Genomic DNA, 57,671 nt, shown 5'->3' with positions numbered 1-57,671 from the left:
CTAAATCTCCTTATCAACTTTAAAAATTAAATTCAAAATGTTATCTAAATCATCCTCTGGATGAAGCCATAAAACATCAGAAATTTTGGCAAAAAAGGTCATTTGCCTTTTTGCATATAAAAACGAATTTTTGTTTATTAAACTTATTATATCATTTAAATCATACCAAGGTCTACTTTTCCATAACAAAAACTCATTATAGCCTATCCCTTTAAAAGCTGGAGTATTTTCATTGTAACCCTTACTAAATAAACCCTTAATCTCGGAAAGCAATCCAATATTGAGCATTTCATTAATTCTTGTTGATATTCTAGTCTTTAAATCTTCAAAAGATCTATTAAGGCCTATAATCACAATATTTTTAAACTCGCTATTTTGTTTTTTTTGAAATTGGCTAATAGGAATTCCCGTTTGATAGTAAACCTCAAGCGATCTTTTAATGCGATAAATATCATTCTTATTTAACATATTAAATCTAATGGGATCTACATTTTTCAACTCTTTTAAAAGATAAGATTTGCCCTTAAGAGTTAAAAGATTGTTTACATAAATTCTTACTTCAGAAGTAACCAAAGGTGTTAAAGGAAATCCGTCCTTTAAATGCTTAAAATAAAAAGCGGTACCTCCTACAAATATGGGAATTTTTTTTTTCTGTCTTATTTCTTTTACTATTTTTAAAGCCTGTTCGTAAAAAATTCCAATAGTATACTCCTTTTGGGGATCTAAAAAATCTACTAAATGGTGCTTTATATGTTTCATTAAATTTTTACTTGGCTTTGAAGAGGCTATATTAAACTCTTTATACACCTGAATAGAGTCAACATTAATAATTTCTGCTCTATTTTTTGGAAAATGAAATAAAATATTGCTTTTGCCCACAGCTGTAGGGCCAAAAATAAAAACTATTCTATCTTCCTTCAATTGAATAGCTAAATTTACCAGTCAAAACGTCATTAAAAGCTTGCCCTAATATTTTATCATCAAAAGTAGCATGTTCTGCTAAAGAAATATTGTCTATGATTTGCTCTGTGCGCATTATAGTTGCAACAACAAGTTCATAAAAATTTCCATCAAAATCTTGTATTTTTTTTAAAGGCACTTTAGTCATTTAATCTCCTTATAAAATAAACATATCAAATAAGTTTAGCTAATTTTTTTCAAATTTCTTTTATCAATTTCATCTCTAATTAATTCAAAAGCTTCATTTGGATTAATATTTGTAACATCAATCACCAAATCGGTCTCTGAAGAATAATCATCAATATCTATATTGTAAATAGCTAAATATCTTTTTTTATCATTTTCATCTCTACTAAAAGTAGTGCTTAAAACATCAGAATACATGCCCCCCTCTCTAGTCATTATTCTTTCAGCTCTAACTTCCATTTTAGCATAAAGATATATTTTTAAATCAGCACTCTTAGAAATCCAAATAGCAAGACGAGAAGCAAGCACCGTATTATTTTTTTTAGAAAGCACAGACAATCTATTATCAAGATATCTATCCCAATAATAATCATCTCTTCCTATTATCTCTTTTTCATAAAACTCTGAAAAAGGGATATTATGCTCTCTTGCAATATCATGAAAAGTATAATTAATAAACTCAAGACCGTAATGTTTGGCAATCATACCACTTACAGTAGTATTACCACAACCACTCTTACCAGAAAGTGCTATTTTCATTCAACATTCCTTATTTGCTCTTTTATTTTTTCTAAATTTAACTTCATATTCAAAATCAAATTTTTAATATCAAGATCAACTGCCTTATTACTCATAGTTGTTATTTCTCTGTGCATTTCTTGAGAAATAAATTCAAGAACTTTGCCGCATATCTCATATTCAAGATTTTTATAAAAAGCTTCTATGTGAGAATCTAAACGAATAATCTCTTCATTAATGTCCAAACGAATTGCCATTTTAGCGGCCTCTTCTGCAATACTCAAATCTCTAAATTCATCCATTAATTTAGAAATATTTTCTTTAATGCTTGCAAATAATCTGACATTTATGTCGCTGCAAGCATCTTTAACAATTTTAAGGTCTCGCTCTATTAGTGCAAGAGTTGACACGATATCCGATTTAGTATTTTCTCCTTCAAAACTTCTTCCATTATTATAATGGGATAAGGTTTCCTCTAGAACACCTTTAAACAACCCATAAATCTCCTCTTGATGCTCACTATCCTCATCAATTATCAAAGCGCCCTTTAATGATAAAAAATCACCTAAACTTAGTTCGTTTTTAATATTAAGATTGGTATGCGCCAAAGAATCTCTAAGTCTAGAAATAGCCTCAATATAATTAGGATTAACTGTAAAATTCACACGAGGAACCAATTCTTTATATCCTACATTTAAAAAAACATTGCCCCTGCTAATATATTTTGAAATCAAATTTCTTATATCAAGATCATAGCCAGAAAAAATTTCTGGTAACCTAAATTTAAATTCTAAAAACTTTCCGTTATAAGATTTCAAATTAACACTAAACATATAGTTACCAATTATTTTTTCCAAATAAAAAAATCCTGTCATACTTTTCACTATAATACCCTTACAGAAAATCATGTAAAATAAAATTATTTCCAGCACCCATTGTAATAAACAAGTCTTCCGATATTAATAAACTTTTTATAAAGTCAACAGAGTCTTTAACATCTTTAAAAAAATAAGTATTTTTATTTATTTTTTTAATATTTAAAAACAATTTAACAGAAAGTTCATCTGGATTAAAATTCTCCCTATTTGAAAGATATATATTATGCAAAATTAATATATCAGCAGCGCTTAGAACTTCAACAAAATCGGCAAAAAATTCTTTTGTTCTTGTAAATGTATGGGGCATAAAATCCAAAATTATACGTTTGTTCTTATAAAAATTTTTAATACCAAAAAGTGTATTTTTAATTTCCCTGGGATGGTGAGCATAATCGTCCATGTAAATCACTCCATTTTTCTCTTTAACAACTTCAACCCTTCTTTTTATACCACCATAATTTCTTGCAATTCTTTTTACTGCTTCTTCAAAATCAAAAATTGACTTTCCATTACTTTCTAAAAAAAGATTTAAAGCCAAAAGAGCTGCTGAAAAATTTAATACATTATGAAATAAAACAGTCTTAAGCTCAACGTTTAACAAACCCAAAAAAGAAAAACAAAAATATTCACTCTTAACTGCAATATTACTTATTTGAAAATCAGACAAATCTTTAGATCCAAAGCTAAAAATATTTATATCTTTTCTGTTAATTTGCCTTTTGATTTTAAGCAAATTATTATCATCTGAATTAATTATTAATATCCCATTTTTCTTCAAATTATTAATATACTGTAAAAAAGCGTCTTCAAGAGCCTCATAATTTTTAAAAAAATCAACATGCTCATAGTCAATATTGGTTAAAATAAGCATATTGGGGCTAAAATTCAAAAAATGTTTTTTATACTCACAAGTCTCAACAATAAAAATATTACTAATACCTGCTATTGAAGAATTATCTTTAAAATCTTTAACACTTGACCCCACAATAACATTGGGATTTAATCCTAATTTGTTAAAAAGAACACCTAAAAACGCCGTAGTGGTCGTTTTACCATGAGAACCTGCAATTCCAATGCTATAGTACTTTCTAGAAAGCTCGCCAAGTGCCTCAGGATAAGATAAAATAGGCATATTTAATTCTTTTGCCTCAAGTAAAACTTGCAAACTATCCTTATCGTAGGCTGAAGAATATACTATTAAATCAAAAGACCTATCAAGCTCTTTTAATGAAAATTCATAAATATTCTCATAATAAGATATTTTATTATTCTTTAAAATTTCATCAGTATAAAACTTATCAAAGACATCTACCCCTTCTACACAATACCCTTTCGAATTTAAAAAACAAGCCAGAGAACAAACCCCAGCACCCTTAATCCCTACAAAAAAAATATTATTCAAATTATCAAAATCAACCTTCATAACTCTCTTCTAAATAATCTTTTTTGTCATAAAATTTATGTATAACTATATCAATAGATAATATATTAATTATTGTATACTTAAGTACGTTCGTAATAATATAAGTTCTAAGCATTTCTGTATTATTAAGCAAGTTATTTCCAAGAGGAATATTTAAAAAAAGCTTAAAAAGGTAATTGTTGCCATCTTTTTTGATTTTAAGATCATAAACAATATAATTTCTATCATACTCAGAAACACAATGTTCAATAATTTGCCTTACAGCTCTCTTAGAAATAGACAAAACCCCTTCTTCATAAAAATGGGGCTTTACAACAGATCGAATATAATTTTTCTTCCTAGCAAAGAACCATCCACTTTTAAAAAAAACTTTAATTGAATTTAATAGCAAATTGGGTCTAATAGACGTTATTTCAAAAGCAGCTGCCGGTACAACATGCTCCCCCATTTGCCTTGAAATTCTTGCTTTTTCTATTTCCTGTCTGGTTGAAACATCTGTTATGTAAATAATCTTAAAAACATTTGGCAACAAAAGTCTTGAAATTATTTTATCTATCATTTTAAGACTTGTTCCTAATATTAATATTTTATTAAATTCTTCTCTTGCAAGTACTTCAAGCATTTCTCTGCAATGATCATCATCTTCAAATACAGATCGCCTTACTGCTCTAAAAACATTATCTTCAAACTTAGCAGAACTTCCAGCAATAATTTTCATGTTTTTAATTAACACCCCATCATCAATGATTAAAGGTATTGAATATTTATCTGCTACCAAATGCGATCTAAAGCTCTTGCCAGTTCCAGCAGATCCTACTAATGCATACACCTTAACTCTAACAAATTTATGCTTAATGCTAGTTGCGAAGTTTTTAACCTTGCTTAATATTTTTTTTAAAAAAAAATCACTTGAAAAATTCTGAAAATTCATAGACATCAAAAATATCTTTTACTTGTTTTAAAAATTCTAAACTAGGCTTAGAGTAAAATTCATTCTTTTTAAAGAATGTTCCATTAAATTTTACCAAAAAAGCATGTAAAAAGTAATCGCTTTTTTTGAATTTATCATAGTATTTCTTGTCATTAATTAAAGGATGATTGTTAAAGGAACACTGAGACCTTATTTGATGAGTAAAGCCTGTTTCAATAACAATCTCAGCAAGAGTAGCTCTTTTAGAAGATAATATTGGACTAACCTTTGTAATTGCATTAATATCCCCTTTACCCTCTAAAACAAAAGTTTTTTTCAACCTTTTATTTCTAAACAAATGATTTTTATAAACAACAGTTGACTTAACCTCGCCTAAAAGTATTGCAAAATATTTTTTAATTATAGATCCGCTACTAAATGCCACACTTAGCTTTCTTGCGGTATTTATATTTTTTGCAAAAATAACAATACCAGAAGTATTCCTGTCAAGCCTATGAACTGCAGAAGGCTTAAAGCTTAGAGATCTTAAATTTTGACTTAAAAGATAAGCATTCACTAAAAAATCAAGAGAATTTTTACCTCCATGAACTAAAATGCCTCTTTGCTTATCCAAAACAAGTAAATCGCTGTCTTCATAAATTATTCTTTTTCGAATACATTCAAAATCAATATTGCTTTTAAAGCATTCATCCACAATTAAGTTCAAACTTTGGGCTAAAGATTTATATAAATAAATTTTATCACCCTTGCAAACTCTACATGAAAAATGTGATTTTAGGCCATTCAACCTAATATCACCCTTTCTAATATATTTTATTATCCGTGCTTTAGAAAAATTCAAAATTTTAATCAAAATTGAATCTAGTCGCTTGCCATTATCATTAGCAAGTACTTCTAACAAAATATACTTATCCAAATGCAAAAATATCCCTAACAAGCCCTACTATTTTTTTTATAAAAAAAATTAACTATTAAAAATGTAAATATAGAAACAAAAAATGATGGAAAAACGGGGTGAAAAAACCAAATATTTAAACCAAAGAGTAAAATGCACAAATAAAATATTAAACCTAAAAACATAGAAGCAAAAGCCGCCATTTTGCTTACAAAATTTAAATAAAGTCCAAAAACAATAATGGGAAAAAATGAAACTTCCAAAGCCCCAAAAGCAAAAATATTAACAAAGAATAAAAAATTGGGCGGAAAGAGAGAAAATATAAGTATTGTTACAATAAAAAAAATATTAGAAATCATTATTACCTTGCTAACCTTTGAATCTTCTTTTAAATCTTTTTTATAAATAAATATTGACTTTATTAAAACAGATGTCATTAAGAGCAAATTTGAATCTACCGTAGACATTATTGCAGATAAAAGACCCATAAAAAACAAAAAACAATAAAAAGGACTTAAAACCTTTAAAGCTACATTTAAAACAACTTTATCATTTGGATTTAAATCCGGAAAAAAAATAACAGCAAAAAACCCTATTAAATGCATCAAAACAATTAAAAAGCTAATAATAAAAGTAGAAATAGGGAGAGAAAATTTTATAGCATTCTCATCTTTAAATGCTATAAAATTATTAATAATCTGAGGCTGCCCTAATATTCCTATTCCTATTAAGATCCAAAAAGAAATTATATATTGCGGTTTTAGGTCAACATTTGAAGGAAGCAAAAGGCTTTTATCTAAGCTGGATGTTGCTGTTTTGAATAAATTATTAATACCCCCTCCCAAATCCAACATCCTAGAAAACAAAATAACAGATGAAACTAGCATTAAAAATGCTTGAATCAAATCCGTATAAGCTACTGCCTTAAAACCACCAAAAAATACATAAATAAAAACTAATAGGGAAAAAAACAAAAGACCAACCACGTAATCAATCCCCCAAAAAACTTCTATAAGCTTAGCACCACCTATTAATTGGGCAGAAATCAAAAACATTGAAAAAAAAATCAATACACATCCACTAATTAACGCTAAAAAATCACTTTCATATCTATGCCTAATATAATCAATAATATTAATTGCATTAATTTTTTTTGATTCACGATTTAATCTCTGACCAACAATAACAAAAACAATTAAAGTTGTGGGAATTTGTATGGTAGCTAATAATATAAAAGATAACCCATACTGATAAACAGCAGAAGGACCAGAAATAAAACTACTAGCACTAATATAGCTAGAAGCAAATAACAAAGCCATAACAATAAAATTAATATTTCGATTTGCAAGAAAATATTTATTTAATAACAAAAACCTACCTCTATTTCTTTTTTTTTAATCTAAAAATAAAAAAAATTATCGACAATGTATCAAGTTTTACTAATTGCTAAAATAAAAAAACAAACCAAAAAAAAATTTATTATGGGGAATAAAATTCCTGATCCAAAAAACCACAAAGGAATATTAAATATAGTAGCTGATGTGTCAATAAAATAGGCAAAACAAAACCACAATAAAAACATACAAACATACAATAATACAGCGTACAAAATCCTATTTTTCATTTAAAACAACCTTTAAAAACATATATTATATAATATATATTATATGAATAAAAATAAACATATATTAATTGGTATATGCGGGGGCATAGCCTCTTACAAGTCAGTATACATAGTTTCTAGTTTAGTTAAATTAGGATACAAAGTTAAAGTTATAATGACACAAAATGCAACTAAATTTATTACCCCATTAACTTTAGAAACCATTTCTAAGAATAAAATTATTACTAATTTATGGGATTTAGATCACAATGAGGTTGAGCATATAAAAATTGCAAAATGGGCACATCTAATTCTTATTATTCCTGCTACTTACAACACAATATCTAAAATTGCATCAGGAATTGCTGATGATGCATTAACTACAATAATATCTGCAAGCACAGCTCCTACTTATTTTGCAATAGCAATGAATAGCACAATGTATTCAAACCCTATTTTAAAAGAAAATATAAAAAAGCTTAAAGCCTATCATTATAAATTCATTGAGCCTGATAAAGGATTTCTAGCTTGCTCATCAAATGCTTTAGGGCGGCTTAAAAATGAAGACAAAATTATAAAAACAATATTGAATGAATTTAATCAAAAAGATTACCTAAAAAACAAAAAAATACTTATAACAGCATCCAGAACCGAAGAATTAATAGATCCAATTCGCTATTTTTCAAATACATCAACGGGAAAAATGGGGTTTTGCTTAGCACAAGAGGCTGTTAAACTAGGGGCTCAAGTTACAATTATTACAGGCCCAACCAATGAAACTGAGCCTGAAGGGGTCAATATTATAAAAATAAAATCTGCAATGGAAATGTACAAAGAAGTTCTCAAGATATATAATAAATTTGAAATAATAATTGGGGCTGCAGCCGTTGCCGATTTTAAACCCAAACACATTTTAAGCAGTAAAATTAAAAAAAATAAAACCAATAGATTATATATAAAATTAATAAAAAATCCTGACATAATTAAACACGTGGGACACAATAAGCTTAAAAACCAAATTGTTATTGGATTTTGCGCTGAAAATTCTAAAAATTTAATTCAAAAAGCTAAAGAAAAATTAAAAAATAAAAATTTGGACTTTATCATTGCAAATGAACTTAAATATTTTGGTTCAAACTTAAACAAAGTTTATATAATAAATAAACAAAGCACAAAAGAACTGCCAGAAATGGAAAAATCAGAAATGGCTAAAGAAATTTTAAAAATTTTGTACTAATACTAATATGCTAGCGGATTATTAATAATCTTTTAAAAGCACTTTAATATATTGAGAGTTTGTTTCACTTTTAATTTTTTTAAGTTTATCAGAAAGTGATGAAGATTTATTATAAACAGCCCCTTTTAATGCAAAATGCTTTAAATCAACATTTTTACTGTCAATGATTTTAGAATAAAAATTATCAAAATTGCCCTTTTTACCAGCCAGCATTGAAGCAATGCCTTTTAAAACATTTGAAGGTTTATTAACATTTTCTTTGTTAACAATTTCTAAAGCAATTGACAATGCTTTTAGAGAATCCTTATCTAAAAGGTAACTAAACATTGAAATTTTAAAATTATTCTCAATCTTAAAATCAAACATAATGTTTTTCATCTCAATATCCCCAAGATCCATATCAATTAAAGCCTTAGCAGAAGCCTCCCTAACTTTAAGAGATGGGTCGCTTTTAAGCTTATAAATCAAAATATCCTTTGCTGAAGAGTCTTTATGTCCTTTAATTGCATTAATAGCTTTAAATCTAATATTATCATCAGAATCTCTTAAAAATCCTTGTAAAATCTCTTTGGACTTTAAAGAAGGATCTTTAGACAAAGAAACAATAATAGCCAATTTAACGTTTAAATTATTGTTATTACTCTGAAGATACAAATCAGCATTTGTAGTTACTTTATCCACAGCAAGATATGACAACGCCTCGATTGCAGCAGCCTTAATTGATGGGGTCTCGTAATTATCTAACGAAATTTCATAAATTCTATCCTGATACTCAACAGCGACCATTTTTCCAAGAGCAATAAGTATTTCTCTTCTAGCGCCATCATTTCCAGAATATTTTTCAAAAACTTCCATCATATTTTTAGAATACTCAAGAGAATTAAGCTCTCCTAAATAATAAGCTGCAATAGATACCACATTGCCCTCTTTATTTTCAAGAATGTCAATAAGAGTTTTTTTTAATTTCTCTTTATCATCAAACTCCTTAAGATACGAAATTGCCAAACCAAATAAAGCATTTGAATATCTCTTACTCTCATAATTTTCAAGAATATAATTTGCTGTATCAATGCCCCCTGAATACTTAAGAGAAATAAACAATTCAAGTATTTCCTTTTTAATATCAGCATTAAAAGTTTTCTCGAGTCTCTTCTTAAGAGATAAATTATATTGACTATCACTTGATTTTTTAAGAGCTTTTATAATGTTTGTAACTTGACTATCAAGCCCATAAAGAATTGTATCATTAACATACTTACCATCTAAACCAATATTAGAAAAATTCTCGCCCTTAGAAGAATTTTCTCTCTCAACAAGCTTGTTTTCTGTAATTTCGGGCAACAAAGGGGGACTAGGGAGAGCTGGGGGGTTAACATTTTGAGCATACACATTCAAAATAAGTAAAAAAAAGAAAAAAGCAAAGTATTTCATAAAGTATCCCTCCTGATAAACCTAAAAAGCTTATTTATTCCTAAAACATAATAACAAATAAACAAAATAAATATACTAACAATTCCAGCTGTAATTAAAAAATAAAGATTTTTAAAACTAAACCCCACATCCCACTGAAACTTTTCAAAAAAGAAATAAACTAAATATAAAGGGAAAAGCGTAATAATTGACTTTAAAAGAACAAATAAAATCTCAATTAAATCAATTTTGACTCCTCTTTTTAAAATTATAAAATAAAAAACAATTACACAAATCATAAAAGAAATAGATTGGGCTAATGCTAAAGCATTCAAACCATAATAACTAATACCAAAAACAGAAAGTGCAATATCAAGAATAGAAAATAAAACACTCAAATAAAATGGCGTCTTTGCATCACGAACAGAAAAATAATATTTTTGAAAAAAACCAAATATTGAATAAAAAAGCAAGCCTAAAAGAAAACATTTCAAAACACCCGCCGTTTTTTGAGTATCATAAATAGAAAACTTGCCCCCCATAAGAAATAAATTTAAAATATGGTCAGACCAAATAAACATTAAAAAAGAGACTGGAATAAAAATTAATAATAAAATTTTAATTCCATCCACCAACAGAGCATTTAATTTTATATTATTCCCCGAAACAGCATACTCTGCCATTTTGGGGAAAATTACTGTTGCAATAGAAATATAAAAAATTCCCACAGGAAGCTGATAGTAAACTACAGCATTGCTAAGAATAGAAACACTTCCTATATCAAGAGTAGACGCCAATGCAAATGAAATCTGCTGAGTAACAATTGAAATGGAAAATCCAAAAATCATACGAAACCATCTGGTTAAAAAATTTAAAAATACTTTTTCTCTAAAATAAAATGATGGCTTCCAGGCAAAACCAATCATAAGGCAATTTGCAAACGGAATCAAAAATTGTAAAAACCCCCCAAAAATTACGCCAATAACAGCACTATATATCCCAAACCGACTATAAAATAAGAATATACTCAATATTATTCCCAAAGAAAGCATAATAGGCGAAAATGAAGGGATGAAAAAAATTTTATATGAATTTAGAACAGATACGAAAATTGATGATAGGCTTATAAGCAAGATATATAATACCAAATACCTAAATACAGAACTTGCAAAAATTAAGTTCTCACCCCTATAATAAGATATAAAATACATAATATGCTTTGCAAAAATAATCATAACTAAAACAATCAGTCCAATGGAAATAACGTTAAAGGTTATAACTGTTCTAAAAAAAATAGCGGCTTTTTTGTGTGATTTGTTTTTTTCATGTGTAAATTCAGGCAAAAAAGCCGAAGTCATTGCACCCTCTGAAAGTATTTTGCGCAAATTATTAGGAATATTGAAAACATAGTTAAAAATATCAGCATCAAGATTTGCACCAAAATAATAAGAAAAAATCTTTATCTTTACAAAGCCCATTATTCTTGAAAAAAAAGTGGAAATCATGATCAAAATTGTAGAAATCACATATTTATTCATCAAAATTCCCCTCTTCATACTTTTTTAAGTATTCAGTTCTAAAGTTTAAAAAATTATCATTTAGAATTGCGGTTCTGATCTTTGCAATCAACCGAAACATATAGTGAATATTATGCTCACTTGCCAAAACTATTCCAAAAAGTTCTTTAGATTTTATTAAATGTCTTAAATATCCTCTTGAATACCTTGTACATAAAGTACAACCACAATCCTTCTCTACCCGGGAAGTATCATCCTTATACTCCTTTCTACCAATTCGCATCACCCCATTATCTGTTAAAAGAGACCCATGCCTAGCAATTCTTGCGGGATTAACACAATCAAAAATATCAATGCCGTAATATATTGCATCAAGTATATAGTGGGGAGTGCCAATACCCATTACATACCTTGGTTTTTCTTTTGGTATCAACAAAGAACTATATTCAAGAATTTCTAAATATTTCTCTCTTGGCTCTCCAACAGAAATGCCTCCGATGGCAATACCTGGACTGTCTAATTCTAATACATCATTGATGCTTCTTTTCCTTAAATCTTTAAAAAAATTTCCCTGAGTTATTAAAAATAAAAGCCCGTTATATCCCTCTTTTCTATTTTTATAAGACTTGAATGTGCTGCGGGCCCAATTGGTTGTAATATTTGTATATAAATTGGCTTCATTATAATCAATCCCGTAAGAACTGCAAATGTCAAGCGGCATAATAATATCACTGCCAAAAATCTCTTGCATAGCAAATACTCCCTCAGGAGTAAAATAATGGTAAGATCCATCTAAATGAGATTTGAAATGTACACCCTTTAGATCAATTTTTCTCAAACCAGAAAGAGAAAATACCTGAAATCCACCTGAATCGGTTAAAAAATTTTTATTCCAAGTTGTAAAATTATGAAGACTGCCATATTTTTCAATGATTTTAATACCTGGCCTTAAATATAAATGATAAGTATTTGCAAGCATCAAATTGCATTCTAACTTCTCAAGAATAGCATGTTTTAATCCTTTCATTGCCCCCAAAGTACCAACCGGCATGAAACAAGGAGTATCTACTCTGCCATGAGGAAGATTGAGAAATCCAACCCTTGCATTAGAATGTTTGTCGTTCTTGATTACACTAAACATATAAATATCCCAAATAATTATTATATATATTATTTTCTAACAATCCTATAAACAAAAAAATTGATAATCAAAAAAAATATAGTTGTAAAAGAACTTGATACATATATATGTAAATAACCAAGATCCGCTAAAAAATTAAAAATTACAATAGAAATAACATAAACAACAGCAAAAGCAATGCTATTTAATAAACTGAGTATAAAAATATTCTTTTTAAGAGCAAGAGCAATAAACCCAACAGTAAAGCTAAGAAGAATTAATCTAAATGAAAAGAATACCCTATTTAACAAATCAAACAATGCATCAGAATAATTTAAATGTTCGACTTTGAGAAAACTTATCCAATTAATAAGTTTAGTAAAATTTAATGCCTTTGATGAAAGCATCACGGTTCTTATGTAATCGGGCGCCAGCTTAATAATCCCTGTCCCATCAAGAACATCGTAGGCATTCTCCTTAATTTTTCTACCAACCTTAACAAACTCTCTAATACCATAAAGCTTCCATTTATTATCTTTCCATTCAGCTTTATTTATATCGTACCTTGTTTGAAACTCATCTTGACTATCTTTAATTATAATCATCAAGTTAGCAAAAGTATTCTCGTCAATATCATAAGATTTAATATTATAAATTTCTCTAGCAAGATCTCTTATTATTATAGTTTTATCGCCAGATCCACTATTACCAATGCTATTCTTAATAAGAATATCTCTTCTTGCTACAGTATCTATTACTAAATAATTATCAAAAAAGAAAAGAACAACTGAAATAAATATACTAATTAAAATGATTGGTCTTAATATACTGGCAAGTGAAACTCCACAACTAAAAAGACCTATTATTTCATTTCTCATAGAAAGATTGCCAATAAGATTAGAAATAGCAAAAAGAAAAGATAAAGCCACTCCATCTGAGAACGCCTTTGGCAAATACAAATAATAAATATAAAGAATATCCTTAAAGCCAATATTCTTTTCAAGATAATTAAGAAGATTGACAAATAAATCACCAAGAATAATTAAAATCATGAAAAGTAAGTTCATAGATAAAAAAGTAAGAATGATGCTTTTTACAAAAAGCTTATCTATTTTCATTTTTTTAACAATCTCAAAAAGAGAATTGCTCCTGCAATAACTAAAATTAAATTGGGCAAAATAGTAACAACAAGGGGATTTGGCGCATATTGCACAGTATAAACTTTACCACCAATAAACATTACCCAATAAAAAACACAAACAAGAATTGAAATTACAAGCTCAAGAATAATAGAATACTTCCTATTAGAATACATTCCCATTGAAAAAGCCAAAAAAATGAAAAATAAAACCGAAAGCGGTAAACTAATTTTTTGAAAAAATTCAAGATTAAAAAGAGCCAAATTTTGCTTCATACTTTTATCTTGATAAGGTTTAAAATTTAAATTTAAGTTATACATATAGTTTAAATTTTCAAAAACATAAGATTCATCCACATAATAATTTTGATTGTATAAATAATTTAAATAAAGATTTGAAAAATTTAAACTTAAAAAATCTCCTTCTAGATTATTTTTTATATTTGAATCTGTAATTAAATTATTTTGTTTTTTAATTAATTTTATAACATCCCTCATGCTCATTTGAGAAGGAGTTACATAATTTAATAAAAAACTATCACTAAATGTAACCTGATCGATTGAATATTTCATCTTATCTGCATAAAAATAATCATAAAATCCACTCTCGCTGTCTGTTAAAGCAATAGATAAAACATCATTTAAAATAAAATACACTTGAAAATTTTCTTTTTTAATATCAAGATTTTTTGCCATAAATATTCTATCAAAACCCTTAAGTCCAGTGTTATCAAAAAAAGTTACATTTTTATAACCATTTTCCGATTTCTCACCAGAAACAAAAATCAAATCTCCATACTGTTTGCTTGAATAAGGCTTTAATACCAAATGAGGAACTTCTTCTTTTATTTCATTAAAAATTTTTAACCTACCAATAGATCCAAGTGGAAGCAAAATATCATTAGATATAAAAGATATAAAAGCAATAACTATTCCCAATTTAAAAAATGGGACAAGTAAATCAAAAATTGATATGCCAATTGAACGAAAAGCTAAAATTTCATTGTGAAGCTTGAATTTATGAATAGTCAGAATTACTGAAATCAAAGAAGCAAAAGGGGGAGAAAGTGCAATCACCATAGGAAGAGAATATATAATAAAAATAAAAGCCTTAAAAAAGGGAACATAATTTTGAAGAAGTATTCTCATAAAGAATAAAATTTGATTTATAAAAAATACGAAAAAGAAAAATAAAAACGTAATTAAAAAATATTTAAAAAATTCAGTAATTATGTAAGACTCATAGCTGTTTTTTAATATTTTCATCTACAAAAACCAAACCGTTATTAAGAGTACCCAGTATGACATAATTTTCAAATCTAGAAACTTTTATTAAATTCAAATTAAGAAGTCCATTATTGGGTCCAAAATAATCCCAATTGTCATTTTCATAATCATAAATCAATAACCCATGATCAAAGGTTGCAAACAATAACTTTTTGCCTTTAATCTCCATATCCATAAAATAATTAACATCAATATTATTAGCAATAACGTGCTTTTTATAGCTATTTTTATTTAAATTTAATTCAAAAAGACCCCCGCCATATGTTCCAACAAAATAACTATCTTTATACTCTTTTATAAAATTAATATTTTTTTCATTATCATTCTTAGTAAAAAAATTCAAATGTTTGATCTTTTTCAAATTGTCAACATTAATGCTATAAATAGCCTTATCAACTGTTCCAACCAATAGTAAATTTTTCAAACTATCAAAACACAGTGAAGAAATTTTATTAGATCCAAGCGGTATATTTTTCCAATTTTTTAAATCATAAAACCACAACCCAGAATTTAGAGTGCCAACAAATATTCCATTTTTAACACCAAGTAAAACTTGCACATTGCTAAAATCAGCATTAGCGGGAACATTTATTTGCTTCAAATCTCCATCAACATCATCTATATAATAAACAACATTTTTACCACCAATATAAATTGTTCCATTATAATCTGCGAAACCCTTAATGCCATTTAAAAAAATGCTTTTTTTATCCTTAAGATAGACCCTACAATCATTTTTTTTAATATTATATCTTAAAAGCCCCCCCAATATATTAGTTACAAATATATTATCATTAAAGACAAATGTATCAAAAACGCTATTGTCAAGAAATCCCAAAGACTCTAAGTTTAAATGACTTACTCCAAGTTTATTACTTAAAAAATCATAAATCTCTTTATCATAACCTGATATAGAAAATTGATTAATTTCTTTAAATGCAGAAATTGCATCCGATTTTTCTTTAGCAAGATATTTTAATTCAGCTGATCTTAAGCTAGCATAAGAATATTTATAGTCTTTTAAAAAGAGATCAAAATTATATTCAGAAAGATCATAAAAACCATTCTCATAATTCACATATCCAAAAAACAAATTTGCCTTAGCTAGCAATTCTCTGTTGTGCTGATTCTCATTAATTACTATTTTATTTAAATAATAGTTTGTCAAGCCAATATTTTTTTTAGCATAACTTTCTCTGGCTTTTTTAAAATAAAAATTGTTTTCTTTTAAAAAAGCATCGCTAAGGAAAAAAGATTCATTATCTTTTAATCCTATCAAATAGTCTCTTTTAAATTCACTCTCAAGGACAACATTATTATCATCAATAATAACTGCTTCTTTTTTCTTCTCTAAAAGATCACCAACATGAGAGTCTTGAATAGATCTATTTGTAGTAAGGCAAGAAAAAAACAAGACAAAACAAAAAAAATAACCTTTAAATAAATTATTCAAAACAAATTTCATATTATTTTAATAATCTTTATCTCTAACAATTTCAAGATCAATTTTTCCAAATTTGTCTATATCAATTACTCTAACTTTAATTCGATGACCTTCTTCTAATTTTGGAGGTCGAACTAACCCTGCATTACCCCTTATATTATCTGAGCCGCCACCAAATCTAGAATATCTATTGCTATTTCCAAATCTTCCAGAACCATACTTACTGTCTCTAGGTTTCAAACGAGTACTTAAAAATCCTTCTTTTGAAGGGGTAAGTTCAATAAAAGCCCCAAAACTATTAATTTTTTTAACAGTTCCTTCATAAATTTCGCCTACCTTTGGCTCTCTTACAATACTCTCTATTCTTTCTTTAGCCTTTTGCATCTTAAAATCATCATCCCCGAAAAGAATAATTTTTCCATTCTGCTCAATTTGAACCTTAACTTCAAATTCATCTGTTATAGCCTTAACGGTTTTTCCAGTAGATCCTATAACAAGAGATATCTTGTCAATGTCAATTTGAAGTTGAACAATTTTGGGAGCATACTTAGATATACCAACTCTTGAATTAGAAATTACATTATTCATAATAGATAATATATGTATTCTACCTACTCTTGCCTGCTCAAGAGCATCTCTCATCAAATCTTTAGTAACATTTTCAATCTTAATATCCATTTGAAATCCAGTGATTCCATTTTTAGTACCAGCCACTTTAAAGTCCATATCGCCTAAATGATCTTCTTCTCCAAGAATATCACTTAAAACTACATATTTATCACCTTCGCTAATAAGCCCCATAGCTATTCCTGCAACTTGCCCTTTAACAGGAACCCCCGCTGACATTAAAGACATGCTCCCAGCACAAACAGTAGCCATTGAAGAAGATCCGTTAGACTCTAAAATCTCAGAAACTACCCTAATAGTATAAGGAAAATCATTTTTCCCAGGAACCATTGATTCTAAAGCTCTTTGAGCCAAATGACCATGGCCAATCTCGCGCCTGCCAGTCATAAGTCTACCAGTCTCACCAACTGAAAATGGTGGAAAATTGTAATGGAGCATAAAATTAAGGCGCTTATCACCATCAATGTCATCCATTATTTGTTCATCAATGCTTGTACCAAGAGTAGTTACTGCTAAAGCTTGCGTCTCTCCTCTTGTAAAAAGCGCAGAACCATGAGTTCTACTTAAAATATCAACTTCTGAAATAATATTTCTTATCTCATTAGGCGTTCTGCCGTCTGTTCTAATATTATCATTAAGAATAGAATTTCTAACAATCTCCTTCTCAAAATCATCAAAAGCTTTATGAAAAAGAGACTCATTACTATCAGTCAATTTCTCAAGAGAAGAAAAATGTTCATAAGATTTATTTCGCAGTAAAGTTATAGCTTTATCTCTATTAAGCTTTCCCTTGACAAAACAAGCTTCTTTAAGCTCTGCATAAACAAAATCCCTAAGCTCCTCTTTAAATTCAAATATTTTTTCTTCAAAAGCTAAAGGAAGTTTTTCCTTTTCCCCTACAATATCTAAAAATTCTTTTTGAGCATTGCAAATTTGCTTAATATATTCATGTGCACTATCTATTGCTGAAAGCAAAATATCCTCACTAACCTCATTAGCACCACCTTCTACCATAGTAATTCCATTTAAACTTCCGGCAACAACAATATCAAGATCAGAATCATGAATCTCTTCAAAAGAAGGGTTTACTATAAACTTACCATTCAAATAAACCATTCTAACAGCTGCAATTGGGCCGTTAAACGGAATATCTGACAAAAAAACTGCTGTAAAAGCAGCATTCATTCCAACAATATCTGGAGGATTGAGCTGATCTGTAGCTAAAGTAGTAGGAATTACTTGAATTTCTCGACCAAATCTTTTATCAAAAAGAGGTCTCATTGGCCTATCTATTAGCCTGGAAACAAGTATTTCTTTATCCTTTGGCTTTCCCTCTCTTTTGATAAATCCTCCCGGAATTTTACCAGCGGCATAATATTTCTCATTATATTCAACAGAAAGCGGAACAAAATCTAAATCCTCTCTTACACTGCTTGAACAACAAACAGTTGCAAGAACCGAAGATCCCCCATAAGTTGCAAGAACCGACCCATTAGCCTGCTTAGCCATAAATCCAGTCTCAAATACTAACTCGTCTCTGCCTATTTTCAACTTTAATATTTTCCTCAAAATTCAACCTCTTTTTATTTTCTAAGACCAAGTTTAGATATCAACATCCTATAGGCTTCTAAATCTTTTTTCTGGTAATACCGCAATAAACTTCGCCTTTGCCCTACCAACTTTAACAAGCCTCTTTTTGAACTGTGATCTTTTTTATTTGTCTTTAAATGTTCAGTTAAATACTTTATTCTACCTGTAATAAGTGCGATCTGAACCCCAACAGAACCAGTATCGCTTTCATTTTTTCCAAATTCAGAAACTATTTTTTGCTTTTGCTTTTTATCTATCATAAAGCAACTCCTATACCATTATAGCAAAGCTCTAATAAACCTATTGCCATAATTTAAACTTACTATGATAGATTATAATATTTTTTCTTAAAAATAACAAAAGCAATTTATCCTTTTCGAGTTATTTTTAATAACAAATTATTAAATTGTTTAAAAAAATAAATATAAAATTAAAACATAATAACATATTTATATTTATTAAAACCAACTCCTTGAATTACTGCTAATATTTTTTCTTCTCTGGATTTTAAAATCTTAAATTCATTAATATTGATTTTAATTTCAACATAAACACCATTTTTAACAAGATTTATCTTATCAGAATCAATGTAAACTTTTTCAAAACTTTTTAAAGATTCTAGACTAATTAAGGAGGCTTTGCTCAAATTTTCACACAATGTGGAATCTTTTAACCTAAACATACCTACTTTAGTTCTTTTCAAATTGCTAACATAAGCGCAAGAATTTAGAGAATAAGCCAAATCTCTTGCAATACTCCTAATATAAGTACCTTTTGAACAGCTAATTTTTAAACTAAGCACAGAAGAACTAAAATCATAATTTAATCTTTGAATACTATAAACAGTCACTCTTCGTTTTTTAATTTCAAAAAACTTTCCATTCAAAGCAAGTTTATAGGCCCTGCTACCATCAATATGAACAGAAGAAAATCTGGGGGGACTTTGATAAATCTCTCCTACAAAATCTTTAAGCTTTAAATCTATATCCTCTAAATTAGGAATATAATCTGTTTTGCTAACTATTTTTCCATTTGGATCAAGAGTATCTGTTTCTAATCCAAATCTAAATTCTGCTAAATACTCTTTATCTAAAGAAGTAAAATAACTTGAAAGCTTTGTATATTTTCCTATAAGGCCAATCAAAATTCCACTTGCAAATTTATCAAGTGTGCCAGCATGCCCAACACGATTTGTATTAAAATATTTTTTTATAGGAAAAAGGGTTTCAAAAGAAGTTTTACCTTGTTCTTTATTAATTAAAAGGAATCCATTTTCCAAATTTAATTCTCTCTTGTGGTATTTAATCCTTCAATTAACTTATTAACATAAAATGATTTAGAAAGAGAATCATCCTTAACAAATAATAATTTAGGGGTACTTCTGACTTTAATTCGCTTAACAATTTGTCCCTGAATAAATCCCTTAGCATTATTTAAAGCTTTAACTGCATTGTCTAAAGAAGCACCCTCCTTAATAGAGCCCACAAACACTTTAGCATTTATTAAATCTTTTGAAAATTCTACTTTAACCACGGTTAAAAATGAATGAATTCTGGGATCTTTAATCCCCCCACCTACTATTAAATTGCCAATTTCTTGAGCAATAAAACTTTCAAGTTTAAACTTTTTTATACTCTTATACATAAACACATATAAATAAAACAATACTAAGCTTTAAAAGATTTTTTCACCTTTTTTATCTCAAATGCTTCAATTATATCTCCTTCTTTAATATTAGCATAATTATCAATCACAACACCACACTCATATTGCTCAGCAACTTCTTTAACATCATCTTTAAATCGCTTTAAAGATGATATTTTTCCAGAATGAATCTGCAAACCATCCCTCATCACATTAGTAATCGCATCTCGCTTTATTAATCCCCTAGAAACATAACAACCAGCTATTACCCCGATTTTAGGAACATTTATTACAGCTCTCACTTCAGCAAAACCAATAAACTGTTGCTCAACATCTGGTTCAAGCATTCCCTCAAGAACTGACTTAACATCATTTATAGCATCATAAATAACATTGTACTTTCTAATTTCAACTTTTTCCTGATCCGCTAGTACTTGAGCTTTTGCAGTAGGCCTTACATGAAATCCAATAACAATAGCATCGCTTGCTGAAGCAAAGCTAATGTCTGTTTCAGTTATCACCCCCGCTGATGAATGTACAACTCTTACTCGAACCTCATCGTTTGTCAATTTTTCAAGAGAATTCTTTAAAGCTTCGACTGAGCCTTGAACATCTGCTTTTAAAATTATTTTAAGCTCTTTAAGCGTTCCCTCTTTGATTGAATCATAAAGATTTGACATGGTAACTTTCTTTACATTTTTGGAAGATTCATATTTTTTAAGATCTTGTCTTTTGGAGCTGATCAATTTTGCTTCTTTTTCAGTTTTAGTTACTTGAAAAGGATCCCCGGCTTGAGGCATTGAAGAAAATCCTAAAACACTAATAGCTTTAGCAGGTCCAACACTCTTAACAGAAACACCCTTGTCGTTAATTAATGCCTTAACTTTACCATAGCATGCTCCACCCACAAAAGAATCTCCCACATAAAGGGTTCCATCCTCAATAATAACAGAACAAACTATTCCGCGACCCAAATCAATCTTGGCATCAAGTACCTTTCCAATAGCTCTTTTGGATGGGTTTGCCTTTAATAACATCATATCTGATTGTAAAAGAATCATATCAAGAAGTTCAGGAATTCCTATTTTTTTAAGAGCAGAAATCAACACAAAAATAGTGTCTCCCCCCCAATCCTCAGATACTAAGCCGTATTCTGAAAGCTGATGTTTAATCTTATCGGGATTTGAATCCGGCAAATCAATCTTATTTATAGCAACAATAATTGGAACATTTGCCTCTTTTGCATGATTAATAGCTTCAATGGTTTGAGGCATAACACCATCAATTGCTGAAACAACAAGAACAACAATATCTGTAACTTGAGCCCCACGACTTCGCATCATAGTAAAAGCTTCATGCCCGGGAGTATCTAAAAATGTTATTTCTCGATCATTATAAACAATAGTATAAGCTCCAATATGCTGAGTAATACCACCAGACTCCGTTTGATTTATATCTATATTTTGAAGCACAGAAAGCAGTTTGGTCTTGCCATGATCAACATGACCCATTATTGTAATAACAGGGGGCTTTTCAATTCTTTTGCTTTGATCCTCTATCTCTTCTTCTATAACCGTTTCATCATAAATAGAAACAACATTAACTTTTGAGCCATATTCTTCAACTAAAATAGTTGCTGTATCAGAATCTATTTTTTCATTAATAGTCACCATTACGCCCAAAGCCATTAATTTAGCAATCAAATCAGAAGATTTTAAATTCATCTTTCTTGCAAGATCAGAAACAGTAATACTGCCCATAATGTCAATTGACTTTGGAATAGGATTAGCTAAATTTTCTCTTTTCTTTTTTTGAAGTTGCTCAAAAACTTTTTGTTCAATTGTCTTGCTCTCAGTCTCTGCTTTTTTTCTCTTATAGCTTTTTTGACTTTCTTGTTGCTGCTTTTTTTTCTCGCCAAGCTTACGATTTAACTCTTTACTATTCTCAGAATCTGATGAAGATGTGCTGCTAACAATAACAGGAACTTTGGTCTTTATAACTCTTCTAAAAGACACAGAAGTAGTATATTTATTTTGAGAATTATTTTTGGCAACATATGTTTTCTTTGCCGAACCTTGATATTGAGATGCTAAACTATCTCTGTTTTGCGAATATCCTCCAGCCCTATTGTCTCTGTTTTGCAAATATCCCCCAGTTCTGTTGTCTCTATTTTGCGAATATCCACCAGTTCTGTTGTCTCTATTTTGCGAATATCCTCCAGTTCTGTTGTCTCTATTTTGCGAATATCCTCCAGTTCTGTTGTCTCTATTTTGCGAATATCCTCCAGTTCTGTTGTCTCTATTTTGCGAATATCCTCCAGTTCTGTTGTCTCTATTTTGCGAATATCCTCCAGTTCTGTTGTCTCTATTTTGCGAATATCCTCCAGTTCTGTTGTCTCTATTTTGCGAATATCCACCAGCTCTGTTGTCTCTGTTTTGCGAATATCCTCCAGCTCTGTTGTCTCTGTTTTGCAAATGTTCAGCTTTGCTGTTGTGCTTATGCAAATCAACAGAACTATTTGAATCATTTTTACCACTTAAATCATTATGAGTTACAATTTTTACTACCTTCTTTTTTAACTTAACAATCTTAATTTTTTTACCATCTTCATTTTTAATATCATCAATATTTTTCGACAAATTTACTCCTCCTCAAACTCAAAACTAAGCCCTATTTTACAGCCCGGACAGGAGGTCATATTTTCATTAATAACAACACCGCATTCAGGGCAAAGAAGCTCTTCATCTTCTTCTATCTTTTCTATAGACTCATCATTGTCATTAGCAATTATTATCATTCCTTCTTTTAATATTTTGTTAATTTCTTCTTGTTTTCCATAACTTACGCCAAGATTAAAAAGCATTCCCTCATCTGCTTGTAAAAAATTGTTAATATCATCAAGCCCCTCTTTTGATAAATTAGAAATCACAGAAGAATCTAGTAATTTAAGATCACTTATTTTGCTGATCTCTTCAAATTGTTCCTCTTCAACAACATCCTGCATAACTTTATCAAACATTTCGAGCGTTTCTTGCTTAAACTCTGAATTAGCTTTCATTTCTGCAAATTGACTGCTAGTTTTAACATCAATAGCCCAGTCAAGAAGCCTATTAGCAAGCCTAACATTTTGACCCATTTTGCCTATAGCAAGAGAAAGCTGATCATCGCTAACAACCACTAAGGCTTTATGTAAATCTTCGTCAAGAATATAAACATGCTCAATCTTCGAAGGAGTCAAAGAATCTTTTATAAATTCTTTAATATCTTTACTATAAGGAATAATATCGATTTTTTCTCCTTCAAGCTCCTTAATTATAGATTGAATTCTGACTCCTTTTTGTCCTATACAAGGACCAACAGGATCAATCTCTTCTTTTTCAGAATAAACAGCAACTTTGATTCTGTAACCCGGATCACGAACTATTTTATGAATTTTAATAATACCTTCTTCAATTTCTGGAATTTCAAGCGCTAAAAGCTCTTCAATAAACTTTGGGTGGGTTCTAGAAAGAATAACTTCAATGCCATTTTTTCCCTTTTTGACATTGTAAACTAAAACTCTAATCTTATCATTAATATTGTAAACTTCTCTTGGCGACTGATACTTCTTAGGAATTATGCCGTCAGTATTGCCAAGATTAACATAAAGGTCACCATTTCTATTTTGTTGAACGTACCCAATAACAACCTTATTTAACTTGCTTTTAAATTCTGATAAAATCTCATTATCCTCAATTCCTTGCAAGTCATTTTTGGTTCTTTGTTTTGCAACCTGAATAGAAAGCCTATCAAAAACTTTAGGATTAATTTCAATGTAAGCATAACCACCTTCTACAATATTTTCCTTTGAGATATCTTTTTCCAATATTTCAAGCAAAGAATCTTTTACCTCTTTTACAATTTTCTTTTTTGCATAAACAGCCAAATCTCCCGTATCATCATCAAATTTAATAAAAGCATTCTCATTACTTCCAAAATACTTCTTATAAGCTATTAATACTGATTCTTTAATTGTTTTTCTAATAGAATCTATACTCATGCTGCGATCGTTTGCAATATTTACAATCATGTGCCCCGTGCCCTTTATCATCCAAACTTCCTCCTTAAACTAATTTGGCCTTCTTAACATCACTATAAAAAACATTTATTTCTTTGCTATCTGTTTTAAAAATAAAACTTTCTGGCTTTGACTCTAATATAAAGCCCTCTTCAAATTCATTATCTAGCATTAACTTAATCTTTTTACCTTCAAAAATTTTAAACTCTCTGTCACTTTTTATTTTTCTATCTATTCCTGGAGTAGAAAGCTCTAAAGTAAAACTATATTTAAGATTTGCTTCTAAAATTAATAAAATCATCTTATGCAAATCAGTCAGCAAATCAATATCTAAGGAAAAATTTTTACTATAAAGAACTATTTGAATTTTTCCATTATTTTTATTTCTAAAGATATTAATTTCTAATATCTCAACATTTAACCGCCTTGTTAAATCTTTTATCAAATTAAAAACTTCATTATTTTTGTCAAAACATTTAATCAACTGTATCCCTAAAAATAATAAGGTTCTTTTATAAGAACCTTATTAAATACATAAACTAAACCTTAAGTCAAGATTAACACTTAGCAAAAATAATGTCAACATTAAACCAAATTATAAGATTTGGCCAACGAAAGCCTTATAACCTTATAAGCTCCCAACTGCATCATAAGGTCTTCACAAATACACATAGATGCTCCCGTGGTAACAATATCATCAAGCAAAACAATCTTTTTAAATTGAAAATTTTTATATTTTGATCTTAATTTAATTTTATTTTCAAGATTTCTAAATCTAAGATTCCCTTTCATTAACTTCTGACTTTTTCCATACTTTCTTGAAAAAACATTTATATAATTAAACCCAAAACGGCTTAATAAAATACCAATGTATTCCATATGATCAAAACCATAAAATAATTTTCTTTTAAAACTACAAGGAACAGTTACTATTTGATCAAAATCAATATTATTTAAACATTCAGCAATTCCACTTGCCAAAAATCTACCAATTGACTTTTGAGCATCTCTCTTGTAAGACAAAATTAAAAGTCTGTAATGCTCTTTATATTCAAAAAAATACATCAGATTTTCATTAAATTTAATTTCAAAATTAAAAAGCGACTTACATTGGTCACAAAGAGCATTAGAAGCTACATACCTTTTCCCACAAAAAACACAAAAAGGCAAAAATATACTCTTTAGAACATTTAAATAGCTCATACTAACTGGACTGAGAAACAACCTTTAAAACAATTTGATTTAACAGCTCAATTGATTGAAAAGGGGTAATATTATTAATATCTATGTTAGAAATAAAATTTTTTAACTCCAAATACTCATTTAATTTAATATGAACATTAGTGTCATTTTTCAAATCTTTCCCCCCATCATTACTATCAGAAGAAACAGCGGGAAGAAGCTCCAAAAAAGAATTGCCCTTTCTGTCAAGCAAACTTTCTAAAATAACATTAGCCCTATCTATTACCCTTAAAGGAAGTCCTGCTATGCGAGCAACATAAATCCCATAAGAATTAAGAGATGGTTTTTCTTCAACTTCTCTTAAGAAAACAAGATCGCTGCCTTGCTTTTCAATTTTCATTGAAAGATTAATAAAAGCTTTGTGATTAATAGACGACAATTCATGAAAATGCGTAGCAAACAAACTTCTAGCTTTAATATACTCTAAAATATGCTCTATAATAGAATAAGCAATAGCAAGCCCATCATTCGTACTAGTACCTCTTCCAACCTCATCCATAATTATCAAGCTCTTTTCTGTTGCATTTCTTAAAATATTAGCTGTTTCATTCATTTCAACCAAAAAAGTGGATTCTCCTTTGGCAATGTTGTCACTTGCTCCAATTCTGCAAAAAATTTTATCTGTAACGCCTATTACAGCTTTAGAAGCTGGAACAAAAGAACCTATATGGGCCATTAAAGTAATTAAAGCTACCTGGCGCAAATAAGTTGATTTACCTGCCATATTAGGTCCAGTAATTAAACAAAAATACCTTTCTTTATCAATCCTTACAAAATTTTCAGTAAAGATTTCGGTGTTTTTAACATAATACTCAACAACAGGATGTCTAGACTTGTCAAGAAAAATTTCTTTATCAGACGTCAATACAGGTCTTTTATATTCATTTTTTTTTGCCAAATAACCAAAGTTAACAACTAAATCAATATATGCAAAAAATTCTGCAACCTTTTTAAGAACTTTATTATGCTTAACAACATTTGATGCTATTTCATCAAAAATTTCCTGCTCAAAAGCAACTACATTGTCTTCAGCATTATTAATATCCACTTCAAGAGAAATAAGTTTTTCTGTTTTATATCTTTTTGAGGAATTTAAAGTTTGACTTTCCATAAAATGTGGTGGCACTTGAGCATAATTACTCTTTGTAACTTCAAAAAATAATCCCCTATTATTAGTTTTTCTAATCTTTAGGTTATTAATCTTGCTAAGCAATCTCTCTGATTCAAGATATTTATCAATATATTTATTTGCATTAATCTTTAAATCTTTTAAACTATCAAGTTTTAAATCATAACCTCTTTTAATAAGCTCATCGGGCAAGTTTGAAATTGCACTATTTATTAAAAAACAAACTTTAGAAATACTATCTTCCTCAAACTTATTAAAATTCCAATAATCAAAATTATACTTATTGAATAACTTTTTTACCCTAAAAAATACAGAAAGGGCTTTTTCAATAAATAAAAAATCTTTTTTAATATATCTTTTCATTTGAATCCTAGATATTATTCTCTCAATATCCCATATATCAATAAAAGTTTCTCTTAAAGTCATAGTTAAGCCAATATTTTTGCAAAAAAATTCAACATGATCTAGTCTGGTATTAATCTCAGAAATATTTAAAATTGGATTTAAAATAAATTCTCGCAAAAGTCTCTTTCCCATTGCAGTTTTGCAATCATTTAACACAGAATATAATGAATATTGAGAAGAAAAATCATTATTATTTTTCACAAGCTCAAGATTAACCTGAGTTACATCATCAAGAAACATGTACGAAGAATCATTATTAATATCTATTTTATCAATATTGCTTAATAAATTTTTTAAATTATTTTTTATATGATTTATAATGAGAAAAATTGAAATGTAATAGGGCTTTTCCTCATCAAATCCAAGAGAGCTCAATCCAAGTATGTTAAAATGCTCCTTTATTGTTTTTATTGCAATATCTTTATCAAGATGCCAAGCAGGAACCTTATTAATTAAAAATCGACTAAGATTAAGCTTGTCTGAGTATTCATAATAAAAATTTTCAGAAACTATTATCTCTTTAGGAGAGTATTTCTCAAGATCCCTTTTAAGTTTTTCAAAAAAACTATTCTCGTAAAACATTATTCCAAGACTAGAAGTAGACAAATCTATATAAGAAAACGAATAATAATTTTTATAATCACTAATAGCAACTAAATAATTATTAACATCATCATTTAAAAAATCTTCATCAATAATAACACCTGGGGTTATTACCTCAACAACTTCTCTTTCTAAAGGCCCTCCAGAAGTAGAATTAGACGCTTGCTCACAAATTGCAACCTTTTTATCAAATAAAATTAATTTTCTTATATATTCCTTACTAGTATGATAAGGCACACCACACATTGGAACATTTTCTCTTTTTGTCAATGTTAAATTAAGAAGCTTACTTGCCTCTATTGCATCATCAAAAAACATTTCATAAAAACTTCCTACTCTGAAAAAAAGAATGGCATCCTTATGTTGTTTTTTGATATTTAAATACTGCCTCATCATTGGGGTAACATTTTTTTCCATACGCTTCCTAAATAATATTGAATTACAATTGATATTATAAAATAAATATAATTCAATTAAAAAGAAAGAATATAAAATGATAAAAAGACCCTAAAAGCAATGTTTTATGCAACTAAACGTTATATAGATTAAACAAAGAAAGTAATACCTCAAAAAGAAAAGTCTTTAAGGATTTTTATTGTCCTTTTCCAAAAGATGCTTAACAACATCGCTTGTTATATCAACAGTGCTATTGTGATAAAGGATATATGGATTATTTTTTTTCATAATCAAAGAAAATCCATTAATCTCTGCAACATATTGAATACCACGAAGTATTTTGCTTAAAGATTCACTATTATTGTTTAAACTATTAATATTGGCCAATCTCTGCTGCTCTAAGTTATTCTTTGCTAAACTAGACAGTCTCTTTAGCTCATCAACTTTCAAATTATATTGGTTCCCAAAAGATCTTGCATTATCTAAATCATTATCAGCAATCGATTTATCATACATCTGTCTTAAATTCTTAAGCTCTAAATTTAACGTATTGATTTGTTCTTGATACCGATTCTTTATTTGATCAAGATTAGCTTTTAATTGGGGATTTAAAACCTCAATCACAATTCTATCAAAATCAACAATTCCTATTTTAATAACATCTATCGAAAAAACATTAAAAGATAATAAAAAAAACAATGGTAAAATCAAAAAAAACACAAATTTCTCCATAGTATAATTAATATCTCATTTCAATTCCTAAGAAAAATTTAAATCCAGAATAATATTTGTAATAACTGTTAGCTTTATCATTGTCAAAATAAAAAGGATAAGCTATTACAAAAGACAGCGGCAATTGAGGCAAAAGACTTCTAATTCCAGTTCCCCAGCTAAAAGCAAAACTACTAAAAGGTCTAAACAAAGAATTTTCTTGCCCTTCTAATGAATAGGAAGCAAAATCTATAAAAAAAGCATCCCAAACTAAAATATTTTTTAACAAAGGAATAGATATTTGCACGGTATTTACAAAAGAACTATAAATATTTTTCAAAATCCCCCAACCTCTAGCCTGCATAAAATTTTCACTAAGAATTATGTGGTGATGGGGCTGAATTTCAATTTCAAAACCATTGCCAAGAGGAGGCAATATATTTGAATAGACACTCCTTAAGGTCAAAATAATATCAAAATAAGGGGTAAATACATCCTCATATCCTAAAAGAGAAAAATATCTCTCAAAGGTTGTAGAAGATTTAACAAAATGGCTCTGGCCAAATAAAAATCCACCAAAAAAATCAAACTGCTGCTTTAGTAAAAATCCATTATTAGATAAAGAAGTAGAATTTCTTGTATCCCAAGCCGCGCTTAAACTAAGAGAATTTTCAAATCTAAAAGTTTTATAATTATCTCTTAAATAATAATTTGAAGGCCTGTTAACCTCATTGTCATAAAAAACATATTTCAAAGCGGTTTGCAAAGTACCAAGAAGGGTTTGCTTGCCAAGATAATTAGAAAAAGTATATCCTGTAAACGTTCCAAAACTAAGCTTAAGTAAAGAATAATTCATGGCATTAAAATCAGAAAAGCTTTTAGCATCTCGATATTCTTCCCAGCTTGTAAATGGATCAGGAACTTCCCTTTTGCCAGAAAAAACAGGTCCATTAATATCCTGATAAGCAGTATTAACAGAATGTGAAAAATCTATAAATCCACCCACAGTCCATCTTTTCTGTAAAAACCAATTATCTCTAAATGTCAAACTAAGGCTTTGCTCTAAAAAAGATAAATTTAGCCTTGCGGCAAAATAATAGCCTTCACCTAAAAAATTAGAAAGCTCCCATTGCCCAAATACTGAGAATGGAAACGAAGAATTTGCATTGCCTCCAAAATTCATACCAAATCCAAAATTACTTGTTGCTCGCTCTTCAATGTTTAAATTTATTTTCATAAGCCCTTCTGTATTGCTCGGAACAATATCTGGAATTACATTTGAAAAATAACCAAGCTGCTGTAAATTTGCCATGCCCATCTTAAACTTGTCCAAACTAAAAACATCTCCCTCTTGAAGAGGGATCTCTCTAAGTATTACATGCGAAGCTGTATTTTTATTTTTAGAAACAGTAATAGACTCAATATGGGCTTTATCCTTTTCTGAAATTTTAATTAATAAATCAACAAACTCCCCTCTTATCTTTTGTGAAGGAATAATTTCTGTAAAAATATACCCTTCCTTAAAATAACTCTCCTTAATTTTGGTAAAATCTTGCTCAAATTTAGAATTATTAAAAATATCACCTTCGCTAAAGGTAATAAAACTTTTTAATTCTTCTAGACTAAAAACTGAATTACCAGAAATTTCAAGTTTTCCAAATCTAAAAACATTGCCTTCTGAAAGAAAATATTTCAAAAAAACTTCCTTTTCCAATCTTTTAGAATCTTTAAGAGAATCTTTAACATCAACAGTACTATTGATAATCTTTACATCAATATATCCATTATTTTTATAAAAAGACTCTAGTTGACGCTTGTCCTTATCAACATTACTTTTTAAATATTTACCATCTGAGAAAAGAGACACTACTCTTGATGCTAAAGATTTTCTCAAAGTACTGTTTTTAAAGCTTAAATTTCCTTCAAAGTCAATCCCTTTAACAACATATTTGGGTCCAGCTAATATATTAAAAATAATATCAACTAAATTTCCTTCTTCTTTGATTTCAAAATTTGCAGAAACATCAAGATATCCCATGTTTTTATACATCTCTTCAAGTTTGTCAATACCTTTATTAACACTTGCAAGATTTAAAGGCTCATTGGTCTTAATATTTACCTTCTCAATAAGTTCACTATTCCAAAAAACTCTACTGCTATCAAAAAAAACAACAGAATTAACTAAAGATTTTTCTTTTACAATAAACGTGATAAAAAGGTCCTCACCGTCTATTTTAAACAGAGGCTTAATAAGCCCAGAAAAATAATCAAGAGAATAAAGATCAACTTGCAATTTATCAAAAATTTCATTAGAATATGCCATGCCAATGTAAGGTTTTAAAATATCAATAAAATCTCTCTCCCCCTTATTCTTAAGTCCTTCAAAACTAATACCCTTTATTATTTTCCCTTTATAATTTTCAACTTGACCAAAACTAAAAACAACAAAAAATATTAAAAAACTTACAAAAAACAAACCTCTAATTGAACCCATCTTAACCTCTTAACAATTTAATATTTAAATTTCCAAGAAATGCCTATATTATTTCCTATTCCATCTAAACCTTTTTTCATAAAATTGTAATCAAACTCATAATTAACCAAAAAAAATGGAGAATCAAACTCAATACCCAAATTGATAACAAAATTTAAATCTTTTGAAAAAGGAGTCATTTGTTCTTTCAAAAAACCAAAGCCCCCACTAATAAAAACACCTTCAACCAGATATTTACCCACTTTAACACTTGTATTGTCAAGAACATCAACAAAAGTAGGATTCCCGATTTTGAAAAAATTACTATTAATAGAATTCTTCAATATATCTGTCTTTATACTCAATAAGTCTAAGTTTAATACAGAACGCATATAATCTTCAATGGGTTGAATTAAAAAATCAAGAGCAATATCACTTACTATTCCAATTGCCATTTCAGCAGCATTAGTCCCTGCCGATCGCAATCCTCCCTCTCCCTCAGTCGCCCCTATTGTTGAGCCTGAAAGCAAATATTTAATCTCCTGCTCATTTTTAGAGGGATAAGACATAAACTCAATTTTCCATAAACTTAAAGGACTATCAATACTTATTGTAACAAGCAGCTTATCATTTCTATCCTTAATAGTATTTGTAGCCTCCGCCTTTATCCATGGATCAAATTTAGCTCTGCTCTCATTAAAGGATATATAAGAGCCACTTTTAAAGATAAATTTTTTATTATTATAATTAACAAAACCACTTGCAATATTCAAATCACCCTTAATAATAAAATCATCGGTTTTTGTATCAGATTTTATTATAAGTTTATCCCCCCTTGAAATAGTAGCTTGTAAAAAAGAAATATTACTATCTGGCCAATGAAAAGTAACACCACTATCAAAATTTATCTCAAGATCAGTTAAAATATCAAAATCTAGAAGATTAATATCAACTATTTGCGGTCTTTTTGATCGTTTGAAAGGATTTATTAATAAATCAACAACAGAACTTTCAAGAGAATAAACCCAAGCATTTGAAATATTTAAAATGCCTTTAAACATAATTTCATCAGCATTTCCTTCGATTGAAAAATCGCCTAAAGCATAGCCTGTAAAGCTTACGGCAATTTTGTCAAATTTAATAGGAACTCCCGTTCTACCAGTCACATTAATATCTATTTTGTAATAATCAATAATAGTATCACTTAAAAAATTTAAATTTAAACTAGTAGAAACAAAAATCTTAGAATATCGATCTAGGTTAAACTCATTACTAAAAATGATTTTATTATCCTGAATTTCAACCGGCATATCAAATATTTCTAAAGCTCTATCACCACCGAACTTTCTAGAAGCTCTTAAATACTCAGTGCTAATTGATCCTTTTTGAATATTTAAACTTCCATTAATATTAGGATTATACAAATCCCCATCAATATCAAATTTGCCATTTAAAACAAGATCATAAAGAATAAACTGATTGTCAACATTAAATAAAGAATGTGAATCCAAAAAATCTTTGGTGATTATTTTTGAATCAAATTTAATATCTCTTACACTTCCAAGAATTTTATTTTTAATTATTTTGCCTGACGAATTAAAACTAAGAGGCAAATAATCTTTTAAAATAAAGCTATATTCTCCGCTGCCATAATGGTATAAAACATTAATAAGATCATAATCAATTGAGGTCATATTAAATTTTTCAAAATCATTACTAAATTCAATCGTAAGATTGGATAAAAATTCATTTTTATATTTAATATCTCTAAAGAAAAATTCACCCTCTGTTTTGGTTTTCAAAACTCCAAATTGCTCTTCATCTCCACTTTGGAAGTTTCTAAAATTTGCATTAAACTTATAAGAAAACAAGTCGCTATTAAAAATTATATTAGATACGCCTATAGAACTGCTTAAATCGTATCTTAGGCTTCCAGTAAGAAACTCTTTTTTATTGCGCTTGGCTTTTATATCATATATGTTAAGCTTATTGTCCAATAATCCTAAATTCATAGAAAACTGAACTGGAACGCCCAATAAAGTTAATTTATCTGCCTCAAGATATCCACTCAAGGAATAATTTTTAAAATCATTCTTTTTAAAATTTAGCAAAAAATTACCATTAACCTTTCCCTCTAAAAGGGATAAAGAATTAAAATTGTAAAAATCTAAGTCTTGAAATTTAAGCAAAAAATAACTTCCATATTCATCGGAATTAATTCCTAAAAAATATCTCTCTGAATTTAAGCTAGAAAATAGATTCAAACTTCCATTAAAATTATCTTTTAAATTAAATTGTCCATATCCTTGCAAATTTGAAAGTTTGTTTATAAGTTTAACATCAGAAATGTACAATCTATCATATTCATATAAACCCTTAAAACCAAAACTGAAATTATAGGCAGGTATTTTAGAAGCTTTTATTATATTAAACTTATCTATTTTAAATTTCAAATCTTCATTAAAGCCTAAATAATTTCCATTAAAATTTATATTTATCAAAAGATCAGAAGTTTTATTGTAAACTCTAAAATTATTAACATTAAGGACATAAACTATTTTAGAATCAAAATAATTAAAATCTAATTTGATACCAAGAGGAGATTCGGCAACAATAAACTTATCTTTAAGATTAAAATTAAAATGCAAAGGATAAACTTTGTTCAAATAAGAAAAATTCGTACTAATATTAAATCCACTTTCAAGTAGCTCAACAAACAGACTGGAATGCAAATTGTGATCATTATACTGCAAATCGAAATTGTTTGATTTGTAAAATTTTTTTTCTCCACTAGCATCAAACACAAATTTAAAATTGTCTAACTTTGAAAATACCATTAAATTGAATTTTTTTAATTTATTTTTATGATAATCAAATTTATTTAAATTAAAATCAGAAATTAAATTTAAATACTTACCTGAAAATAAAGCCTTGGGAAAAAGATTTATTAAGTGAGAGCTGGGAATAACTTCTTTTAAAAAAAGCAAAGGAAATTCTTTAATGCCCAAATTAAAAGAAAATTCTTCATCATTAAGATCTCCTTTTAAAGAAATTTGAGATTCTTTATTTTCCAAATAAATCAAATAGTCAACAAAAATTTTATCCTTTAAAAAAGAAGTTTTTAAACTTAAATTTTGAAAACTAAGATTTCCAAGACTAAAATTATCAGACTTAACCAAAAAAATATCTTTATCTTTATTAAAATCCAAATACCCATTTAGATCGTTAAAGTTTAAAATTTTTGCAGACTTAAAGTTAAGACGCCCTATTGGAAGCAAATCTTTAAGAGAATAATAACCTTTATAGTTTACAACTCCCCTTTTAAGCTTTAAAAAAGCATTCTTAACACTTACAATTCTATCATCCCCCTTGATTTCAAGCTGTAAGCCTTGAATTTCTTTGCCTATAGTGTCTACATTTAAAGACGAATCTATTATTCCTGCATATCTTAAATCTTTATCCTTAAAATCATAAGAAAATGCCAATTGACCATTTAAACTTATGTCAAAATAATCTTTATAAACTTCAAAACCTTTGTTTAGCTTAATCCAATCTAAAAGATTAATATTGAAAAATAAAGCATCTAATTGAACAAAACCATTGGCCTTATCATAACTTAAATTAAAATCAAAATTCTCTCTTCGTAAATTAAAAATTTTTAAATTTCCTTTTGAATAATTTATTTGGAACCCTTGCTCAAGTAAAGAAAAATAACTTGTTTTAAGCTCAAAAAAACTAAAATTAATATAACCATCCTTAAAGCCTTTTTTGAATTTCCCCTCAAAATAGAAAGTTGAATTTAAAATACCATCATCAACTTTTTCGGATGGCAAATTAATTTCTAAATTTTTAACAGCACTAAAATCAACTACAGAGCTAAATAAAAAATCTTCATCTACGGTACTTAAGGAAAAATTTTTAACTTTAAAATTCAACCAACTACTATTATTAAGCTTAATATTAATATTGATATTTTCTAAATTAATATTTAATCTATAAAGATAGTTTAAAATTTTATTTAAAATTACATTGCCATTGTCAGGATAAACATTGCTAGGATTTAAACCACTAGATAAACTAAAGTCGTTTATATCAAAATTAAAATTACTCCCTTTAACATAAACATTTAAAATAATATTTTCATCGCCTAAAATTAATTTAAACAAATTTAAATCTACCCTAACAATATCTATTAATATTTTATCTTTTCCATCCAAGCTTAACTCTAAACCGTCTATCTTGATTGACGACAAGAAATAAGGTGAAATTTTATCATATTTAATGCTAAAGCCAAATTTTGATTCAAGATATTTTATAGCAAAAAACTTTGCAGAATAAATTTGAACTTGAACAAATAGATTAATTGAAAAAATTATTAAAACAAAAATAAAAAATGGTAAAATCAAGAATAAAAATGTCTTATTTCTCAAAAACAACAAATTCATAAACTCATATATCGATAATTATTATTATATAATAATTATCGATAACCTAATTATTATTGACAACAAAAGAAAGGAAGAAAAAATATTTGTGATTAAAATATTGAAAAACTTTTATTGCATAGAAGGAATTGATGGAAGCGGAAAAACAAGTATCACCAATAAACTAAAAACTCTTTGCAACGATGAATCAAGGTATTATTTTACAAAAGAACCATCAAGCGGAATAATTGGAGAAATGATAAGAGAACAATTAATGAATTTTGAAAATCCTTTAAAAGAATCAACATTTGCATATCTTTATGCTGCAGATCGACACGACCATTTATATAAAAAAGGTGGAATAATAGAAATTTTAAACACAAAACCCGTAAAAATAATAACTGATCGCTATTTATTCTCATCAATTGCCTATCAAGGAAAATTAGGATATGAATTAAATAAAAATTTTCCATTGCCTGAAAAAGTATTCTTTATTGAAACAGATCCAAATATAGCTTATGAAAGAATACAAAAAAATAGAACACAAAGTGATCTTTTTGAGCTTGAAAAATACAAAACTTTTGAACAAATTACTCTAAAATACTTGAAAACATTTAAAAAACTGGAAAAAAAAATTAATGTGATTTACATTGATAATTCAATAAAAGATAATTTAGAAGAAAACGCAAAAAAAATTTTTAATCTAATAAAATTCTAATATAATTAATCATATGATTAATTATATCTTTAAAAACGCCACCTTCCAAATAAATTTAATTTTATTTCTCTTAATTGCAGTTGTAAGGGTAAATGCATCGTCCAAATTTTATTATGCAGAACAATGGTATGTAATCTTTAACTCTCAAATGAAAAAGAAGCCTGAAAACTACAAAAAAAATATATTTTTTCTTCAAAAAGCCTTAAAATACCCATTTGGAAATCCAAAATACTCATTAACTAAAATAGAAACTAAAAAACAGTGGGAAAAATATAAACTTCTTTTCAAAATGCATATAAACTTGCTTTTAGTTAAGCAAAATTTATATTTAGGAGATCTATTCGATACAAGAAATTTATATTTTTTCAAAACTCCAGAAAAAAATGGAATTATTCTCAATCTAGAAAAATCAAAAAAATTGTATCAAATGGCTATTAATTACTACAATGAAGCACTAAAATACCACAAAAAACTTGAAAATTACAAGTCTGTTAAGCTGGAAAATGATGGAATAACAAACTGGGAAGATGAATATCATAAAATTTCTCTTAAAAAGCTTAATTACTATGACATTCTTAAAAAAGAACTACTAAGAATTGACGAAACTAAAGCATTTTTTGAACAAAGACCAAACTATTATTAAAAAAATCCTTTGCCGTCTTTGGAATAAAAAATTTTATTTATATAATCCTTATTTAAAGAAAACTTAAAAACAAGATCTTTAAAATTATCTTTACTCAAGATGCTATATTCTGAGAAAAGAGTTATTAACGCTCTTTCTGCCAAAAAGGGCAGTTCTAAAATATTTCTTAAAATTTCAGATCTAAATACACACGCTTTTTCACTAGCTAAAGAATTTACAAAATTTGAATTTTCAACATCAGTGCTTAACGCTACAACCTCATTTTCAAGAAATTTTTTATCCCCTTCTGAATACAGCAAAGCAAATGGCTTTAAAAAAGAAAAAAAATATTCCTTGCCTACAAGATAATGATGCATTGAACATCTTGTAGAGTAATTTGGATAAATAGCAGATTCAATCTCTTCATCGCCACCAACAATAAGCAAAGGATCAAAATAAGGAGCTGGAATTTCTTTATTGTTGTAAAAATAATACCTATACGAAAAAAAAGATTCTTCCATGCAATCAATGTGCCCACAATAAGCTCCAAGCTTATAAAGCTTATCTGAATATTCTACCAAAAGCTTAGCAGTATCATTAAAAGATTCTTTTCTAAAATTATAAAGCAGTGTAGGCAATATAAATAAAATATTCTCATTTAATGAAATTTTATTTAAAACAAAAATTAAACGTTCATCATAAAAACATGCCTCATCAATAATAAAAGTGCCACAATTGGGGTTAGAAGCTATTAAATTTTCAATATCAAAAGAGTTTTTAGCAAAACCAATCTCATCAATTTTATCTTTTCCGCCACCTCTATATGGTATTACGTTTTCTGGATAATCTTGAAACCTTCTCTTATCGAGAAAATTTCTAATAAAAAATACATTAACCCTGCTTCTATTTCCTTTAATAATATTGCCCAATACCTTGAGAGATTTTTTTCTTACAACAAGCGAATCTTTATAAATTTTTGCAGCATATTCTGTTTTTCCACTTCCCATAGGTCCAACTACAAGAATTAAGTTTACCTTAATTTTAAAATCAAAATGACTGATATAGACGATGTTATTTAATTTAGTATCTTCTTTATTAGCAAAATCTAAACAAAAGCCCAAAAATCCCCCTAAAGTAAATTAAAATTCAATTATACAAATAAAGAACAACAAAAAGCATTAACATTAAAAGTCGAAAAATTAATAACTTAGAATTCCATTAAAATTTTTATTCAAAAGAATAAAAACTTTCAAAACTATCATCATCCAATAAAGCTTTCTTTATTTTTAGTTTATTTTTCTCATAAATCTCAATATAATTGAATTTTTTAGAACCATTAACTTTTCTATAAATTGAAACCAAACTTCCAACCACATAATTTTTAATTTCTACTAAATTAGATCCAAAATATTTTTTTTTACTTATTAAGCTTGATCTAATATCTAAAGCAGAGGTTTTTTCAAAAAATACATTTAAAGCATTTGGAATAAAAAAATCTTTAATATCAAGCAAGAACAACTCCCTAATTCCAAGACTATTTAAATTGCAACCCAAATTATTAAAAAGATTGCACTTAAAAGTATGTAAAGCAAAGGTATAAACATCCCTTTTATCAGGATATTGAACCTCAATCATATCAACGTAAGGGTAAACAGAATAATTTATTTTATAACCAAGCAAACTATTCTCATAATAAACTGGAGACTTGTCTTTAAAATAAATTTTATTAAAATATTTGCTATTTAAACTAAATTTGTTGTCAAAATCTACTATTCCCGAAAAAATACCCACTAAAACTCCATCTTTGAGTATGGCAACATTATTTTTACTATCAATACAATAAATTCCTGATAAACTTTTATAATCTTCTAAAAATTTACTCTTCATGTCGGGATCCTCTAAAAGATCATAAAACATTTTATATTCATTTATTGTCTCAGGAGGAAATTTTTTAAAAACCCTATAAGCTTCAGCGGGATCTAAAAGTTTGTATTTTAAAAAATAAATACCGTGAATTCCATTATATTCTTTAATTTTGTCCTTAAGAAAAGAAAACAAAGAAACAGAATTGTCATAATTAAAATTTGAATTTCTAAATATATAATTAATGTTTTCGGGTGTAAAGAAAAAATCTTCTTTTGATCTAATAGTATTAAAAATACTAAAAAAAAACCTATCTTCTTTTAAAAACCATTTAAAAAATAAAAAATCATTGCCATACAAAGAAAAAGCTTTAAATAAAATTTTTTTAAAATCATCTCCAAAACTTTCAAGTCTTCCAGAAGCTTCAAGTCTCATGCAAATCAAATCTTTATCTATTTGTAATTCTTCATTTAAGTTTCCATACAAAGCAATAATTTCTTCATACATACTCTTATTTTCATTTTGTCTTAAAAGCAATGCAAAATAATAAGTGTATACTTCTTTAAGAGTTGATACCTTAAAGTTATTAACATTAATTGCTTCTTTTAATAAATAAATTTTATCCGCTAAGGAAACATTTTCTTTTAATGAAAGCTCATAAAGAGAATCTGAGGATAGTAAATTGAAATCAAGAGATCCATAAATTAAATCATTTCCTTTTTGTAAATTGGAAAAATTTTTAGACTCATTGAAAAGAATATTTGAAATATCTTCATCTTCTTTGGCTGAAATTGCATATAGGTTTATAGAAATAAAAAGAATGAACATCACCTTTAAATAAAACATAAACACTTGCCTAACCTTTTGTATCTTCCTCCTTTACTTCTTTTATAGTAGATTCTGCTGAAAATAAATATTCATCTTTATTAGGCTCAAAACCCAAAAGCTCTCTTACTTCTTTGTCTGTCAAAGTTTCTTTTAAAACAAGTTCTTTTGCAAGCTTAACAAGTTGATCCTTGTGTTCTACAAGGATATCTGATGCCTCTTTTAAACATCCTTCAAGTATTCTTTTTACCTCTCTGTCAACTTTATCGGCAGTGTTTTCAGAATAAGCTTTAGCCTTTGAAAACTCCTTTGGAAGGAAAATGGGTGCTTCATCGTCTACTAAAAATATTGGGCCAACTTCTTCACCCATTCCCCACTCAGTAACCATTTTTTTAGCCAAGCTAGTAGCTTGCATTAAATCATTTTGAACACCTGCTGTTGTAACGCCCAAATTTATTTGCTCACTAGCATAACCACCATAACATATCTTTATTTTATCAAGAATTTGGTGCTTGTTTATTGAAAGCTTATCTTCCCTTGGAAGAGAAAATGCAACACCAAGCGCTCTGCCCCTTGGAATAATGGTAACCTTATGAAGTGGATCAGCATGTTCAAGATAATAGTGAAGCAAAGCATGGCCTGCCTCATGATAAGCAGTCTCAAGCTTTTGCCTATCAGTAATAGTCATGGATTTTTTTGCAACCCCCATCAATATTTTATCTCTGGCCTCTTCCATATCCTTCATTAAAATTTCATCTTGATTATTCCTTGCGGCTATTAAGGCCCCTTCATTAATTAAATTTGCAAGATCTGCACCACTAGCCCCAGGGGTAGCCCTTGCTATTACTTGTAAATTAATATCTTTTGAAAGCTTTGTTTTTGAAGAATGAATATTTAATATTGCCTCTCTTTCCTTAACATCAGGCAAAGAAACTGTTACTTGCCTGTCAAATCGTCCAGGCCTAAGCAAAGCAGAGTCAAGAACATCTGGACGATTTGTAGCAGCCATAACAATTACATTGGTATGCGTTCCAAACCCATCCATTTCAACCAACAGCTGATTAAGAGTTTGCTCTCTTTCATCATGCCCACCGCCAAGCCCCGCACCACGACTTCTACCAACAGCATCAAGCTCATCAATAAAAATAATACATGGAGAATTTTTCCTAGCATTATCAAATAAATCTCTAACACGACTTGCTCCAACCCCAACAAACATTTCAACAAAATCAGAACCTGACATGTGGAAAAAACTAACCCCAGCCTCACCGGCAACGGCTTTGGCAAGCAAAGTCTTGCCAGTACCCGGAGAACCAACTAAAAGCACTCCTTTGGGGATTTTTGCACCTATTTTTTCAAATTTTTTTGGATTTTTAAGAAATTCAACAACTTCATGAAGCTCTTGTTTAACCTCTTCTTGACCAGCCACATCTTTAAAGGTGATTTTATTCTTTCCAGCTTCATACTTTTGTGCGGTACTTTTCCCAAATGTAAAAACTTTTCCACCGCCACCTTGAGTTTGACGAAATATAAAGAAAAAGAAAATAAAAAATAAAATCCATGGCAAAGTTTGTAATAAAACTCCAATCAGAGAAGCTTGACTTTTCCCTGAGCTAAGCTCTACTTTTTTACTTTTTAGTTCTGAAAGTAAATTTATATCAAGATAGGGAATACTGGTAGAAAAATAAGACTTTGCAAAGTTAGAGCCCTTGACAACAAATTGAATCAAATTTTTATCAATTATCACTACAGACTCAACTAAGCCATTGTCTAAATAACTCTGAAAAGTACTATAAGGAACATTTTTATAGCTTTCCCCTCCCCTTATAAAATATGACATAAATATCGCTGAAATTAGAAAAACAACAACAAGTCCTAAAATCCAATTTTTATTCTTCTTTTTATTATTAGATTTTCCATTATTATTCATATTATTATTGCCATTCATTCCTTTAAAAGCCCTCCAATCAAAGATATACTAATTTTTTTAAGAATGCTTTTTTCACTCCATACTAAGTTTAAAGTATTTAAATCAACAATTCCAATTAACCTGTTATCCAATGCTAACAACATTAAATAACCTGGATTACACCTTATAAACTTAGAAAAAAATTTTTTTGCTTTAAATCTATCCTTAAAAAATTTATACCTAAACTCATAAGAACAACATTTTAACCTTGATACAGTAGCTACATTACACTCTAAATATTTTAGCAAAATCTTACCTAAAGATAAACTATACCATTTGCCAACTTCCAAAATAAAATCAAAAGGTTTGTAAAACTTTTCATCCCTTTTAAAAATTAAATTAATTTTATTATGCCTTTTTTCTAAAAAAAAATCATTGGTTTTTAACAAAACATTATTTTTTTTTCTACCAATCTCTACTTTAAACACCTCATTAAGAGCCTTATAGGAAATTTTAGCTACAATTCCTTCTGAATTTAAAATTTTAAAAATCAATCTAAACACCAAATATTTAGGAAAATCCAAAAAAGTTTTCAAATCAAAAGAATAATAATATTTGCCTTTCTCAACAGGAAAAAATTCATCTTTTTCAAAATAATCTGCAAATTCCTTTGAAAATTCAGATATTCTTTTAAGACATTTTTCATATCCTTTAAAAACATTTTTTATAGCGGGTAGTAAATTATTTCTAACCCTATTTCTTAGATATAAATTTTGAGCATTTGTACTATCAACAAAAACCTTAATATTATTCAAAGATAAAAAATTTTCAATTTCTAACCTTGAAACCTCAAGCAAGGGCCTTATAATGTTTCTATTGACACAAGGAATACCCGAAAGACCATCCAAAAAAGATCCTTGAAAAAATCTCATAATTATTGTTTCAATTTGATCGTTCTCGTTATGAGCAAGTGCAATATAATTTGCGCCATTTTCTTTAAGAGCATTTTCTAAAGCATTGTATCTGTATTTCCTTGCAAGCTCTTCAATAGATACTCCCAACCTAGCCGATTCACTTTTTATATCTATATCGCATTTTTTAATTTGCAAAGCAATATTGTAAAGATCGCAAAACTCCCTTACATGCTCTATCTCTTGATTTTGTTCATTATCAGATCTAATAAAATGCGCAAAATAAAATGCAATAACATTATTGCTCAAGTAATATTTCAAATTTAATAATAAAGTTGTAGAATCAGCCCCACCAGAAAAAGCAACAATAACTCGATTTTTATTTAAAGAATTTTTTTTATAAAATTTATCTATTTTAATTTGTATATTATCGTCTAAAAAATGCATTAAAAATTACTAGAATTGATTTTTTGAACCTTATTTTTAAAATTTGCCTCGCTAATATCAATCAGCTCATCACTTAAAAAATCATACAATTTTTCAAGCCTATCTATTTCATCCTTGCAGAATCTAGAAAGAACAAAACTCTTTATATCACGCATAACATTGCTTCCAACCCCAATATAAAGTCTGCTGTAGTTAGAGCTTCCAAGAACACTTGAAATTGACTTAAGGCCATTATGAGTAGACACACCACCTCGGTCTTTAAGTCGGCATTTCCCCAAAGGAAGATCAACATTATCAAGAACAACCAATAAATTTTTTATACACATATAAAAATCTGAAAATATTAAAGGAAATAAAGATCCACTTAGATTCATATAGGTCAATGGCTTCACCAAAATTACTCTTCTAGAAATCATTTTTAATTCTGAATATTCATATTTCTTTTTTCTCTTTAAAAAAAGGCCGTTTTTAGAAATAATTTTATCCAACAGAGAAAAACCAACATTATGCCTAGTTAAAGAAAATTCTAATCCAGGGTTTCCTAATCCAAGTATCAATAAACCCATAAAATCACTTTATAATAACAACTTCCAAATTTTCGTCATTCTCTGCAAGCCTAACATTAGAAGGCAACAAAAGATCTTTAAGAAGAACGCTATCCCCTTTATTAACAGGAGTTAAATCAAGCTCGATGAATTCTGGCAAATCCAAGGGCAAAGACCTTACCTTAACTTGCTCTTTTAAAACAGTCAAAATTCCACCCTCTTTAACCCCAACAGAAGCTCCAATAAGCTTAATAGGAACGTATTTTTCAAGCTCAACATTCTTATCTACTTCGTAAAAATCAATATGATAAATAAGCTTGCTGGCAATGTTTTCTGCAACATCTTTAACAAAAACGCATCTTTCAAGCTTGCCATCATCTAATATTAAGACAGTATTATCCGTAAACTTTGCAAATTTCTTATTAAATTCACTACTCTTAATTCTCAAGTGTGAAACATCATTGCCTTGCCCGTAAACAACGGCCGGTATTTCACACTTAGCTCTTATTCTGCGAGCATTAGAAGACCCAAAGCTTGATCTATATTGGCAACTTAAAATCCTGCTATTTTCCACCAAAAAACTCCTAATGTAAAATACTGGGACGGAAGGATTCGAACCCTCGAATGACTGGACCAAAACCAGTTGACTTACCACTTGTCGACGTCCCAAATATCTTATTAATACTTACAATTGACAAGCATACAAGATACAACGAGCTTTGTCAACAATTATCTAAAAATCTAATTCAAGCTCAAGATCGGCTGGATTTTCTCTTATATATTCCTTAAAGATAGAAGTTTGCAAAGCTTTTCTAAAATCCTGACTAATAGGGTGTACAATGTCTTTATATTCACCGACTCTAGTTCTTCTGTTGGGCATAGCAATAAATACTCCTTTTTGCCCTTTAATAACTCTAATATTGTGAAGAACCAAACAGTTATCAAAAGTAACTGCAACATATGCTAATAATTTAGAACCAGAATTTTTACTATCAACTTTCTTAATCCTTATGTCTGTAATATCCACTTATAAGCCTCCCGCAAAAAGTACATAACTTAAATCTAAAATATTTTCTATTTTTTGTAAACATATTTTTATGATATTTTTAGTTTTTTTAATTAATTTTAATTAAACAGTAATTAAGGATAAATAATAATTCCTTTGGACCATATTTTTTCAAGCTCATAGTATTCTCTGGACTTTTCGCTCATTAAATGAATTACCAAATTTGCACCCGAAACAATAGTCCAGTCATAAACCAACCCTTTTCCTTGAACATTAAGATTAATTTTTTTTTCTTTAAAAAATTCAATTATCTTATCAATATATAAAGCTTCCATTTGCTTAAATGATACAAAAGTAGCTATTATAAAAAAATCAGTCCAATTACAAATATCGCTAACATTAATACCTATAACATCAATTCCATTAAAATCACTTATTATTTTACATAAATCATTAATATCATTTACTTTTAACATATCTCCCATCAAAATCATCTCCTAAAATAACTATTACATCAGGATTAATATCAAGATTATCAAGTTCTAACAATCTTTTAGTTTGAACCTCAGAAATTGGCTTAATATTTGAAGTTTTAATTGCCTCTCCAACCCTAACAGCCATTTCTAAATTATCCGAATTATTTATAATCAAGGTATTTTTATAAGAATTTTTATCTGCATTGCCAAATTTTAAAACTTTAAATTTTAAAGAATTAAAAATATTTGCTGTTTTTTTTGCAAGTCCAACAACTTTTGTTCCATTTAAAACAACAATCTTTACTATCTCTTCTGCGCCCTCATTAACAAGCTCTTTGTTTAATTTATCTACCGATTCTTTTAAAATAGCGCCCCCATAATAAGGAAAAACCACCTTTATCAAATTATTATCATTATCCTTGAAAACCTCTTCTTGTCCTTTAATATTAATAGAAATAATTTTATCATTATTTATTTTATAATTTTTAACAATATATTTAAAAACAACCTCTGAAAGGTTAGTATCTAACATGGAATATATTTTAAAAAAATTGTCATTTTCAATGCCAAAATCTGAAATTTGAAAAAGAAGTCTTTTAAAAAACTCTTTAAAAAATTCAACCCTCTCTTCAAACTGATTAACATCATTAAAATATCTTAAATAATCATAAGCCTTATCACCATCAAAACTAGAAGTGCCAGAGGGTATTAAAATAGAATCCTCAAAGTTATAAACTTTTACTGGGTTTTTAACAAGAAGCCTAACTCCCCCTAAGTAATCAATAAGTTTAACAAAATTTTCTTTTTGAAAACGAATATAATAATCTGATTCATGAGATAGTTGTGTATAAATCTTAGATAAAAACTTATTAAAAGAATTTTTTTTATAAAGATCTTTAAACCAAGAGATATTCCCTTTTAAATCTTCATATCCAGTATGAATTGGGATATCTAAAAACCCAATATTTCCTGTTTTCATATTAATAAAAATTTCTTGCATGCTTACAAGATTCTTGTTAAAATCTTCTATTAGAAACAAAAAACTAATATTGCTCTTTGTATTAAGCTCGAAGTAAACCAACTCTTTTTTAGAACTTCTAATAAAAAAAATTACTACACTTGCTATTATCAGAACAATTAAAAATAAAAAAAATAAATCCTTTCTCAAATATTTACCTTTTTAAAATATAAATTATTATCTTTAATGTATTTTAACACACCAAAAGGCAATAAATAGCTGACAGGAAATCCATTTGCAATTCTATTTCTAATCTCTGATGAGGAAATTGGTATTATTTTATTATCTATATAAATATGCTTAAAAGAACTTTTAAGTTTCTCTTTGTAAATTCTGTGAGCAACAACAAGATCAACAGAACTTACAATACTTTGGGGGTCTTTCCATGAGTCAAAATTTTGAAAAAGATCATCACCAATAACTAAAAAAATTTTGTCGTTTTTGTATTTTTTTTTAACACAATAAATAGTATCAACAGTATAAGTTATGCCACCATTTATTATGTCACAATCATCTATAAACATTTTATCTTCATTTTCTAATGCAAGCCTGAGCATATCTATTCTATTATTAACACTAACATCCTCTCCAATCAATTTATGAGCTGGATTGCAAGTAGGAATAAATATTACCCTATCAATATTTAATAAATACTCTATTTCTTTAGCCAAAAAAATATGTCCAATATGAACTGGATTATAGGTGCCCCCCAATATTGCAATTCTCATAATTTCTTCCCTAAATCAAATCTTATATCCAAAAGCCAAGTCTTAAAAGTAAAAAGCCCACAATATAAATCAACTTTATTAAAAAATTTTAGCCAAAATAAAAAATTCTTTAATAAGCTCATCAATTCCTCTATTCTCATAAATAGAGATGCCAATAACCTTTTCTTTTCCTAAAGCTTTTATCAAGCAATCAAAATTTTTCTCAGAACCGTCCAAATCAAGTTTATTGGCAATAATAATTTTTTTTTTATTAAAAAGCTCATAGTTATAAGATTTTATTTCATTTAAAAGAATGCTGTATGATTCCAAAAAATCTGTCTCAGAAACATCAATAACCAAGGCTAAAATTTTAGTTTTAGCAATATGCTTTAAAAATTTAGTTCCAAGGCCTACTCCAAAGCTAGCGCCTTTAATTATTCCAGGAATATCTGCAATAATCAAATCATCATGAAAGCGCCTCAGCACACCAAGATGGGGAATCTTTGTTGTAAAGGGATAATTTGCAACTTTAGATTTTGCTGAAGTTATTCTATTAAGAAGAGAAGATTTGCCAGCATTAGGTAGACCAACAAGCCCAATATCCGCCACCAAAAAAAGCTCAAGGCGCACACTTAAACTACTGCCTGATTCTCCAGGTTGAGCAAACCTTGGCGCCCTTCTAACTGAAGTTTTAAAATTCCAATTGCCAAGACCGCCTCTACCACCTTTTAAAACAACAAATTCGTCATTTAATTTTTTAAGCCTACACAAAAGAGTTCCATCATTTTCATTATAAACCTCTGTATTTGGGGGAACAAAAAGAATTAAGTCTTTACCATTAGCACCACTTCTCTTAAAACCCATTCCGGGCTTACCATTTTCGGCACAAAGCACATGACCATTTTTATAAAAAGATAAAGTGCTAAGATTTTCTCTTACCTTAAAAACTACACTCCCACCACTCCCGCCGTTTCCGCCATCTGGACCGCCTTTTGCATTAAACTTTTCTCTTAAAAAAGAAACACATCCAGAACCCCCATTGCCCGAAACTACCGTTATATTTACAGAGTCCTTAAAGTTATACAAACTTTCTCCAATTTTTCAATAGAAACTAAAAATCTCCAATCTTTTCAATTAAATAAAACTAAACAATACTTACATATTTTCGTCCCTTCAAGGTTTTAAACTCTACCTTACCAGACGAAAGCGCAAATATTGTATAATCTCTTCCAAGACCAACGTTTTTGCCTTTATGAAATTTTGTACCTCTTTGTCTAACAATTATTTCTCCAGCCTTAACAAACTGCCCACCGCTTCTTTTAACCCCAAGTCGCTTAGATATAGAATCTCGTCCATTTTTTGAACTACCACCACTTTTACTTGTTGCCATTAATTTTCCTCCAAAACTAATTTAATATCATCAGGATACTCATATGACAAATCATTTATACCCCTAATTAAAAACCTGCTATAATAAAAAAGACTTTCTTTGCTCAAATCCTTAAAAAAGGGCTTAAATTCTAAATAACCCCTTTTTGAATTCTTCACAACAAAAGACTCACCTTCAAGATCAAGAACACTAAAAAAAGTTCTCAAAATAAAAGAAAAAGAAGCACAGACAACGTTAACATTATTTTTGCCTATAGCATGACCATTGGCCAAAAGATAAATGATTACATCGTCTTTTACTTTTACTAAAATATTAATCAATAAACTTAAAAAACTATTTCATCAACCAAAATATAAGAATAAGTTTGTCTGTGGCCAACCTTTCTCTCACTTGATTTTCTTCTTCTGTATCTGTAAGAAACAACCTTTTTATCTTTTTTATCTTCTTTATAGGTACATCTAATAAGAGAATTTACAACATAAGGCTTTCCTATTTTAACCTCTCCGTCTTTATTAACAAGCAAAACACTATTAAATTCCAGTTTATCTTTTTCAATAGGAGAAATTTTATCTATTTTTAAAAATTCACCCTCAATAGCCTTATATTGCTTACCATTTATTTCTACCAGTGCATACATACATTACCTCAACTAAACATTGTAAATTTAATAAAAAAGAAAAGTCAAGCATTAAACTAATTATACCTTACAAGGGAATTGACTTCATAACTTTCAAGACTTTGTCTACCATTAATACCACAAAGCTCAATAAAACAAAAAATATCTTTAACTCTACCTCCGGCTCTCTCTAACAAAATTGCAGACGACTTTAAAGTTCCGCCGGTAGCTAATATATCATCTATTAAAAGAATATTGGAATACGTCCTAACATCGTCTTTGTGTACCTCTATTCTCCCAAAACCATATTCAAGCTCATACTTTTCGCTAAAAACCTCTCTGGGTAATTTGCCCTCTTTTCGAATTAAAACAAGAGGAAGTTGCATTTTTAAAGACAAAGGAGCACCTATTAAATACCCCCTAGACTCAACAACAGCAATGCAATCGATCTTTTTTAAATTATAAAAAGAATATACATCATTTATTAATGAACTATAAACTTCAGGTTTTAGCAAAACACTAGTAATATCATAAAAAAGAACACCCTTTTTAGGAAAATCGGGTATTTTTGAAATAAACTGATCATAATACTCTGCCTTATTTTTCATAACCTACTTATCCCATCTATATGTTTATGTATTTTTTCAAAATAGCAAAACCAAAAGCCAAATTTATCTTTTTACAGGAGGCGCCGGAACAAGATTATGTAAAACTACTTTTGGTATTTCATCATCTTTAGCTCTTGTCCAAATTTTGCTTCTGCCAAAAATCCAAACTTTTCCCTTGGTAATAAGATTTCCGGTCTTACTATCAACACTCATCTCAGAATTATAAATTTTACCATTTTTAGGATCTATTATTTTACCTCCATCCCACCTTTTAGAAGAAGAAGAATACTTAAGACCCCACATAAAATCAAGACCCTCTATTGCAAGATTTTCAAATCCAACCACAGTGTCTCCTGAGGGATTTTTAGTATCATACTCTTTGCCATCTTTTATTACGGTTAAAATTCGGCCATAAATTTCTCCATTATATTTATAAATATAAATAATAGAATTTTTTATGTTGCTCACATCATTATAACCAACCCAATATCCTAAAACTTCATTTTCAAAATCAGGATTTTCATCCTTATTAACAATTTTTTTTTCATTTAAATCTTCTGAATTTGCAAACAAAAGCATTGAAAAACAAAAAAAAAGAAAAAACTTTGAAAAAAGTCTATTCATTAATCCTCCTTAAAACTAAATAATCCTAAATTATAGCTCTTTTTTTAAATTACTCATTTAAAGTGGCTAATTTAAAAATTAGCCACAAAACAAATTATACAACTTATCTTTATAATTTTAATTATTAAGATAAAAACCTGAACAAAAAAATAAAAAATTAAGTGAAAACACAATAAGTTAATTAATTGTTATATGGGACAATTAATGCTAATATTAATAAAGCTAATTGTCTTTAAGGATTTAACCGTGGTAAGAGGAATTTATACAGCTGCCAGTGGAATGATGGCAGAAAGGCGCAAGCTTGACACAGTATCAAATAATTTGGCAAACATAGATCTTATTGGATACAAAAAAGATTTGTCTATTCAAAAAGCATTTCCAGAAATGTTAATAAGAAGACTAAATGATGATGGCCTTTATAAATTTCCCAAAGGACATCTTGAAACAGCTCCGGTTGTAGGCAAACTAGGAACAGGGGTTGAAGAAAATGAAATATACACAGTATTTGAACAAGGTCCATTAAAAACTACTAGCAATCCATTGGATTTAGCACTCACCGATCAAGGATTTTTCGTAATACAAACTTCAGATGGAGAAAGATATACAAGAAACGGTTCTTTTACTATTGGAAAAGAAGGAATCCTTGTTACAAAAAGCGGATTCCCCGTTCTAGGAGAAAAAGGATATATATATCTTAAAAAAAATAATTTTAAAATAACACCTCAGGGGCAAATCTTTCACAATTCAAACTTTGAATCAAACCCCAAAAGACTTGTTAGTGAACATGAAAATTCTTGGGAAAATTATGAGCTGCTTGATACTATTAGAATTGTAAATTTTGAAAATCCCAGGTTTCTCAAAAAACAGGGAAATTCTTTATGGATCGACACAAAAACCTCTGGCAAGGCACAAGAGATTGATGTATCATTAAGACCCAAAATAGAAACAGAAACACTTGAGGCTTCCAATGTTAATGCTGTTAACGAAATGGTTTTAATGATTGAAATCAACAGAGCTTATGAAGCCAATCAAAAAACAATACAAACTGAAGACAGCCTCTTAGGGAAATTAATAAATGAAATTGGAAAATATTAAGGAGCATATTTTATGATGCGAGCATTATGGACAGCAGCAAGCGGAATGACTGCCCAACAATACAATGTAGACACAATTGCCAACAACCTTTCAAATGTGAATACTACAGGCTTTAAAAAGATAAGAGCAGAATTTGAAGATTTGATTTATCAAACCCAATACAGAGCAGGAACTCCCGCAACTGAAAATACTTTAAGACCACTCGGGAATCAAGTTGGACACGGAACAAAAATTGCTGCTACTCAGAGAATATTTGAACAAGGAAAAATGCAAGCCACCAATTTACTCACTGACGTTGCTATTGAAGGAGATGGTTTTTACAAAATTCTTCTGCCCGATGGAACTTATGCATATACTAGAGATGGATCATTTAAAATCGATTCTAATAGGGAGCTTGTAACAAGCCAAGGATACAAGGTATTGCCCAATATATTTTTTCCAGAAGAATATATCCAAAGCTCAATTACAATATCTGAGCAAGGAATAGTGTCAGTAAAAATTGATAATAACAACGACCCAATAGAGCTTGGACAAATTGAAATATCAAGATTTGTTAATCCGGCAGGACTAAGCGCTATTGGAAGCAATTTGTTTAAAGAAACAGCCGGATCAGGTCAAGAAATAGCAGGAATACCGGGAAGTGAGGGCATGGGAAGGCTAAGACAAGGCATACTTGAAATGTCAAATGTATCTATTGCCGAAGAAATGGTAACAATGATCGTAGCTCAAAGGGCTTATGAAATAAACTCAAAGGCCATTCAAACTTCAGACAATATGCTAGGAATTGCAAATAACTTAAAAAGGCAATAAAATAAAAAAAAGATTATTTATTTTTATTTTATTTTTCACAACAAGCTCAATTGTAAGCGCCGCTCATGATTTGTGCTTCAACATTACTCCTAGTAAGGCATATTTCTTTTCAAAGAAGTACTCAAAAATATGCAACAATCAAAGCTTATCAAAAATATATGTCCCACCACATTTAACAAAAAAATCAATAATTTTTGAAATGATTTATTACATCACAAAAAATTTATCAAATGAAAATATCTATATACTTCAATTCAACTTTGATGAATCTGAAATAAACATAGAAGATAAATTTTTCAAAAAAATAAAATTTAAAATAAAAAACAACAATTCATACAAAAATATTCCAATTCAAAAAACTCTGGTTTATTATGCAAAAAACTTTGAAAGCTATAAAAGACACAATTACATTAATATGTACATTGATATAATCGAGCCAATTATATTTGCAAAAGAAAATCTAAAAAAAAATGAAATCCTTAATGAGCACAATATATACTTTAAATACAAAATTAACACAACACGAATAAATGATGTTTTAAGTTTAAATGAATTAAACAATAGTAAATATAAAGTTATACGCAACATAATCAAAAATGAAGAGATAAGATTAAACAAAGTACAAAAAGAATAATTCCTTATTTTATCTTTCTCAATATAAAAATTATTAATTTTTATCTGTCTTAATACAGATAAACAGATAATATTTAACAAATCAAGGATTAATTAGTAATTTGACTAAAAAAATTTCATTAATTACAATAATTGATATAAAATAATAGATATTAAAGAAATAAAATAAATAGAGTAAAGAATGAACAAACTAATGTTGATGTTAACTGCATTTGCAACAAGTCTGCTAGCCCAAACAAAAACAGATTCAACAGGACTAAAAACAGATCAATTATTTAACAATAGCCTGTCTGAAAGCGTCAAATTAAAAGAAATTGCGAATATTTATCCCACAAATACAAATTTTTTAACGGGTATTGGAATAGTAGCCGGTCTTGCTGGAAAAGGAGACTCCACAAAACAAAAAGACCTTATAATTAAAATTTTAGAAGAAAACAATGCAATAAATGCAATAGGCTCTAATAACATAGAAAGCAAAAATATTGCAGTAGTAAATGTCAGCCTCCAAGTAAAAGGCAATACAATCAAAGGCTCAAAACATAAAGCTTGCGTTGCATCAATATTAGACTCAAAAGATTTAACAAATGGAATACTTTTAAAAACAAACCTTAAAAATAAAGAGGGAGAAATAATAGCAATTGCATCAGGAATTATACAGTCCAATAATAAATTAAAAGGATCTGGATATACTCTAGATAGTACAATAATAAATGAAAATCAAAATATCAACTACGGTTATAATATAATTCTTAAAAAAGGAAACTATACATTAATAAATAAAATTCATAAAATATTAACCTCTAAAAAAATCAACAACAAAATTAAATCAGATAGCACAATAGAAATAGAAGCAAAAAATATAAGCCTATTAGAAGAGATTGAAAATATTATAATAGAAACCAGCCCTAAAATATTAATAGACAAAAAAAATGGCATTATTCTAGCAAGTGAAAATGCACAAATAGGAACGTTTACATTTTCTATTGAAAAAGACGATCAAAACATTTTAAGTAAAAATAACAAAACAGCAATTCAAGTAAACTCAATGAAATTAAATGAATTTATATTAAAAAATTCCGACAATCTTAGCAATAAAGAATTAATTCAAATAATTCAAGCTGCAAAAAAAATCAATAAATTAAATGGAGAACTTATTTTGGAGGAAGTTGATGGAAACTAAAATTACTAAAATTAATTCACAAAATCTAATTAATTCACAAAATCTAAAATTTAAAAATCAAATAAATAATTTAAAAAATCCTGTAGAAATAAAAAAATCCTTTCAAAAAAACGAAGAACTTCGAAAAGCTTCTTTAGAATTTGAAGCTATGTTTATCAAACAAATGCTTGAAAGCATGAAAAAAACTCTTAACAAAGATCAAAATTTGTTAAACGGAGGCCAAGTAGAAGAAATTTTTGAAGACATGCTTTGCGAACAAAGAGCAAAACAAATAGCACAAGCTCAAAGCTTTGGACTTGCCGATTTAATTTACAATCAATTACAAAAAAAGTAAATAATTCGAAAAATATCCACCCCCAACCTCAAAATTATATCCAATTTAATTTAAAAATGGTTTTAAACTAAATTGGCACAATTTTTGCATGAAAGCTAAGTAGTAAAACTTAATCACAATATTCAAGAAAGGGGAGAAAATATAATATTATGAATATATTTAGCAACGAGGATTTAAACATATATTTAAAATCGGTAAGAGAACACAAACTAATTACTCACGAAGAAGAGATTAAACTTGCAGGACAAATACAAAGAGGCAATGCAAAAGCAAAAAATAAGATGATAAATGCAAATTTGCGACTTGTTTTAAAAATAATAAAAAGATATGCTGGCAAAAGACTAAAAATTGAAGACTTAATTCAAGAAGGCAACTTGGGATTAATAAGGGCTGCTGAAAAATATGACCCAAATAAAAATACCAAATTTTCAACTTATGCATCATTCTGGATCAAGCAGTCACTACAAAGAGCATTAAACACTAAAACTAGATTGGTAAAAGTCCCATACAGAAAAGAAAATCTAATACTACAAATAAATAAATATTTAACAGAAGAAGAAAAATCGCCCAAAAAAGAAGAAATAATGAAAAGATTCAATTTATCTCCTGCCCAGTATATAAAAATTATTCCTTATCTTGAAAAAGAATATTCTCTGGACAAAGAAATAGAGGGATCAGAAAATTCAACACTCTTGAATCTATACGAGGATAATTCTTTTAACCCCGAAATTACCCTTGAACAAGATTCAACTCTAAAACATTTGAACTATATACTTGAAACAAAATTAAATGAAAAGGAAAGATACATAATCAAAAAAAGATACAACCTAGACAATAGCCCCAAAAAAAGCACCTTAAAAGATATTTCAACAGAACTTGGAATATCATCAGAAACTGTAAGACAGATTGAAAAAAGAGTTCTTAAAAAACTAAAAGAAGAGATAAATTAACATTGACATTCATGACATGTTCTGGTCTACTTTTAAGTCAGTGGTCATGAATGTTTATATTTTATATTAAAAAAAACAAGTTTATTATTGTCGTTTTTATTATAATCTCTATTATTGCAGCAACTCAGACATTTGCAAGTTTTTTCTATTTTAACAACAATTCAAAAGTTGCAAATGTCCCATTTAAAAATAGGTTTGAAAAAATACAAAAAACCAACTTAACAATAAAAAACAACAAAACAGATGAAATCGCCAAAAACAAGCCTAAGTTTTACTTAATCATCGACGATGTGGGTTATGATGAATTTATGTTAGCACAATTTATAAAACTTAATCTTAAAATAAATTATGCTATTATTCCATTTTTACCAAAATCAATGAGTTTATACAAAAAACTTATAAATGCTAACAAATCAGTAATAATACATTTTCCAATGCAATCAAAACATAGAAATTCAATAGAAAAATTTCATATAAACATAAAAGATAAAAAAGAAGAAATACATAAAAAAATCGAAAAAGCATTTAAAAAGTATCCTGATGCAAAAATAATGAATAACCATATGGGAAGTTTAATCACCTCAAACAAAGATTTGATGAAAATAATTTTAGAAAAACTTAAAGAGATTGACAGATATTTTTTCGACAGCGTAACTATTGCAGGAAGCGTACCAGAAATAATAGGTAAAGAAATTGGGATTAAGGTAGAAAAAAGAGACGTATTTCTTGATAGCAAAGATACAGAAGAATCCGTAATCAAGGAACTTGAAAAAGCAAAAAATATTGCCAGAAAAAACGGAATAGTAAAAGTAATCGGACACATTTGGTCTAAAAATACGCTAAAAGTCCTTAAAAAAGAGGAGCCTGATTTAAACCAGGAATTCGAATTTGAAAACTTATTAAATCTTTACGAGGAAACAATCAGATGAAAGTACTTGGAATAGAAACCTCTTGTGACGACTGTTGCGCAGCTGTAGTAGAAAATGGAATTCATATTTTAAGCAATATAAAATTAAGTCAAACAGAACACAAAAAATATTATGGCATAGTACCTGAGATTGCTTCAAGACTTCATACTGAAGCTATTATGTCTGTTTGTATAAAAGCACTCAAAAAGGCAAATACTAAAATATCTGAAATTGATTTAATAGCTGTAACATCTAGACCCGGACTTATTGGGTCTTTAATAGTTGGATTAAACTTTGCCAAAGGTCTAGCAATTTCATTAAAAAAACCTATTATTTGTATTGACCACATCTTAGGCCATCTTTATGCTCCTTTAATGCACTCAAAAATAGAATATCCGTTTATATCATTATTATTAAGTGGTGGACATACATTGATTGCTAAACAAAAAAATTTTGATGATGTTGAAATACTTGGAAGAACTTTAGATGATTCTTGCGGAGAGGCTTTTGACAAAGTAGCAAAACATTATGATATGGGGTTTCCGGGAGGTCCAAACATCGAACAAATATCTAAAAATGGAGATGAAAACACATTTCAATTTCCAGTTGCCACCTTTAAAAAAAAAGAAAACTGGTATGATTTTTCATACTCTGGACTAAAAACAGCCTGCATACACCAACTCGAAAAATTCAAAATCAAAGATAATCCAACAACAAAAAATAATATAGCTGCAAGCTTTCAAAAAGCTGCATTTGAAAATCTAATAACCCCGCTAAAAAGAGCGATAAAAGATACTCAAATTAACAAATTGGTAATAGCAGGCGGAGTTGCAAGCAATTTATATTTAAGAGAAAAAATAAATAAACTTAAAATACAAACTTACTACCCTCCTATTGATCTTTGCACAGATAATGGAGCAATGATTGCGGGCCTTGGATTTAATATGTATTTAAAATATGGGGAAAGTCCAATCGAAATTGATGCAAATTCAAGAATAGAAAATTACAAAAACCAACATAGGGGGAAAAATAATGAAAAGAATTTTAGCAATGCATGATATTTCAAGCATGGGAAGAACATCTCTTACAATATGCATACCGATAATATCTTCGTTTAATATGCAAGTTTGTCCTTTTGTAACAGCCGTCCTTTCTGCTTCCACGGCTTATAAAAAATTTGAAATAGTAGATTTAACCGATCATTTGGAAAAATTTATCAATATATGGAAAGAGCAAAAGGAGCACTTTGACATACTTTATACGGGATTTCTAGGAAGCGAAAAACAACAACTAACAATAGAAAAAATAATTAAATTAATAAAATTTGAAAAAATTGTAATTGATCCTGTGTTTGCTGACGATGGAATAATTTACCCTACATTTGATAATAAAATAATTAGTGGATTTCGAAAAATAATAAAGTATGCAAACATAATAACGCCTAATATCACTGAACTTGAAATGCTAAGCAAAAGCCCACAACTTAAAAACAAAGATGATATCATAAAAGCAATATTAAATCTTGATACAAAAGGGATAGTAGTTGTTACAAGCGTTAAAAAAGGAGATCTTTTGGGAAACATTTGTTACAATCCCAAAAACAAAGAATACTCAGAATTTTTTTTAG

55 protein-coding genes and 1 tRNA gene (1 of these 56 running past the window's edge) are annotated in these 57,671 nt (G+C 28.5%); 12 read left to right on the top strand and 44 right to left on the bottom strand.

Features of this window, described 5'->3' with window-relative positions; genetic code table 11:
• From miaA to BBIDN127_RS07230, 9 genes are read right to left on the bottom strand one after another with little or no spacing between them, the layout of a single operon-like run.
• Complete coding sequence (gene miaA, locus BBIDN127_RS04110; protein ID WP_014024028.1) at positions 1-921, bottom strand: tRNA (adenosine(37)-N6)-dimethylallyltransferase MiaA; 921 nt, start codon at positions 919-921, stop codon at positions 1-3.
• Positions 908-1,108: a DNA-directed RNA polymerase subunit omega gene (locus BBIDN127_RS04105; RefSeq protein ID WP_014024027.1), complete on the bottom strand. Its 201-nt coding sequence runs from the start codon at positions 1,106-1,108 to the stop codon at positions 908-910. The genes miaA and BBIDN127_RS04105 overlap by 14 nt, the downstream gene beginning before the upstream one ends.
• Before the next feature lie 35 nt (positions 1,109-1,143).
• Positions 1,144-1,686 carry a (d)CMP kinase gene (gene cmk, locus BBIDN127_RS04100; RefSeq protein ID WP_014024026.1) on the bottom strand — a complete coding sequence of 181 codons (543 nt, stop codon included), beginning with the start codon at positions 1,684-1,686 and terminating at the stop codon, positions 1,144-1,146.
• Positions 1,683-2,549: a YicC/YloC family endoribonuclease gene (locus BBIDN127_RS04095; protein ID WP_014024025.1), complete on the bottom strand. Its 867-nt coding sequence runs from the start codon at positions 2,547-2,549 to the stop codon at positions 1,683-1,685. The genes cmk and BBIDN127_RS04095 overlap by 4 nt, the downstream gene beginning before the upstream one ends.
• 10 nt (positions 2,550-2,559) lie before the next feature.
• Positions 2,560-3,966 (bottom strand): UDP-N-acetylmuramate--L-alanine ligase, encoded by a 1,407-nt coding sequence (gene murC, locus BBIDN127_RS04090; RefSeq protein ID WP_014024024.1) that lies wholly within the window; start codon positions 3,964-3,966, stop codon positions 2,560-2,562.
• Positions 3,956-4,903 carry a hypothetical protein gene (locus tag BBIDN127_RS04085; protein WP_014024023.1) on the bottom strand — a complete coding sequence of 316 codons (948 nt, stop codon included), beginning with the start codon at positions 4,901-4,903 and terminating at the stop codon, positions 3,956-3,958. The genes murC and BBIDN127_RS04085 overlap by 11 nt, the downstream gene beginning before the upstream one ends.
• The gene (locus BBIDN127_RS04080) at positions 4,872-5,819 is read right to left on the bottom strand and encodes a pseudouridine synthase family protein (protein ID WP_044054989.1); all 948 of its coding nucleotides are present in this window, start codon (positions 5,817-5,819) and stop codon (positions 4,872-4,874) included. Before BBIDN127_RS04080 ends, BBIDN127_RS04085 begins: the two co-directional genes overlap by 32 nt.
• Positions 5,820-5,827: 8 nt before the next feature.
• Positions 5,828-7,162, bottom strand: a complete 1,335-nt coding sequence (gene panF / locus BBIDN127_RS04075) for a sodium/pantothenate symporter (protein WP_014024021.1) — start codon at positions 7,160-7,162, stop codon at positions 5,828-5,830.
• 59 nt (positions 7,163-7,221) lie between these two features.
• Complete coding sequence (locus tag BBIDN127_RS07230) at positions 7,222-7,374, bottom strand: hypothetical protein (protein ID WP_233421651.1); 153 nt, start codon at positions 7,372-7,374, stop codon at positions 7,222-7,224.
• 85 nt (positions 7,375-7,459) lie between these two features.
• Here BBIDN127_RS07230 and coaBC point away from each other — a divergent pair, with 85 nt between their 5' ends.
• The gene (coaBC, locus tag BBIDN127_RS04070; protein WP_044054988.1) at positions 7,460-8,632 is read left to right on the top strand and encodes a bifunctional phosphopantothenoylcysteine decarboxylase/phosphopantothenate--cysteine ligase CoaBC; all 1,173 of its coding nucleotides are present in this window, start codon (positions 7,460-7,462) and stop codon (positions 8,630-8,632) included.
• Between the two features lie 21 nt (positions 8,633-8,653).
• Here the strand turns inward: coaBC and BBIDN127_RS04065 are convergent, their stop codons facing one another.
• The 18 genes from BBIDN127_RS04065 to BBIDN127_RS03980 all read right to left on the bottom strand — a co-directional run bounded on the left by BBIDN127_RS04065 (position 8,654) and on the right by BBIDN127_RS03980 (position 35,870).
• Positions 8,654-10,063 carry a HEAT repeat domain-containing protein gene (locus BBIDN127_RS04065; RefSeq protein ID WP_014024018.1) on the bottom strand — a complete coding sequence of 470 codons (1,410 nt, stop codon included), beginning with the start codon at positions 10,061-10,063 and terminating at the stop codon, positions 8,654-8,656.
• The gene (gene murJ / locus BBIDN127_RS04060) at positions 10,060-11,580 is read right to left on the bottom strand and encodes a murein biosynthesis integral membrane protein MurJ (RefSeq protein WP_014024017.1); all 1,521 of its coding nucleotides are present in this window, start codon (positions 11,578-11,580) and stop codon (positions 10,060-10,062) included. Before murJ ends, BBIDN127_RS04065 begins: the two co-directional genes overlap by 4 nt.
• Entirely contained in the window at positions 11,573-12,700 is a 1,128-nt protein-coding gene (tgt, locus tag BBIDN127_RS04055; RefSeq protein ID WP_014024016.1) for a tRNA guanosine(34) transglycosylase Tgt, read from the bottom strand. Before tgt ends, murJ begins: the two co-directional genes overlap by 8 nt.
• 29 nt (positions 12,701-12,729) lie before the next feature.
• A complete protein-coding gene (locus tag BBIDN127_RS04050; RefSeq protein WP_014024015.1) occupies positions 12,730-13,797 on the bottom strand; it encodes an LptF/LptG family permease in 1,068 nt (355 codons plus the stop codon).
• A complete protein-coding gene (locus BBIDN127_RS04045) occupies positions 13,794-15,083 on the bottom strand; it encodes an LptF/LptG family permease (RefSeq protein WP_044054987.1) in 1,290 nt (429 codons plus the stop codon). Before BBIDN127_RS04045 ends, BBIDN127_RS04050 begins: the two co-directional genes overlap by 4 nt.
• Positions 15,058-16,569, bottom strand: a complete 1,512-nt coding sequence (locus tag BBIDN127_RS04040) for a hypothetical protein (protein ID WP_014024013.1) — start codon at positions 16,567-16,569, stop codon at positions 15,058-15,060. Before BBIDN127_RS04040 ends, BBIDN127_RS04045 begins: the two co-directional genes overlap by 26 nt.
• A 6-nt stretch (positions 16,570-16,575) precedes the next feature.
• Positions 16,576-18,744 carry a polyribonucleotide nucleotidyltransferase gene (gene pnp / locus BBIDN127_RS04035; protein ID WP_044054986.1) on the bottom strand — a complete coding sequence of 723 codons (2,169 nt, stop codon included), beginning with the start codon at positions 18,742-18,744 and terminating at the stop codon, positions 16,576-16,578.
• Between the two features lie 14 nt (positions 18,745-18,758).
• Positions 18,759-19,025 carry a 30S ribosomal protein S15 gene (gene rpsO / locus BBIDN127_RS04030; protein WP_014024011.1) on the bottom strand — a complete coding sequence of 89 codons (267 nt, stop codon included), beginning with the start codon at positions 19,023-19,025 and terminating at the stop codon, positions 18,759-18,761.
• Positions 19,026-19,195: 170 nt separating this feature from the next.
• Positions 19,196-20,044, bottom strand: a complete 849-nt coding sequence (gene truB, locus BBIDN127_RS04025; protein ID WP_014024010.1) for a tRNA pseudouridine(55) synthase TruB — start codon at positions 20,042-20,044, stop codon at positions 19,196-19,198.
• Between the two features lie 2 nt (positions 20,045-20,046).
• Positions 20,047-20,409: a 30S ribosome-binding factor RbfA gene (gene rbfA, locus BBIDN127_RS04020; RefSeq protein ID WP_014024009.1), complete on the bottom strand. Its 363-nt coding sequence runs from the start codon at positions 20,407-20,409 to the stop codon at positions 20,047-20,049.
• Between the two features lie 23 nt (positions 20,410-20,432).
• Positions 20,433-23,048 carry a translation initiation factor IF-2 gene (infB, locus tag BBIDN127_RS04015; RefSeq protein WP_014024008.1) on the bottom strand — a complete coding sequence of 872 codons (2,616 nt, stop codon included), beginning with the start codon at positions 23,046-23,048 and terminating at the stop codon, positions 20,433-20,435.
• 2 nt (positions 23,049-23,050) lie between these two features.
• The gene (gene nusA, locus BBIDN127_RS04010; protein ID WP_014024007.1) at positions 23,051-24,499 is read right to left on the bottom strand and encodes a transcription termination factor NusA; all 1,449 of its coding nucleotides are present in this window, start codon (positions 24,497-24,499) and stop codon (positions 23,051-23,053) included.
• 13 nt (positions 24,500-24,512) lie between these two features.
• Positions 24,513-24,950, bottom strand: a complete 438-nt coding sequence (rimP, locus tag BBIDN127_RS04005) for a ribosome maturation factor RimP (RefSeq protein WP_014024006.1) — start codon at positions 24,948-24,950, stop codon at positions 24,513-24,515.
• 101 nt (positions 24,951-25,051) lie between these two features.
• A complete protein-coding gene (locus BBIDN127_RS04000; RefSeq protein ID WP_044054985.1) occupies positions 25,052-25,669 on the bottom strand; it encodes a ComF family protein in 618 nt (205 codons plus the stop codon).
• Position 25,670: 1 nt separating this feature from the next.
• Positions 25,671-28,262, bottom strand: a complete 2,592-nt coding sequence (gene mutS, locus BBIDN127_RS03995; RefSeq protein WP_014024004.1) for a DNA mismatch repair protein MutS — start codon at positions 28,260-28,262, stop codon at positions 25,671-25,673.
• 165 nt (positions 28,263-28,427) lie between these two features.
• The gene (locus BBIDN127_RS03990; RefSeq protein ID WP_014024003.1) at positions 28,428-28,961 is read right to left on the bottom strand and encodes an OmpH family outer membrane protein; all 534 of its coding nucleotides are present in this window, start codon (positions 28,959-28,961) and stop codon (positions 28,428-28,430) included.
• 19 nt (positions 28,962-28,980) lie between these two features.
• A complete protein-coding gene (bamA, locus tag BBIDN127_RS03985) occupies positions 28,981-31,446 on the bottom strand; it encodes an outer membrane protein assembly factor BamA (RefSeq protein ID WP_014024002.1) in 2,466 nt (821 codons plus the stop codon).
• A 17-nt stretch (positions 31,447-31,463) separates the two neighbouring features.
• Positions 31,464-35,870, bottom strand: a complete 4,407-nt coding sequence (locus BBIDN127_RS03980; protein WP_014024001.1) for a translocation/assembly module TamB domain-containing protein — start codon at positions 35,868-35,870, stop codon at positions 31,464-31,466.
• Between the two features lie 88 nt (positions 35,871-35,958).
• Between BBIDN127_RS03980 and tmk the strand changes: the two genes are divergently transcribed.
• Positions 35,959-36,567, top strand: a complete 609-nt coding sequence (tmk, locus tag BBIDN127_RS03975) for a dTMP kinase (protein WP_014024000.1) — start codon at positions 35,959-35,961, stop codon at positions 36,565-36,567.
• 13 nt (positions 36,568-36,580) lie between these two features.
• Positions 36,581-37,210, top strand: a complete 630-nt coding sequence (locus BBIDN127_RS03970; RefSeq protein ID WP_094248966.1) for a hypothetical protein — start codon at positions 36,581-36,583, stop codon at positions 37,208-37,210.
• Here BBIDN127_RS03970 and BBIDN127_RS03965 read toward each other — a convergent pair.
• The 17 genes from BBIDN127_RS03965 to BBIDN127_RS03885 form a co-directional block, all read right to left on the bottom strand.
• The gene (locus tag BBIDN127_RS03965; RefSeq protein WP_044054983.1) at positions 37,207-38,310 is read right to left on the bottom strand and encodes a thymidine kinase; all 1,104 of its coding nucleotides are present in this window, start codon (positions 38,308-38,310) and stop codon (positions 37,207-37,209) included. The genes BBIDN127_RS03970 and BBIDN127_RS03965 overlap by 4 nt on opposite strands.
• Positions 38,311-38,416: 106 nt before the next feature.
• Positions 38,417-39,898: a hypothetical protein gene (locus tag BBIDN127_RS03960; RefSeq protein WP_014023997.1), complete on the bottom strand. Its 1,482-nt coding sequence runs from the start codon at positions 39,896-39,898 to the stop codon at positions 38,417-38,419.
• 10 nt (positions 39,899-39,908) lie between these two features.
• Complete coding sequence (ftsH, locus tag BBIDN127_RS03955; protein ID WP_014023996.1) at positions 39,909-41,825, bottom strand: ATP-dependent zinc metalloprotease FtsH; 1,917 nt, start codon at positions 41,823-41,825, stop codon at positions 39,909-39,911.
• A complete protein-coding gene (tilS, locus tag BBIDN127_RS03950) occupies positions 41,822-43,144 on the bottom strand; it encodes a tRNA lysidine(34) synthetase TilS (protein ID WP_014023995.1) in 1,323 nt (440 codons plus the stop codon). Before tilS ends, ftsH begins: the two co-directional genes overlap by 4 nt.
• A complete protein-coding gene (gene pth, locus BBIDN127_RS03945) occupies positions 43,144-43,710 on the bottom strand; it encodes an aminoacyl-tRNA hydrolase (RefSeq protein WP_014023994.1) in 567 nt (188 codons plus the stop codon). Before pth ends, tilS begins: the two co-directional genes overlap by 1 nt.
• A 4-nt stretch (positions 43,711-43,714) precedes the next feature.
• Entirely contained in the window at positions 43,715-44,263 is a 549-nt protein-coding gene (locus BBIDN127_RS03940; protein ID WP_014023993.1) for a 50S ribosomal protein L25/general stress protein Ctc, read from the bottom strand.
• Between the two features lie 23 nt (positions 44,264-44,286).
• Positions 44,287-44,358: transfer RNA gene (locus BBIDN127_RS03935), tRNA-Gln, on the bottom strand.
• Between the two features lie 64 nt (positions 44,359-44,422).
• The gene (gene spoVG / locus BBIDN127_RS03930) at positions 44,423-44,716 is read right to left on the bottom strand and encodes a DNA-binding protein SpoVG (RefSeq protein WP_002557374.1); all 294 of its coding nucleotides are present in this window, start codon (positions 44,714-44,716) and stop codon (positions 44,423-44,425) included.
• A 113-nt stretch (positions 44,717-44,829) separates the two neighbouring features.
• On the bottom strand, positions 44,830-45,180 hold the full coding sequence (gene rsfS, locus BBIDN127_RS03925) for a ribosome silencing factor (protein WP_044054981.1): 351 nt from the start codon (positions 45,178-45,180) through the stop codon (positions 44,830-44,832).
• The gene (locus BBIDN127_RS03920) at positions 45,155-46,339 is read right to left on the bottom strand and encodes an LCP family protein (protein WP_014023990.1); all 1,185 of its coding nucleotides are present in this window, start codon (positions 46,337-46,339) and stop codon (positions 45,155-45,157) included. The genes rsfS and BBIDN127_RS03920 overlap by 26 nt, the downstream gene beginning before the upstream one ends.
• Complete coding sequence (gene nadD / locus BBIDN127_RS03915; RefSeq protein ID WP_014023989.1) at positions 46,336-46,917, bottom strand: nicotinate (nicotinamide) nucleotide adenylyltransferase; 582 nt, start codon at positions 46,915-46,917, stop codon at positions 46,336-46,338. Before nadD ends, BBIDN127_RS03920 begins: the two co-directional genes overlap by 4 nt.
• Positions 46,918-46,995: 78 nt before the next feature.
• Positions 46,996-47,982, bottom strand: a complete 987-nt coding sequence (gene obgE / locus BBIDN127_RS03910) for a GTPase ObgE (RefSeq protein ID WP_014023988.1) — start codon at positions 47,980-47,982, stop codon at positions 46,996-46,998.
• Between the two features lie 58 nt (positions 47,983-48,040).
• Positions 48,041-48,286, bottom strand: a complete 246-nt coding sequence (rpmA, locus tag BBIDN127_RS03905) for a 50S ribosomal protein L27 (protein ID WP_002656482.1) — start codon at positions 48,284-48,286, stop codon at positions 48,041-48,043.
• Positions 48,286-48,606 carry a ribosomal-processing cysteine protease Prp gene (locus tag BBIDN127_RS03900; protein WP_014023987.1) on the bottom strand — a complete coding sequence of 107 codons (321 nt, stop codon included), beginning with the start codon at positions 48,604-48,606 and terminating at the stop codon, positions 48,286-48,288. Before BBIDN127_RS03900 ends, rpmA begins: the two co-directional genes overlap by 1 nt.
• A gap of 5 nt (positions 48,607-48,611) precedes the next feature.
• Positions 48,612-48,923: a 50S ribosomal protein L21 gene (gene rplU / locus BBIDN127_RS03895; protein ID WP_014023986.1), complete on the bottom strand. Its 312-nt coding sequence runs from the start codon at positions 48,921-48,923 to the stop codon at positions 48,612-48,614.
• Positions 48,924-48,979: 56 nt separating this feature from the next.
• Positions 48,980-49,510, bottom strand: coding sequence for an adenine phosphoribosyltransferase (locus BBIDN127_RS03890; RefSeq protein WP_014023985.1), 531 nt, complete (start codon positions 49,508-49,510; stop codon positions 48,980-48,982).
• Positions 49,511-49,573: 63 nt separating this feature from the next.
• Complete coding sequence (locus BBIDN127_RS03885; RefSeq protein ID WP_014023984.1) at positions 49,574-50,134, bottom strand: DUF2147 domain-containing protein; 561 nt, start codon at positions 50,132-50,134, stop codon at positions 49,574-49,576.
• A 246-nt stretch (positions 50,135-50,380) separates the two neighbouring features.
• Between BBIDN127_RS03885 and BBIDN127_RS03880 the strand changes: the two genes are divergently transcribed.
• The 9 genes from BBIDN127_RS03880 to BBIDN127_RS03840 form a co-directional block, all read left to right on the top strand.
• Positions 50,381-51,229 (top strand): flagellar hook-basal body protein, encoded by an 849-nt coding sequence (locus BBIDN127_RS03880; RefSeq protein WP_014023983.1) that lies wholly within the window; start codon positions 50,381-50,383, stop codon positions 51,227-51,229.
• A 12-nt stretch (positions 51,230-51,241) separates the two neighbouring features.
• The gene (gene flgG / locus BBIDN127_RS03875; RefSeq protein WP_014023982.1) at positions 51,242-52,039 is read left to right on the top strand and encodes a flagellar basal-body rod protein FlgG; all 798 of its coding nucleotides are present in this window, start codon (positions 51,242-51,244) and stop codon (positions 52,037-52,039) included.
• Positions 52,040-52,238: 199 nt separating this feature from the next.
• Positions 52,239-52,673, top strand: a complete 435-nt coding sequence (locus BBIDN127_RS03870) for a hypothetical protein (RefSeq protein ID WP_014023981.1) — start codon at positions 52,239-52,241, stop codon at positions 52,671-52,673.
• A 180-nt stretch (positions 52,674-52,853) separates the two neighbouring features.
• Complete coding sequence (locus BBIDN127_RS03865) at positions 52,854-53,852, top strand: flagellar basal body P-ring protein FlgI (protein WP_014023980.1); 999 nt, start codon at positions 52,854-52,856, stop codon at positions 53,850-53,852.
• Positions 53,842-54,186 carry a rod-binding protein gene (locus tag BBIDN127_RS03860; protein WP_014023979.1) on the top strand — a complete coding sequence of 115 codons (345 nt, stop codon included), beginning with the start codon at positions 53,842-53,844 and terminating at the stop codon, positions 54,184-54,186. Before BBIDN127_RS03865 ends, BBIDN127_RS03860 begins: the two co-directional genes overlap by 11 nt.
• Positions 54,187-54,335: 149 nt before the next feature.
• Positions 54,336-55,136: an RNA polymerase sigma factor RpoS gene (rpoS, locus tag BBIDN127_RS03855; RefSeq protein WP_014023978.1), complete on the top strand. Its 801-nt coding sequence runs from the start codon at positions 54,336-54,338 to the stop codon at positions 55,134-55,136.
• A gap of 50 nt (positions 55,137-55,186) precedes the next feature.
• The gene (locus tag BBIDN127_RS03850; protein ID WP_014023977.1) at positions 55,187-56,065 is read left to right on the top strand and encodes a divergent polysaccharide deacetylase family protein; all 879 of its coding nucleotides are present in this window, start codon (positions 55,187-55,189) and stop codon (positions 56,063-56,065) included.
• Positions 56,062-57,102 carry a tRNA (adenosine(37)-N6)-threonylcarbamoyltransferase complex transferase subunit TsaD gene (gene tsaD, locus BBIDN127_RS03845; protein ID WP_014023976.1) on the top strand — a complete coding sequence of 347 codons (1,041 nt, stop codon included), beginning with the start codon at positions 56,062-56,064 and terminating at the stop codon, positions 57,100-57,102. The genes BBIDN127_RS03850 and tsaD overlap by 4 nt, the downstream gene beginning before the upstream one ends.
• Positions 57,077-57,671: the 5' portion of a PfkB family carbohydrate kinase gene (locus BBIDN127_RS03840; protein WP_014023975.1), read on the top strand. It continues 200 nt past the right edge of the window; the window shows 595 of its 795 coding nt (coding positions 1-595); the start codon lies at positions 57,077-57,079; its stop codon lies off the right edge, out of view. Before tsaD ends, BBIDN127_RS03840 begins: the two co-directional genes overlap by 26 nt.

This window comes from Borreliella bissettiae DN127 (assembly GCF_000222305.1).
Lineage (GTDB): Bacteria > Spirochaetota > Spirochaetia > Borreliales > Borreliaceae > Borreliella > Borreliella carolinensis.
Note: the sequence above shows the minus strand (reverse complement) of the source record. Positions and strands in the feature narration are given on the sequence as shown.

What these genes read in the sequence shown, in the direction of transcription:
- BBIDN127_RS04105 (WP_014024027.1), bottom strand. Translation starts at nt 1,108, where the DNA reads ATGACTAAAGTGCCTTTAAAAAAAATACAAGATTTTGATGGAAATTTT.
- cmk (WP_014024026.1), bottom strand. Translation starts at nt 1,686, where the DNA reads ATGAAAATAGCACTTTCTGGTAAGAGTGGTTGTGGTAATACTACTGTA.
- murC (WP_014024024.1), bottom strand. Translation starts at nt 3,966, where the DNA reads ATGAAGGTTGATTTTGATAATTTGAATAATATTTTTTTTGTAGGGATT.
- BBIDN127_RS04085 (WP_014024023.1), bottom strand. Translation starts at nt 4,903, where the DNA reads ATGTCTATGAATTTTCAGAATTTTTCAAGTGATTTTTTTTTAAAAAAA.
- BBIDN127_RS07230 (WP_233421651.1), bottom strand. Translation starts at nt 7,374, where the DNA reads ATGTTTTTATTGTGGTTTTGTTTTGCCTATTTTATTGACACATCAGCT.
- coaBC (WP_044054988.1), top strand. Translation starts at nt 7,460, where the DNA reads ATGAATAAAAATAAACATATATTAATTGGTATATGCGGGGGCATAGCC.
- BBIDN127_RS04065 (WP_014024018.1), bottom strand. Translation starts at nt 10,063, where the DNA reads ATGAAATACTTTGCTTTTTTCTTTTTTTTACTTATTTTGAATGTGTAT.
- murJ (WP_014024017.1), bottom strand. Translation starts at nt 11,580, where the DNA reads ATGAATAAATATGTGATTTCTACAATTTTGATCATGATTTCCACTTTT.
- tgt (WP_014024016.1), bottom strand. Translation starts at nt 12,700, where the DNA reads ATGTTTAGTGTAATCAAGAACGACAAACATTCTAATGCAAGGGTTGGA.
- BBIDN127_RS04050 (WP_014024015.1), bottom strand. Translation starts at nt 13,797, where the DNA reads ATGAAAATAGATAAGCTTTTTGTAAAAAGCATCATTCTTACTTTTTTA.
- BBIDN127_RS04045 (WP_044054987.1), bottom strand. Translation starts at nt 15,083, where the DNA reads ATGAAAATATTAAAAAACAGCTATGAGTCTTACATAATTACTGAATTT.
- BBIDN127_RS04040 (WP_014024013.1), bottom strand. Translation starts at nt 16,569, where the DNA reads ATGAAATTTGTTTTGAATAATTTATTTAAAGGTTATTTTTTTTGTTTT.
- rpsO (WP_014024011.1), bottom strand. Translation starts at nt 19,025, where the DNA reads ATGATAGATAAAAAGCAAAAGCAAAAAATAGTTTCTGAATTTGGAAAA.
- rbfA (WP_014024009.1), bottom strand. Translation starts at nt 20,409, where the DNA reads ATGTATAAGAGTATAAAAAAGTTTAAACTTGAAAGTTTTATTGCTCAA.
- nusA (WP_014024007.1), bottom strand. Translation starts at nt 24,499, where the DNA reads ATGATAAAGGGCACGGGGCACATGATTGTAAATATTGCAAACGATCGC.
- BBIDN127_RS04000 (WP_044054985.1), bottom strand. Translation starts at nt 25,669, where the DNA reads ATGAGCTATTTAAATGTTCTAAAGAGTATATTTTTGCCTTTTTGTGTT.
- mutS (WP_014024004.1), bottom strand. Translation starts at nt 28,262, where the DNA reads ATGGAAAAAAATGTTACCCCAATGATGAGGCAGTATTTAAATATCAAA.
- bamA (WP_014024002.1), bottom strand. Translation starts at nt 31,446, where the DNA reads ATGGGTTCAATTAGAGGTTTGTTTTTTGTAAGTTTTTTAATATTTTTT.
- BBIDN127_RS03980 (WP_014024001.1), bottom strand. Translation starts at nt 35,870, where the DNA reads ATGAATTTGTTGTTTTTGAGAAATAAGACATTTTTATTCTTGATTTTA.
- BBIDN127_RS03970 (WP_094248966.1), top strand. Translation starts at nt 36,581, where the DNA reads ATGATTAATTATATCTTTAAAAACGCCACCTTCCAAATAAATTTAATT.
- BBIDN127_RS03960 (WP_014023997.1), bottom strand. Translation starts at nt 39,898, where the DNA reads ATGTTTTATTTAAAGGTGATGTTCATTCTTTTTATTTCTATAAACCTA.
- ftsH (WP_014023996.1), bottom strand. Translation starts at nt 41,825, where the DNA reads ATGAATGGCAATAATAATATGAATAATAATGGAAAATCTAATAATAAA.
- tilS (WP_014023995.1), bottom strand. Translation starts at nt 43,144, where the DNA reads ATGCATTTTTTAGACGATAATATACAAATTAAAATAGATAAATTTTAT.
- pth (WP_014023994.1), bottom strand. Translation starts at nt 43,710, where the DNA reads ATGGGTTTATTGATACTTGGATTAGGAAACCCTGGATTAGAATTTTCT.
- rsfS (WP_044054981.1), bottom strand. Translation starts at nt 45,180, where the DNA reads ATGGGAGATATGTTAAAAGTAAATGATATTAATGATTTATGTAAAATA.
- nadD (WP_014023989.1), bottom strand. Translation starts at nt 46,917, where the DNA reads ATGAGAATTGCAATATTGGGGGGCACCTATAATCCAGTTCATATTGGA.
- rpmA (WP_002656482.1), bottom strand. Translation starts at nt 48,286, where the DNA reads ATGGCAACAAGTAAAAGTGGTGGTAGTTCAAAAAATGGACGAGATTCT.
- rplU (WP_014023986.1), bottom strand. Translation starts at nt 48,923, where the DNA reads ATGTATGCACTGGTAGAAATAAATGGTAAGCAATATAAGGCTATTGAG.
- BBIDN127_RS03890 (WP_014023985.1), bottom strand. Translation starts at nt 49,510, where the DNA reads ATGAAAAATAAGGCAGAGTATTATGATCAGTTTATTTCAAAAATACCC.
- BBIDN127_RS03885 (WP_014023984.1), bottom strand. Translation starts at nt 50,134, where the DNA reads ATGAATAGACTTTTTTCAAAGTTTTTTCTTTTTTTTTGTTTTTCAATG.
- flgG (WP_014023982.1), top strand. Translation starts at nt 51,242, where the DNA reads ATGATGCGAGCATTATGGACAGCAGCAAGCGGAATGACTGCCCAACAA.
- BBIDN127_RS03870 (WP_014023981.1), top strand. Translation starts at nt 52,239, where the DNA reads ATGATTTATTACATCACAAAAAATTTATCAAATGAAAATATCTATATA.
- BBIDN127_RS03865 (WP_014023980.1), top strand. Translation starts at nt 52,854, where the DNA reads ATGAACAAACTAATGTTGATGTTAACTGCATTTGCAACAAGTCTGCTA.
- BBIDN127_RS03860 (WP_014023979.1), top strand. Translation starts at nt 53,842, where the DNA reads ATGGAAACTAAAATTACTAAAATTAATTCACAAAATCTAATTAATTCA.
- rpoS (WP_014023978.1), top strand. Translation starts at nt 54,336, where the DNA reads ATGAATATATTTAGCAACGAGGATTTAAACATATATTTAAAATCGGTA.
- BBIDN127_RS03850 (WP_014023977.1), top strand. Translation starts at nt 55,187, where the DNA reads ATGTTTATATTTTATATTAAAAAAAACAAGTTTATTATTGTCGTTTTT.
- tsaD (WP_014023976.1), top strand. Translation starts at nt 56,062, where the DNA reads ATGAAAGTACTTGGAATAGAAACCTCTTGTGACGACTGTTGCGCAGCT.